The organism is Aquirufa sp. ROCK-SH2, assembly GCF_054558315.1.
On the sequence record NZ_JBPXKB010000001.1, the window covers coordinates 173,015 to 230,685 of the forward strand.

The following is a 57,671-nucleotide window of genomic DNA, read 5'->3' on the forward strand; positions in this document are numbered from 1 at the left end:
TCTTGATCGAAGCAAGGGTAGGTTGGTTGTAGCGGTGAATTTGCCATTTTTTTGTTTTATACTTTCTTATTTTCTTATGAAATTTTTTATTGATACTGCAAATTTAGATCAAATCAAAGAAGCTCAAGATCTTGGTGTTTTAGATGGTGTGACAACAAATCCTTCCTTAATGGCCAAAGAGGGTATTAGTGGAAAAGACAATGTATTACGTCATTACAAAGCTATTTGTGATATAGTAGAAGGAGATGTTTCGGCTGAAGTAATTGCTACAGATTACGAAGGTATGATTAGAGAAGGAGAGGAGTTAGCAGAATTAGATGAAAAAATCGTAGTGAAAATACCCATGATCAAAGATGGGATTAAGGCTTTAAAATATTTTTCAGATAGAGGAATTAAGACAAATTGTACATTAGTATTTTCTGCTGGCCAAGCTTTATTGGCTGCAAAAGCAGGAGCCACTTATGTTTCACCATTTGTTGGTCGTTTAGACGATATTTCATTTGATGGAATTGAGTTGATTGAACAAATTCGTTTGATTTACGATAATTATAATTTCGAAACTCAAATTTTAGCAGCTTCAGTTAGACATTCAATGCATATCATTAAATGTGCAGAAGCTGGTTCTGATGTGATGACTGGACCATTGTCTGCTATTTTAGCTTTGTTGAAACATCCATTAACAGATTCAGGATTAGCAACTTTTTTAGCTGATCACGCGAAAGCAAATTCAGGGAAATAATTTTTAGATTAAATGGCAAATTCCATCTTATCCTACGAAAATGTAACAATTTTGCAAGAAGGTGTTCCTACTTTGCAGAATATTAGTGTTCAAGTAAATGAAGGTGATTTTTTTTATTTAATTGGAAAAACAGGTAGTGGGAAAAGTACATTTTTCCGTTCTATTTTTGCTGAAATTCCTATCTATTTAGGTGTAGCCACTGTGGCAGGTTATTCTTTAAATAATCTCAAAAAGAGTGATATCCCATTTTTACGTAGAAAGTTAGGTTTCGTTTTTCAAGATTTTCAATTGTTGACGGATCGAAATGTGGCCAAAAACTTATCATTTGTTTTAGAGGCGACAGGTCATAGCAACAAAGATGAAATTCGATTTAGAATAGAACAAGTTCTTCAACAGGTTGGAATGTCATCCGCTATTGAAAAAAGAGTACACCGTTTATCTGGAGGTGAACAACAACGTATTTGTATTGCTAGGGCAATTTTGAATAATCCTATACTATTGCTTGCAGATGAACCTACCGGTCATTTAGATCCGCAAGTGTCTTTGGAAGTAATGCAATTGTTTCAACAATTGAATCAGCAAGGCATGACTATTTTAATGGCTAGTCATGATTATAATTCCATGAAACAAATTCCTGCTCGTTTTCTGAATTGTGAAAATGGGAATATTGTTGAGGTCGCTGGGTTGTAATTTTTAGTTATTAGGTGTTAGTTATTAGTTATTAGTTATTAGTTATTAAAATTCTTTTACCTCTTACCTCTTACCTATTACCTATTACCTCTTACCTCTTACCTCTTACCTATTACCTATATTACCTCTTCCTCAATCATTTCCCTGTCAAATAGACAATTGGAATAATGCATTCCTCCAAAGAAATACCGCCGTGTTGAAAGGTGTTTCTGTAATGACTCACATAGTGATTATAATTATTCGGATATGCAAACAAATAATCCTCTTTTGTGAATACATAACTTGTAGAAACGTTGTTTTTTGGCAAGAAAATTAATTCCGGCTTTCTGCAAACCATCATTTTATTCTCATTTTCCCAATTCAAATTTTTGCCTTGTTTGTATCGCAAATTGGTATTCGTGTTTCTATCACCAATGATTTTGATTGGGTTTTGCACTCGAATCATTCCATGGTCAGTTGTGATAATTACACGTCCTTTTTTGTCAGAAATCTTTTTTAGTAAATCAAATAAAGGTGAATGTTGGAACCAACTTGCTGTTAAACTCCTGTACGCTGACTCATCTGGTGCTAATTCCTTGATCATAGCCATGTCAGTACGTGCATGAGAAAGCATATCTACAAAATTGTAGACTACCACATTCAGCTGATTGGTTAATAATTTGTTGAAATTATCTACCAAGGTTTTACCTTGATGCTGATGAACAATTTTATGATAAGAAGCCTTTGCATTGATTTTTAGTCGCTTCAATTGTTCATTTAAGAAAAATTCTTCGTTTTGATTGAATCCCTCTTCGTCATCTGATTCACCCGTATCATTGATCCACTTATCTGGGTATTTCTTTTGTATTTCAGAAGGCATAATTCCGGCAAATATGGAATTACGCGCATAGGCGGTCGTTGTGGGTAAAATAGAATAATATGTTTTTTCTTCCTCCAATTGAAAATAATCTTGAATGATATGTTCCAAGGTTTTCCATTGGTCGTATCTAAGATTGTCAATCAATATAAAGAATAGGGGGCTTTTGTCATTGATTTTAGGAAATACATGTTTCCTCATCATTAAATGCGACAAAACAGGTGTTTCTTCATTGGGCTTTTGCAACCAATTTTCATAGTTTTTTTCAATAAACTTGCCAAAATGTACATTGGCCTCTGATTTTTGACTGCTCAAAACTTCGGCCATGGATTTATTTTCAGTTTTATCTATTTCCAATTCCCAATACAATAGTTTCTTATAAATCTCTGCCCATTCTTCTGCATTTAATTTATCTTGATATTGTAATGAAAGTTGACGGAATTCTTGTTGATAACTGATATTGGTTTTTTCTTCTTCCAAACGTTTTTTGTCAAAAATACGCTTGACTGAAAGTAATAATTGATTGGGGTTGAGGGGTTTAATTAAATAATCTGCTATTTTGGAGCCTATGGCATCTTCCATTAATTCTTCCTCCTCCGATTTGGTAATCATAATAACAGGCAAATTAGGTCTAATTTGTTTGATGGAAACTAAGACCTCTAAACCAGTCATTCCTGGCATATTTTCATCCAAAAACAATAAATCAAATTTTTGATTTTCTACTTTTTCTAAAGCATCAGCACCTGAATTGACAGTAGTCACCTGATATCCTTTACCCTCTAAAAATAATATATAAGGCTTAAGTAAATCAATCTCATCATCAGCCCACAAAATAGAATAGTTCATTTCAATAATTTTATCTCAAAACCCAATTAAATTCAATTTATTGCCTTCTCTAAAAATTAATTTTTGTTAAAACCACTAAATTGATATTCCCTCCTCAAAAATAGCTATTTTTGCACTCGAAATCATTATTCTTTCCATGTCAAATTCTGAACCAGTTCAATTTTCTGTCTCGGCCAAAGAAAACTTACTTAACATGTATGAAAAAGGTTCTTTTCCCGAGCCTTTTTTACGCATAGGGATGAAAGGTGGCGCTTGTGGAGGTTCGTATATTTTAGGGTTTGATCAAGCCACAGAGTTTGATGAAAAATATGAGATTGAAGGAATACCGGTTATCATTGATCGTCGTCAATTATTATTCGTCTTAGGTACTGAAATTGATTTTGAGACCCGAGCCAATGGCTTTTATTTACACAAACCTGCACAGATATGAAATTTGCTGCCATCGATATTGGATCCAATGCTGCTAGACTTCAAATCTCTAGTGTCTTAGAGAATGATGGAATAATTAGTTTTAAACGAATTGAATATGTTCGTTTTGCTTTAAGATTAGGTCATGATGTATTTAGTTCAGGGGTAATTTCACCAGAATCGGAAGTTCGTATTTTTAAATTGATGCATGCCTATCAATTATTGATGGATTTACATGAGGTAAAAGATTATGCGATTTGTGCCACTTCCGCCATGCGAGAAGCGGCTAATTCGTCGGATATAGTGACCAGAATTCATAAAATTTTGGACATGAAAATCCAAATTATTGAAGGTAATCGAGAAGCAGAGTTAATCAATGATGTTGTTGTTCAATCCTTGCACCCCAAGAAAAATTACCTGCATATTGATGTTGGTGGCGGTTCAACTGAACTTAATATTTATCATAATAGAGAAAAGTTAGCTTCGAAATCATTTAAAATTGGTTCAGTCCGATTATTAGAAGGAAAAGAGAAGATGGGTGATTGGGAGAAAATGAATAATTGGATTTCCCATCAAAAATTATTGATTGATGGTCCAATTACTGCTGTTGGTACAGGAGGTAATATCAATAAGTTATATAATATCTCAGATCAAGTTTCTGAAAATAAAGTAATGTCTGTCGAAGAACTCCAAAAAGTCTCAGATTATGTTGCATCGTTCAGTTATGAGGAAAGAGTGCATAAGTTACGTCTGAATACAGATAGAGCTGATGTGATTGTCCCAGCAGCTTCTATTTATCTCGCTGCTATGCAGGCTGCAGAGTGTCAAGAAATCTTTGTGCCCGACTTGGGTTTAAAAGATGGTATGATTCAGATGTTGTATGATCGGTATAGTAAGAAGAGGAATGTGGCCCCGCCGGGAATCGAACCCGGATCTAACGTTTAGGAAACGTCTATTCTATCCGTTGAACTACAGCGCCAATTTTAAAATTTTACAAAAATTCAAAAATTAACGCTGAATTGCAAGGTGAATGTCAGGATTAGATTAAATAATGGAATTATGACATTTTTCCTATCGCGCAACTTACATAAGATTTGGCTTGTTTGAAGAGATCATTTTTGCCTTTTTCTGGGTATCCCATTGAAGATAGTTTTTTTATGATTGCTTCCTTCGAAAAATTGTCTCCTTCTATTAATATTGATTCTTCTTCAATATTTACTTTTGCCAATTGGACTCCTTCGATTTTAAGTAATTCAGATTGAATACTTTTCACACATCCACCACATTTAATGTTTTCGACTAAAATTGATAAATTTTCCATGATTGATGATTTTATTTTAAGTAAATGTAGTTTACCAAAACAATATAAAACGTGATAAAAATCACTTTTATGTCATTTTATTTACAAAATTCGAAAATTGTTGTTTTGAAGATTTAATACTATTTTTGTTAATCTTATACTTTTCTATCTATCATTTATTACCACTGAGTCATGAATATATTCGACCGCTTGGCTTCCGGAACCTATGGAATTAAAGGCCTAATTTCTAGTTTTATTCTTACACTTACGGAATTGATGTATAAGAATTCTTACAAGAAGGGTGATATTATTTTAAAGGAAGGAGAAATTTGTGATAAGATTTATTACATCGAAAGCGGCCTGATGCGTTTTTATACAGTGAAAGACGGAAAAGAAATTTCAACATGGTTTTCATCAGAAGGCGATTTTATCACTTCTGCCAATAGTTTTCATTTTGAAATTCCTTGCCATGAAAACATTCAAGTTTTGGAAAATAGTATTATTTATTCTATTGATAAAAGTGTATATTTTCAAATGATTAAGATGCATAATAATTTTGCTTTGTTCAGTACCAATGAATTGTATTTTAATTTGGTTGAATGTCAAAATCAATGCCTACTTTTAAGAACTCTAAAAGCGGAAGACAGATATAAGTTTTTTATTTCTAAGTATCCAGATATGAAAAACCGAATTAGTCAAAAATATTTATCGACTTTTTTAGGGATAGATAATTCTTACCTTTCCAAAATCATACATAAAGAAGAGATTTCTTAATTTTTTTCTTTTTTTGAAAAAAAATAAATTGTATTATTTTGATATTGTATTCTTTGATGTATTTGTGAATGCTTGCAATTTTGCAAGTTTAAATTTTTTGCTTCCTGCAAAATATATTGCCAAATTGTCTCATCAAAGGCAATTGGTAGATTTGTTTCGATTTTTATTTTGATGATTTGTGAAATCACTACTTTAGCGCAATTTTAGTATATATTGAATATTTGTGTCGTTTTATCTTTTTTCTATAATTCATTTTTTCAAGTTAGAAGAATTCTAAAAATGCCGTTTGGGGGAATTAGTAATAATTGATTTTATGCTATAAATTTGACAAAAATCAATTACCTAACTATCATATTATATGAAACTAACCGAACGATTGAAATCAGGAAAGTATGGGATCAATGGATTTGGAACGGCGTTTGTTGCAGCTACTGCCTCTTTGTTTTTGACTCAAAAATTAAAAAAAGGAGAATTCCTTTTAAAAGAAGGTGAAATAGGTAATAGAGTTTATTATATAGAAAAAGGATTGATTAGATTGTTTACCTCTCATAAAAATAAGGAAATCTCAACTTGGTTTGCGAAGGAAGGGGATTTTATCTTTAATCCTAAAAGTTTTCATTACGAAGTTCCCTCTCATGAAAGTTTTCAGGCTTTGGAAGATTGTATCGTATATTCATTACCTAAAAGTCTGTGGTTTCAAGTGTCAACAATTGAATCCATTTATGCTGCTTATGCCCTTAATGAATTGATACAAAACCTTTGTGAAATTCAAAATCACTGTACTATATTAAGGAATCTTTCTGCAGATGAAAGATATGAATTTCTATTAACACATTATCCTTCGCTAAAAGGAAGAATTAGTCAGAAATATTTAGCTTCTTTTTTGGGGATAGATATTACCTATCTCTCTAAAATTATCAAAAAATATGAAAAGGATTCTGAATAATTAAATGTGAATTTATCTCAAAGGGATGTATATTTATAAATTATTACAACGATAAATTATACATTCCAATGATTCCTGTAAAAGCCTTTGGCGCAATTAATCCCAATTCAGAAATAGCTCCTTTAGATGTTCAACGTCGTGATGTGGGTCCACATGATGTATTGATTGATATTTTATATTGTGGAGTTTGTCACTCAGATATTCACATGGCAAGAAGCGAGTGGGGGCCTTCCATTTATCCCATTGTACCAGGACATGAAATTGTCGGAAAAGTAATTCAAATTGGATCGCATGTTACGAAATTTAAAGAAGGAGATATTGCGGGTGTCGGTGTGTTTGTAGATTCTTGTCGAACTTGTCCATCTTGCCGAAATGGTATGGAACAATATTGTGATGAGGAGATGACAGGTACTTATAATGGCTTTTACCGTGATGGCGTTACCCCAACTTATGGGGGTTATTCTGACAAATTTGTCATAGATGAAAAATACACCTTACACATTCCTTTTGAAAAAGATTTAGAAAAAGTAGCTCCTTTGTTGTGTGCTGGAATTACAACTTACTCGCCTTTGCGGTATGCAGGAGTAGGACCTGGTCATAAAATTGCTGTTTTAGGTCTTGGAGGTTTGGGTCACATGGCCGTTAAACTTGCTGCTGCTATGGGTGCAGAGGTTACAATGTTAAGTACTTCTCCATCGAAAGAAGCAGATGCTAAAAAATTAGGTGCTCATCATTTCGTTTTATCGACAGATAAAGAGGCTATCAAAGGTTTAGAAAATCATTTTGATTTTATTTTAAATACCGTGGCTGCCAAACATGATATGAATAAATTCTTAGGTTTGTTGAAGGTAGAAGGTAAAATGTTATTGGTAGGCATCCCTCCGGAAGATAATACTTTTGGTGCTGCAACTTTAATTTCAAAAAGACGAAGTATTGTTGGGTCAATGATTGGTGGAATCGCTGAAACGCAGGAAATGTTGAACTATTGTGCTGAAAAAGGCATCACATCAGATGTGGAAGTTATTCCAATGAAAGATATTAACAAGGCATTTGAACGTGTTATCAAATCTGATGTGAAATATCGATTTGTTATAGATATGAAGACAATTTAGCTTTTTTTGTTCAAATTCTAGATTAAATAAAAGCAGTATGAGGCTTACAATTTTGCTATTTTCTATGGTATTCTTTTTTTCTTGTAAGGAAAAGATAGAAACCATTCATCCTGAATATCATTCCATAACGGAATCTATATATGCGACTGGCTTGATTAAAAGTAAAAATCAATACCAAGTTTTTTCTTCTGTCAATGGAATTGTTGAAAAAGTATTTGTTGCTGAAGGAGATCGCGTAAAAGTGGGTGATCCATTGTTTTTGATTTCAAATAAAACGCAGGAATTACAAAAGGAAAATGCTCAATTAGCAGCAAATTATGCCAATATTTCAAATAATGTAGGGAAAATAAACGAAGCCAAAGAATTTCTTGAATTGGCTAAAAACAAATTAAAAACGGATTCCAATTTGTATCTACGCCAAAGAAACCTTTGGAAAGAAAATATAGGAACGAAAGTTGAATTAGAGCAAAAGGAACTCCTTTATTTGAATTCAAAAACGGCTTATTTTTCTGCAAAAGAGAGGCTTTCTGAATTAAAAAGAACCTTGGATTTTAATTCAAAACAATCCCAAAAAAATCTATCCATCAATAGTAAAATTTCAGAAGATTTTATAATAAGAAGTAAGATCAATGGAATAGTATTCAATCTGCAAAAATCTGTTGGTGAAATAATTACCACTCAATTCCCCATTGCAACTATTGGTAATTCTGAAAAATATTTCATGGAAATGCAAGTAGATGAAAATGATATTTTTAAAATTCACACAGGATTAAAGGTCTTTGTTACTTTTGATAGTTATAAAAATCAAGTATTTGAGGCATCTGTTAGTAAGATTTATCCTTATATGAATGAAAAGTCTAAATCATTTTTAATTGAGGCGGAATTTACTAAATCGCCTCCAAACTTATTTCCTAATTTAACTTTTGAAGCCAATATTGTCATCAATGAGAAGTCAAAAGCCTTATTGATTCCTAGGACATATCTGGTGGATGATTCCTTTGTGATCAAAGCAAATGATGAAAAAATCAAAGTGAAAACAGGTTTAAATGATTTTCAAATGGTAGAGATCCTTAGTGGTTTAAGTGCCAATGATGAAATAAAAAAACCGGTAAAATGAAAGTAAAGCTACTTTTTGAAATAGCAATAGCTCTTTTATTGGCTCGTTGGAGGCAAACTTTAGTGGCTGCTATCGGCGTAACTTTCAGCATCGCAATGTTTGTGACATTATTAAGTTTTATGACTGGCTTAAACGATATGTTGGATGGATTAATTATCAATCGAACCCCGCATATACGTCTGTACAAAGAAATCAAACCTTCTTCCATTCAAGCCATTGATTTAACGAAAGATCATTCGACAAAATACAATTTTGTTTCTTCTGTTAAACCCAAAAATGAACGAATAGAAATTTATAATAGTGGAGCCATTATTCAAAATCTAAAAAAAGATCCTCGGGTATTTGGAGTGGCACCCAAAGTTACCGCTCAAGTCTTTTATAATATTGGTGCCCTACAGTTTGGAGGTATCATTAATGGGATAGATCCAGTGGAGGAAAATAAGTTGTTTCTATTTGATACTTACGTTTCAGAAGGACAATATTTAGATTTAAAAAATGTACCTAATAGCATCATTTTAGGAAAAGGTGCAGCCGAGAAAATGTTGGCTAAATTGGGAGATGTGATACAAATTACCACTGGCAAAGGAGAAACCATCTCTTTAAAAGTAGTGGGATATTTTCAATCTGGCCTTCAGGATATTGATAATGTGCAGAGTTATGCTTCGATTAAAACTACACAAAAAATTTTAGGACAAAGCAATAATTACATAACAGACATTCAAGTTAAATTGAATGATATTTCGAAAGCACCTTTGATCGCTAAAGAGTATGAGCGATTATATGAAACGCAAGCGATTGATATCCAAAAAGCCAATTCTCAATTTGAAACGGGAACTTCCGTTCGAACCTTAATTTCTTATGCGGTAGGCATTACATTACTGATTGTAGCTGGATTTGGTATATACAACATCTTGAATATGATGATTTATGAAAAAATGGATTCTATCGCAATTATGAAAGCAACTGGATTTTCAGGAAAAGATGTTCAGTTGATTTTTATCAGTATTGCATTAAGTATTGGTGTATTTGGTGGATTATTAGGGCTCGCGTTTGGTTTTGGATTGACTTCCATCATAGATCAAATTCCATTTAATACGGATGCCTTACCCACGATCAAAACATACCCTATTAATTATAATAGCCAGTTTTATTTCATTGGAATTTCATTTTCCATTATCACAACCTATTTTGCGGGATATTTTCCTTCAAAAAAAGCTAGTAACATTGACCCTGTAATTATCATTAGAGGTAAATAATTTCAATATGAATAATAAGGTTTTAGAAACTAAACACATTAATAAATATTTCCACGATCCTGTATCTGTGCAAGTATTGAATGATGTTAATTTTAGTCTAAATCATGGAGAATTTGTTTCTATCATTGGAAAATCTGGATGTGGGAAATCAACCTTATTGTATATTCTTTCTACCATGGATACGGACTATGAAGGGGAATTGTATATTCATAATTCATTAATGACCAATAAAAGTCAAGATGAATTGGCCAAGGTTCGAAATGAGCAGATTGGGTTTGTTTTTCAATTTCATTATTTATTAAATGAGTTTTCAGTACTTAAAAATGTTATGTTACCTGGTTTAAAACTTGGGAAATTTTCCAATGAAGAAATTGAAAGCAGAGCATTTGAAAAACTTAAAATTTTAGGAATTGAAAAGGAGGCTTTGAAAAAACCGAATCAATTATCGGGTGGGCAAAAACAACGTGTGGCCATTGCAAGGGCATTAATTAATGATCCATTAATCATCATGGGTGATGAACCCACGGGGAATTTGGACAAAAAAAATACGGATATCGTCTATCATATTTTCAATGATTTGGCAAATGAATTTAATCAAACACTGTTAATTGTGACCCATGACAATGAATTTGCTGCTAAAACGCATCGGATTATTGAAATGGAGGATGGTAAAATCATCCGATGATTTTTTTAATAGATGATTAATTAACCTAATGATTGAAATAACTGATTATCAAATTTTTAATTCTACCGAAGAGATTCCTATCGAATGGGATCGTTTTTCAATATCTAATATTTTATTAACAATTCCTTATCTGAAATTTTTGGAAAAGGCCTCTCCAATCAATTTTACGAATTATTTTATCGGTTTATATGCTCAAAAAGAATTAGTTGGAGTCTTAATAGTTCAAAAAGTTGATTTGCAAAAAGTGGAACATTTTGGTCAGCGGGATCATTTTTTGAAAAAGCTTTTACGTAATTTTTTATTCAAAAACTTTTCAGGTCAATTACTTATAGTTGGGAACAATTTAATCTCTGGAACTGAATCTTTTAACGTTCATCCGAATGTAGATCCTAAATCGATTGGAGCAACCCTTGAGCGCATTATTGAATTGCATTTTAAAAGAAATGTTCATTTAACGATTTTAAAAGATGTTGCAAATTTTTTTTCGATATTTCCTGAATTAACCACTTCACCATCTTATTTTCATTTTACAGCACAGCCATGCATGGTTTTTACGATACCTGCTCATTGGAATTCCATGGAGCATTATATTCGTGAATTATCAAAGAAATATAGAGATCAATTCAAACGATGTAGAAGAAAAGGAGAGGGGCTCATTAAAAAAGTATTTTCTGTCGATGAGATACAATTTTATGAAAATGAGATGTATGAATTGTATTTGCATGTGGCTAATCATGCACCATTTAATACCTTCTTTTTGCCTAAAAACCATTTTGTTGAATTGAAAAAACAATTGAAAGAGAATTTTCGTGTTTGTGGTTATTATTTGGAAGGTAAATTAGTTGGATTTAATTCTATTATAATCAACAATCATTCTTTAGAAACTTATTTTCTTGGCTATGAAGAGAAAGTACAAAGAGATCAAATGTTGTACTTAAACATGTTGTATGATATGTTAGAATTTGGCATAAATGATCATTTTCAATCCATTAATTTTGGGCGAACGGCGATGGAAATAAAAAGTTCAATTGGCGCTGAAGCGATTTGCTTAGATAGTTTTATGCAGCATACGAATCCTTTGATAAACAAATATTTAGCTTCCATTTATCAACTACTTGAGCCGAAAGTTGAATGGAAAGCTAGGCATCCATTTAAAGTTCCTAAGGTTCTTTAGTTTTTTAAATTTTTACTTGTTTGAATTTCCCAGATTCATTTTTCCAATAAATAATTTTTCCTTTATTTCCGTTTAATATTCCAAATAATCCATCACCTACAATATCAAGATCTCCATCCAAATCAAAATCAAATAATCTTATCCATTTGATCCATGCGCCATTTCCTGCTTCATCTGTTATATCAAAGTAGTTTTTTGTATTTTCAGTGAATTCATTTCCTTTGTTAATAAATAATCGAAGACCATAACCATTGTAATTGGTATTGCTCATTGTTAATACATCGGTTTTGCCGTCCAAATCAAAATCCAAGAATAGCATGTCCATGATTTCCAAATTTGTATCTATTGGAAAATTAATTGCTTTTGATCGATCGAAAATTCCATTTTCATTCAATATAACTCTGAGTGTTTTTGAAGAGCCAAGAAATAAATCTAAAAACCCATCTTTATTAATGTCATAAAGTTCTACTGTATAGTAATTATCATTGTTACTGAAATTTTTAAAAATTGAATTGCTTAGTTCAAATTTTCGATTCCCTTTATTGATATAGCAAGTTGGGTGTACGGGAATTATCGCACTTCCACCTGAATAAGCTACAATATCTATCAAACCGTCGTTATTTATATCGCCCGTCGCTCCACCATGAAAATATCCGATATCTTTATTTAGATATTGATATTTCAGCTCTCTTGGATAAAATATACCCAGTGAATCTCCAGGAAAAGGCATTCCATCATAACCTGATGAAAATAACATGATATCCGATTTTTTGTCATTATCCATGTCTGAAATCACACATTTCCGAACCTGAGTTAATCCCTTTTGTAAATTATAAGTTAAAAGGTTCGTCGTATATTCAGAAAATAAATGTAAACCGGTTGCATTTGTTGGCCATGGATTTTTCCAGTAATAGGCCCAAAGGTCTTTTTTCCCATCTCCAGTGAAATCTGCGTATAAATAAGTACCTAAATCATTCCAATAGTAATTTTTTGATGGACTAAATGTGTTGGTGGTTCCTGTATTATAAGGTTCATAGAGCCCAGTAGAATTTAATTCAAACCCCCAATATTTACTTGCAAATACATCAAACAATTCTGTCATTTCTACAGTAGTTGTGTACCAAGAAGTTGTTTTGTTGATTGCTGATACAGAATCCAAAGTTTTTTTTGAGTAGACAATTGGCTTATTTGTACTTGGAGTAACTGTTGTTGAACTTGCTGGTGTGATATTTTCTGTTTTTGAACAAGCAGATAAAATAAGAATTATAATAAAATAGGTGATAAATTTATACATGGGCTATTGGGGAGGCTTTTCTTGGATTAGCTATACGAAATTAATAAACATCTCTCTTAAAATTTAATAATTGCATGACATGTTTTAAAATCAGAATTTTTATCTTTCCATAAATAATCTATTTATGAAAAAAATTCTGAATCTAGTTGCCCTCTCGTTATTTAGTTTTACCTCCTTCAGTCAGCAAATTTTAGAAGTTCCTGGTTTACAGGAGTATGCCAAAATTGATACATCCAACTATTCTGTTTTACCGAGTGGTCGATATGTTAAACCAGCTGGAAAAACTTTGCGAATTAATTCCGATGCATTTGGTTTAGCGATTAGTCCCAATGGAAAATGGGCGGTAAGTTTACATAACGCAGCTTTTACCCGGATTGATTTAACCAGTCAAGTTGCTAAACGTTTTCCTGCCTTTGGTACTCCTGATAAATTGTCTCCTTACGGAAAAAGCACTTTCATTGGTGTCGTATTTTCTGCTGATAGTAAAAAAATCTATTTGAGTGGTGGCGATTTTGGCACTGTTTTGGAAGTTGATGTGGAAGATGGAAAAGTTTTGAGAACCATGTCTATCAATGGAAAAATTGGTAAAAAAAATTGGGAAGAAAGTTTTACAACCGACTTAGTCCTATTAGAAGAAAAAAATCAGTTGCTTGTATTGGATCAAGCCAATTATCGTTTGGTTCGTTTGGATTTGCTTTCAGGCAAGGTAATTTCAAATACTCCTACTGGTCGCATTCCGTTTGGTATAAGTTTAAGTCCGGATCATAAATATGCATTTGTTGCTAATGTTGGAATGTATGCCTATCCAGTTGTGGAAGGAACGACTGAGAAAAATATTGAATCGCAACATATTCCATACCATCCTTATGGAAATGATACGAAAGAGTCAAGAGAAGGGACAGAAATAGAAGGAAAGAAGATTCCGGGTCTTGGTGATCCCCGTTCAGATGAAGCAATGAGTGTTTTTCAAATAGATTTATCGACGAATAAAATTGTAAAAAAATATAAACCTGGTTTTCAAATAGGAGAGATGGTAGAAGAGATGGAAGTGGTAGGGGGATCGAGTCCCAATTCCATTGCTGTTAGTTCCCAATATATTTTTGTGAGTAATGCGACAAACGATAATATCACTGTAATCGATTATAAAACGCGAAAAATCAAAACGCATATTCCTATTCAATTTTCTAAATTATTGGATAAAAGACGCGGATATTTGCCGTTTGGATTGACTTTGAGTAAAGATGAAAAAACCTTGTTTGTTACCTTGCTGGGATTTAATGCAGTAGCCATTATTGATGTGGAGTCTCAAAAATCCAAAGGATTTATTCCAACTGGCTGGGGTCCAACTCGTGTTAAATTATCAGCCGATGAAAAAATGATATACATTACTTCTTGCCGTGGTTTTGGGGCTGGTCCAAATGGTGGAAAAGGATATCAAGCGCCAGCTCAAGGAACGTATATTGGCGATGTACAATTAGGTACTTTTCAAATGGTACAACAACCTAATTCTACTCAATTGGCAGAGTTGACGCAACAAGTTCAAAATAATACTTTTATCCAAAAATCTATTCAGGATCGCGGAAATAAGGTGTTTTCTTTGAAATCAAATTCTGATTCACCAATTAAACACATTGTATATATCACCAAAGAAAACCGTACTTATGATGAGGTTTTTGGACAATTCAAGGGCGCAGTAGGAGATTCAACCATTGCTAAATTTGGTTTAAATCGTACCGTCATTGATAAGAATGTTGTTTTCAAAAATGCGGATATTTCACCTAATCACCATCGAATTGCTTCTCAGTTTGCCATGAGCGATAATTTTTATTGTGATAGCGATGCTTCAATTCACGGTCACCACTGGATGATGGGGGTGATTCCAAACGAATGGGTAGAAGCTAATTCAAGTGTCTCAAAAAGCTCCAAAGCGCTCTCGCCTGCTCCTGGCAGAAGGATGCCTAAGACAACAGGAAGCATGGATCCGGAGGATTATGCGGAGGTTGGTGGACTTTGGGAAGCTTTAGAACGCAAAAATGTTTCGTTTTATAATTTTGGAGAAGCCAATGAAACAGGACATGTTCGGGAAGATTGGTTTGATACATTGACGGGCGCTGGCCACATTGTAATGGTTCCCATGCAAAAGGCTTTGTACAAAAATACAAGTCATAATTATGCAGGTTTTAATATGAGTATTCCAGATCAATTTAGGGTAGAGCAATTTACGGAAGAATTCACCAAAAAATGGTTGAACGGTTCTGGTAAACTACCTTCATTAATCACCATTCAATTACCAAATGATCATGGGGCTGATGTAGATTCAGTAGCGGGTTTCCCTTACCGACCTTCTTATATGGAAGATAATGATTTGGCATTAGGAAGAATGTTGGAGTTTTTATCTCATACGCCCTATTGGAAAAATATGTTAGTGATTGTGACAGAGGATGATCCACAAGGAGGAATTGATCACATAGATGCGCATAGAAGTATTTTAATGATGGCTGGACCTTATGTTAAAAAGAATTATGTATCAAAACGCCATGCAAATTTCGGTTCTATCTTGCGCGTAATTTATACTTTATTGGATATTCCTGCGGTTAATCATTATGATCAAACGGCTTCTATTTTGGATGATTTTTTTACGGAACAACCCGATTTTAAACCGTATGAATTTGTTTTTCCAGACAAGCGAATTTTCGATGCAGATAAAACAATGATCAAATACAATCGTAAAATTGATTGGAGAAAAATCAAAAAAACGATTGAAATGGACGATGTGAATGATCAAAGAAAAAATCATTAATCACCATTGGTAGGTAAATTGGACGAATAAACTTCTACCCATACCGTCAATGCCTGATCCATGCATTCTGTAAGGAATGTTAGCCAAATTAACTCCCTGCAAACTTACCAAGGTATGGGAGCTAATTTGGTATTTAAACTGTGAATTAATGATTCCCCAGCCGGCAGTACCATTCGGATTCATTCGATTGTCAGATTTGTCTCCAGCACTTAATCGGTCTTGTCTATCAGCGAAAATCCAATTAATTCCAATGCCCCATTTCGAATGTTGATAATCAATTTGAACATTTCCATGGAATGGAGGAATTCGACGCATAGGTTCGTTTTGACTTACATTTTGCCCGAAAGTATAAGATATTTGACTTTTAATAATTAGTTGCGGATTGAGTGTAAATCCTTGATTAATTTCAAATCCATACAAATAGGCTTGATCGATGTTTTCCTTTTTATAAACTACATAAGATTGAATGGTTTCACTTGTTTTTACTCGATTGATGATATTTTCTAATTGAGTATGGAAAAATACCCATTCGCTACTCAATGAACCAATTTTTGACCGTAATCCGAATGTTTTGTTAAATGAATATTCAGGTTTTAGTTGAAATGCAGGTAATTCATATCTAAAGTCAACAATACCTAAACTACCTAAATCATCCATATTGGGAGCTCTAAATCCCGTTGAATAATTGAAAAATAATGTAGCATTTTTGTTGAACGTATATGAAGTCCCTAAATCATATACAAACGCTCCCATGGATATAGTTGATTTACCAACAGTTGTATCTGGAATAACGGCAATTGATTGTTGAAATCGTAGTCCAGTATGAAATTCCCAAGGCTTTGCATACCATTCATGTAAGCTAAAAGCAGATAAACTAGTAAAGTTGGAATCGTCTGGATATAATCCTCTCAAATTCGTTGTTTTATTAACGTTTAGATCCTTTCTATTGCTATAAATCAAATCGTTGTAAACTTCTATGCCACTAATGGATGAATGCGCTTGAAATAAATTACTTTTTATTTGAGAGGTAAATCCCAAGGTTTGTATCTGATCACTTTCCAAACGAGTAGTAGAACTGGCATTCTTTTGCAATTTTCTATCTTCATTATTTTTCTGATAGGAAGCTAATATTTCAATGGACTTGAAAATAGGCTGATTGAAATCTTTTTTTAGCTTCAAATAGGCCCTCTGATAATTTTGCAAGCTCATTTCATTGATTGCATAATTTTCGAGTTGAATTTTATGAAAAACAGGTACATTTTTTTGTTGATTCTGTTGTAATAAGGTTTCAAATTCCCAATTTGTTGGTAATTTCATTCGAATCTTAGCCATAATATTGGATTCATCAAATCCAGTTGGACTTTGAAGTCCACCATTTCCTCCTTTATTAATGTCGCCAAAGCTTTTATAACCTAAAGAAAAAATGGCTGATAATTGAGAGGATTGATAGGAAAATCGATTCAAAAAACTTTTTTCCATGCCTTGGCTAGCCCATCTTGTCGAGTGAGTACCACTCCATACTTTTTCCTCGCTGAATTCGGGTTGTATGGTAAATAAATGAATTGCACCCGATAAGGCATCTGATCCATATTGAACAGAGCCCGTTCCTCTCAATACCTCAATATTTTCAAGATTAAATGGGTCAATGGTATTCAAATATTGATTGGGACCATACCTAAAAGTAGAATTATTAAATCGAATTCCGTCTAAAATTAATAAGGTTTGGTTTCCTGTTAATCCCCTTACAAAGGCAGATCCTCCACCTTGATTGGTTCTTTGCATGAATATTCCAGGAATATTCGAAATGGATTCGGGCGTATTCAATGAATTTTGTTGAATTCGTTGCTTGGAGATTGCAATTGGAATAGTATTTGAAATACTTGCTTGTCGTGTTGCACTGACAACCACATTATTTAAAGTATCCGAATGCATGAACAACATTCGGATACTTAAAAGGCTAAGAATCGTTAAACTCATTATTAATCTTTGTCTTCTACTTCTGAGGCATTAAAAATAGCTGCTCTTCTTGGAGCTGGCATGATTGAATTTTCTCCTTTAACAGCTTTCCAAACAACCTCGCTTAATTCTAAATCAGGAACTGAATCTTCTTTCTTGAAATTGAATTTCGCACTTTTTATGCTGCTAGGCGTTTCTTTTACCGTCACTTCGAATAAGTTGGTACGGGGTAATTCATGTTGAAAAGGCGATGTATTAGCCTCTTTTGAAAAACTTTTGAACATAGGAGTAGCCGCCGCATCATATTGACTCATTGGAGGCAAACCTAGTATCAATTCCATGGTTCTTAACATAGAAGAAGTAGAATAGGGTGTGTGATCTACAAAGCCTCGTTTAACGAAACCTCCTGCTAAATATGCTGTTGTTCTATGTGCATCTACGTGATCGGGTCCATTTTGAGCATCGTCCTCTACAATAAATATGGCTGTCTCTTTCCAAATGGGTGATTTTGATAAATAATCTACGAATAAACCTACTGCATAATCATTGTCTGCCACGTAAGCATAAGGTGTTTTTTTGCCTAATTTTTGACCTTCTGTGTGGTCATTGGGAAAACGAATCGAATTGAATTGAGGAACTTTGTTTTGACTTAGTAAAATTTCAAAATCTTTTCTCCACTGATGAAAACGAGTAGTGTCCATCACATCTTGGTTGAAAGATTCAAAGTTGGGACAAAAATGATCTGCAATGGAAGGGATATTTGGTTTGAAATCATCTGCGAATTCTCCATAGGTACGATAAGAAACACCTGCTCTTTTGCAATAATCCCAAATAAAGCCATCTTTTGGATTGGCAATTAAGCGATTGCCTTCTCCGTCATAATGACCACCACGTCCACCATAAGAAGTTGGCCATGTTTTTTCTAAATAGTCAGTTGCATGGGCTGAAGTTGACCAATTGTGTCCATCAGAACTCACTTCTCCATCTACATAAAAATTGTCTAATAACACAAAGTCTTTGACTAGTTTATGTTGATTCGGCGTATATTTTTCACCAAAAAGTAGGAGAGTCGTATCTCCATTTCCGCCTTTCACATCCGATAATACTTGGTCATAGGTTCTATTTTCTTTTAAGATATAAAACACATATTTGATGGGTGATTTTTCTCCGACTTTGCGTGGAATTGGATTACCTTCTTCCCCTTTTACATTGGATTCAATTTCTTTATTATAAGGAGTATTTTGATAAACTGCCTCAGAAAGGATGGGTAGTTCTTTGGAATTAGGTTCATTGAAAATGGATAAAGTCCCTTTCATTAAACCTCCAATATATCCTGTTCTAACTTTTTTATTGTTATCTGATTTTTGATAAGTAACCGTTTGTTTTTTGTTGATTGGATTAGGTCCATCTGGATTCGCAAAAGATGAAAATCCTTTCCCGTTAGCTACATATAATTTTTTGTTGATGACCTTGATAGAAGTAGGATACCAACCCACTGGTATAAAGCCAAGAGATCTAGAAGATCCTGGTTTTTCTACTTCAAAAACTGCTAAACAATTATTATCCGCATTGGCTACATAGAGCTTTTCCTCGTCTGCAGATAAAGCAAGTCCATTGGTCGAGCTACCTGCTAAAGAATTAGGAAATAAAGCTGCATTTAATACTTCAATCTCTTTTCCTGTGGCTGTATTTATCACAGAAACGGAATTGTCGTTGGCATTAGCTACGTATAAAATTTTACCATTTTTGGTTAAAATCATTTCGTTTGGATGGTCGCCTACAGAAATTGGATTTTTAAATGTACTATTTGATACATCAAAAGGTAAAACTTGTCTTGCTCCCCAAACGGAAATATAAAGGATATCTTTGTTTTTATTCAAAAGACAAGTAAATCCTTCCGCTGGTAATTTATGTGTTGATTGGATGGATTTGCTTTTTACATCGATGATGTAAAGAGTGTTGTTATCTTTTGTCACTACATAGAGGATTCCTTTTGCATCATCGTATTCTATACCTGCTGGAGAAATTTCTATTTTTTTTTCAGTGGTTAATGGAATTTTATCAGTTTCTATCAATTTTTCATTTTCAATTTTGAAAACAATTATTTGATTGTCATTTCCTCCTGAAACAAAAACGGTTTGATTGTCAGCCGCAACTTTTAATCCATACCAAGATTTTTCTAATTCTTTGCTATCAAGTACCTTTTGGTTTTTAACGTCTATCAATTGTAAACTTTGAACGCTTTGCCCATTATTGGTAGCCAATAAATATTTTTGATTGGGGCTAGTAACGATGTTTAAGGGTAAATCTCCCAAGGGTAATGATGTACCATGTGGTGAAAGTTTCCAGCCATTTGGGAGTGTAACTCTACTTTTTGCAATTTGATCAACTAAATTTTGTTGCGCAAAAAGCATTCTTGAAGATAAAGTAATAAAAAGGGAAATCCCTAAGAGTAATCTGTTTTTCATTTTTAAAAGATTTTGAACACAAATTAAAACCTTTTAAATGAATTTTATATGATGTAATGATTAAATCTGCTTATTCAGGTACAACTCCATCGCTATGTCCCATTAAATGATTGTCATTCATCCAGTTAGGGAAAATTTGATAATGTTTTTCTTTGATCAACTTCATGATGATTTCTCTTAATTCAGACAAATTGCTTTTTTGTTCTGCTGAAATGAATACTGTTTGAGGTTGATTGCTTTGCCAATGGGTATTTTTTAAAAATTCAGTGACACGCTCCATTTTGCTTTTTTGAACTTCTCCATCCTCATTGACAAAACTACCTTCAAAAAAGACATCTTCTACCTTATATAAATCGATTTTATTGAAAACTAAAATGGTCGGCTTATCACCAATGCCCATTTCATTTAAAATTCCTTGAACTACCTCGATTTGCTCTTCAAAATTTGGATGAGAGATATCTACTACGTGTAATAAAATATCCGCTTCTCTAACCTCATCTAACGTTGATTTAAAAGATTCAATTAATAGGGTAGGGAGTTTACGAATAAACCCTACGGTATCTGTTAATAAAAATGGAATTCCTTCCCAAGAAATTTTTCTAACGGTTGAATCGACCGTGGCGAAGAGTTTATTTTCTGCAAAAACATCTGATTTAGATAATTTTTGCATCAAAGTTGATTTCCCCACATTGGTATAGCCTACCAATGAAACACGCACCAAACGATCTCTGTTTTTTCTTTGTGTAAAAGATTGGCGATCAATGGCTTCTAGTTTTTCTTTCAATAACGAAATTCGATCATTGGCAATACGGCGGTCGGTTTCTAATTCTTTTTCACCAGGTCCACGCATACCCACACCACCTCGTTGTTTGGAAAGGTGAGACCACATACGGGTTAATCGAGGTAACATGTATTGATACTGAGCCAATTCAACTTGAGTTCTCGCTTGTACGGTTTGAGCTCTTTGAGCAAAGATGTTAAGAATCAAAAGGCTTCTGTCAAGAACTTTCATTTCCTTTCCACACAATTGAATAGAATATTCAATGTTTCGAACTTGCGATGGACTTAAATCGTCGTCAAAGATGATCATATCCACATCTTTTTCAATCACATAACTGATGATTTCCTCAAGTTTACCTTTTCCAACGTAAGTTCTATTATCGGGTTTTGCCAAGTTTTGGGTAAAACTTTTTAGCGTAACAACGCCTGAAGTAGAAGCCAAGAATGCTAATTCAGCTAAATACTCTTTCGTTTTTTCAGCGTCTTGCTTTTGGGTGCTTACCGCAACCAAAACAGCGGTTTCTTTTTCTTCGTCAGTACTATACACGTTTTTTTTCGTTTTAATGATAGCTAAAAAAAGCCTTCCTGAATAGAAAGGCTTTTTTATAGAAAAGAGTTCAATGTTTTATAAACTCTGTATTAATTTTTCATTTAAAGCTACATAATCATCATTTTTGCCAGCTTTAGCTAGTTCAATGGATTTTAATGCTGTCGCTTTTGCTCCTACTTTGTCGCCTAATTTTGCTTGAATTTTCGCTTTCAAGTGAAATTGCCAATAGGCAGAAGGATTTGCTTCATTTGCTTTGTTTACCCATTCTAAAGCTTTGTCTAAATGAATACCCTTTTCGAAGTAAAAACTAGCTGCTTCAAAATAGGGTTTTGAATCTTGAGACATAACTTTAGCAATGTTGGCTAAAATCTTTGAATCAATCTCTGTTTGAACGGGAATTGATACTTGTGTTTTTTCCCAAGCAAGTTGAATATCCAATTTATTCGAAGATATATTCGCTAATTGAATGGTAAAACTCTCTACCGATTGTGAAATCGAAGTACTTGGAACAGTGACATTAAGTACATTTTCTTCTGGATGATAGTTGAAAACACCGTCCGTACCTTTGTTGAAAATGATTTCCCACGAAGATTGACCTGGAATTGTCATTAATTGGTAGGTACCAGCTTTTAAATCTTTTCCTGCAATTTTAACATCTTCTCCAAAAGTGATTTTAGTTGCACCGTTTGCACCTGTTCTCCATAATTTGCCAAAAGGAACAATATCTCCAAATATTTTACGACCTTTAATTGCAGGTCGGGAATATGTCACTTCAATAGATGAAAGTGAAAAATCTTGTTTAAGAGTTTGACTTGGACTTGGAGCAGGTGTTTTGATTCCTTGCGCGTAGTTGGTAAAACCAAATCCCAATAATGCAATTACTAGTAATGCCTTTTTCATTTGTATTAGTTGGATAATGCCTCAGCTCCACCCACAATCTCCAAAATTTCTTTGGTAATTGCAGCTTGACGAGAACGGTTGTATTCTAATTTCAACGCTTTGATTAATTCTCCTGCATTTTCAGTCGCTTTTTCCATCGCAGTCATACGAGCACCATGTTCAGAAGCATTTGATTCTAACAAAGCTCTGAAGATCGAAAGTTTAATCGACTTGGGAATTAATTCATTGATTACCTCTTCTTCGTTCGGTTCAAAAATATAATCTACAGAAGAAGCAACTACTTTTTTATCATCCTGTTTTTCAACCAAAGGTAATAATTGCTCATTACGGATAATTTGAGTCGCTACGTTTTTGAATTCATTGAAAATAACCTCAACCACATCAAATTCTTTTTTAGCGAAAGCTTCTAAAACTTCCTCTCCAATTGCTTTAACGTTGGTAAAGTTTAATTTGGAATAAATTTCTGTATGAGTTGTATTCAACTTGTAGCCTCTTCTAGACATATATTCTGCACCTTTTTTGCCCAATGTTAAAATTTCAACTTGGCCATTTTGGTTTAATTCTGAATATTTCTCTTGAATGACTTGGATAGCAGCTTTACCTACATTGGTATTAAAAGCACCACACAAACCACGGTCTGAGGTAACTAAAATGATTAGAACTCTTTTTATTTCTCGAACTTCTGAAAAAGGATTTTCATTGGTTGATTCAGTTCTTGCTGAAACGGTAGCAATCATTTCAGCTAATTTCTTAGCGTAAGGGCGCATTTGAACAATGGCATCTGTCGCTCTTCTCAACTTCGCCGCCGAAACCATTTTCATGGCTTTGGTGATTTGTTGTGTCGAATTAACTGAAACGATTCTATTTCTTACTTCTTTTAAGGAAGCCATACTATTAAATTTTAAACTTCGTATTTATCCGAAACTTCTTTTCCTACTCTTTTCAATGTTGCTGTCAATGTATCATCAAATTTACCTTTTGCTAATGCAGCAAGGGTATCTTTTTCAGTTGCTTTTAATACATTGATGAAATCTTGTTCAAATTCGCGTACCTTGTTTACTGGGATTTTATCCAATGAACCTGTTGTAGCTAAATAAATCATAGCAACTTGATCTTCCACTCTTTGAGGAGCAAATTGAGGTTGCTTCAACATTTCTAAGTTACGACGACCACGCTCAATTGTTAATTTAGTAGACGCATCTAAATCTGAACCAAATTTCGCGAAAGCTTCTAACTCACGGAATTGTGCTTGATCCAGTTTTAAAGTACCTGCTACTTTTTTCATTGATTTAATTTGAGCATTACCTCCAACACGTGATACCGAAATACCTACGTTAATTGCTGGACGAATACCTGCATTAAACAAGTTGGTTTCTAAGAAAATTTGACCGTCAGTAATTGAAATTACGTTGGTTGGGATATAAGCCGAAACGTCACCTGCTTGAGTTTCAATGATTGGCAAAGCAGTTAAACTACCACCACCTTTTACGATTCCTTTGATAGAATCAGGTAAATCATTCATTGAACGAGCAATTTCGTCTGAGCTATTGATTTTAGCTGCACGCTCTAATAAACGAGAGTGTAGGTAAAATACGTCTCCTGGATATGCTTCACGTCCTGGTGGGCGACGAAGTAATAATGAAACTTCACGGTATGCTACCGCTTGTTTTGATAAGTCATCATAAACTACCAAGGCTGCACGACCTGTATCACGGAAAAATTCTCCAATGGCAGCTCCTGTAAATGGTGCGTAAAATTGCATTGGGGCAGGATCTCCAGCAGAAGCTGAAACAATCACTGTGTAATCCATGGCTCCTGCTTTACGTAAAGTTTGTTCAATTTGCTTCACAGTAGAAGCTTTTTGACCAATCGCCACATAAATACAGAAAACTGGCTCACCTTTTTCGTAGAATTCTTTTTGATTGATAATGGTATCAATACAAACGGCTGTTTTACCTGTTTGACGGTCACCAATTACCAACTCACGTTGACCACGACCTACTGGAATCATTGCGTCAATCGCTTTGATACCTGATTGCATAGGCTCTGTAACGGGTTCACGGAAGATTACACCTGGAGCTTTACGCTCTAAAGGCATTTCATATAAATCGCCTGTAATTGGGCCATTTCCATCAATAGGTTCTCCTAAGGTGTTAACAACACGGCCTAAGATACCGTCACCTACTTTGATAGATGCAATTAGATTGGTTCTTTTAACCGTATCTCCCTCTTTTACAAGGGTGGATTCTCCTAAAAGTACAGCTCCTACATTATCCTCTTCCAAGTTCAATGCAAGTGCTTTTAAACCGTTTTCGAAAACGATAAGCTCTCCTGCTTGTACATTGGAAAGGCCGTAAATACGAGCCACACCATCACCCACTTGGAGTACGGTGCCAATTTCTTCTAATTCTGCTTGGGTTTTAGCCTGTGATAGTTGTTCCCTAAGGATGGCCGATACTTCGTCTGGTCTTACTGATGCCATATAAAAATGGTGTTTACTGAAGTTTATTAAATACTTTTTAATTATAAAATTTCGGGTGCAAAATTAGTCATGAAATTTGATTATTCCCATAACTTTTGCAAAAAATGAGAGTATTTGTGATACTTTTTTTAGAATGAGTCTTTTTGAACAAAATTTTATCAGGTTAAATAGCGTTAAAATCAATTTAAAACCCATTTTTTCTGTAACTTCGAAACTTTGTTTTTAAAATATAATAATTCCAACTAATTGTTAAACGTTAATCATCATGAAAATTAAATTTATTTCGATTTTATTATTAATTACTGTTATTACTAGCAATGCATTAACCGCTCAAAATAAAACAACTGCAAAACCGAAAACGAAGCCTAAGCTTGCTTTAAGTCTAACTAAGGTTCCAGTGAGTGGATTTTCCAATGTATTGGACTCTGTTAGTTATGCAGTAGGAGTTTTAGTAGCTCAGAATTTTAAATCACAAGGGGTAACTTTAGATCCTAAATTGGTTGAAAGAGGTTTCGCCACTATTTTTTCAGGTGCAAATTCTATTTTACCAGAGCAAGCTTGCCAAAGTGTAGTTAATTCTTATATGATGAAATTGCAAGAGCAAAAGTCTGCTGAAAGTGCTAAACAATTCTTGCCGAACAAGTTGGAGGGTGAAAAATTCTTGACAGAAAATAAGAAAAAAGAAGGTATTGTAACGCTTCCTAGTGGATTGCAATATCAAATCATCAAAGCGGGAGATGGTCCAAAGCCAACCGCAAATGATAAAGTAAAAACACATTATCACGGAACTTTGATTGATGGTACAGTGTTTGACTCATCTGTAGACAGAGGAGAACCTATTACTTTTCCAGTTACAGGTGTTATCCCAGGATGGGTAGAAGCATTGCAATTAATGCCAGTAGGTTCAAAGTGGAAATTATATGTTCCTCAAAATTTAGCTTATGGTGCAAGACCAGCAGGCGACAAAATTAAACCGTATTCAACTCTAGTTTTTGATGTTGAATTGATTTCTATTGAAAAGTAATATTTTTAAAAAGGCTGTATGAAAAAGATCCTTCCTATTTTAATTCCTCTATCCTTGGTGGTTGTGCTGTTTTTGCACGGAAAAAATCCAGTGGATTTTAATTCTAATAACCTTACAAGTTATCAGGAGGGTGATTTACAACCTACAGCTACGCAAAAAAAAGTGGAGCGCCTCGTTTATGGTATTTTAAGTAATTACCATTACCGTAAAATTCCAGTCAACGATTCTTTATCTTCCAAAATTTATGATGCCTATTTAAAGGAGTTAGATCCAAATAAAGTTTATTTTTTAGCTTCAGACATCAAAGAATTAGAAGATTATCGCTACACCATCGATGAGCAATTGAATTTAGGCGATTTAACTTCCGCCTTCAAAATCTATAATTTATACCAAGTTAGAATGAAGGAAAGATTTGCATTTATCAACCAAGTCTTGACTCAAACCCAAGATTTTAATTTAGATGAAAGCTATTCTCCAAATCGAGATAAAGCAACTTGGGCTAATTCAAAAGAGGAATTGAACGATTATTGGAGAAAAGATATTAAGCGTCAATTGTTGGATTGGAAAATTGGTGGCAAAGCTGATACTACAGCTATTGGAGAGCTGAAAGAACGCTACAAGAGAAGCGAAAAATATATTGCCAAAACGAAATCGGAAGACGTTTTTCAGATTTTCATGAATGCTTATACTGAAAGCATTGATCCACATACTTCCTATATGATTCCTAAAGTTTCTCAGGAATTCAATAAAGATATGGCCCAAAGTTTTGAAGGTATTGGAGCAACACTTCGTTTGGAAGGTGATTATGTAACCATTCAAGATCTGGTTCCAGGTGGCCCTGCTTTTAGAAGTAAGCAAATCAATCCCAAAGATCGAATTGTTGGAGTTGCCCAAGGAGATGAAGGCAGTTTTGTAGATGTGATAGGTTGGTTTACTGATGATGCAGTTAAATTAATTAGAGGTCCGAAAGGTACAGTTGTTCGCTTGAAATTATTGCCTGCTTCAGGTGTAACGGGTTCTCCAACTTCTGAAGTCCGCTTGGTTCGTGAAAAGATCAAGATGGAGGAGCAAACAGCTAAAAAAGAAACCTTGCTACTTAATAGAGATGGAAAACCTTATAAATTAGGTTTGATTACCGTTCCTATGTTTTACCGCGATTTCGAAGGTGCAAGAAAAAGAGAGCAAGATTTTAAATCGACTTCTGCCGATGTTAAAAAGTTTATTAACGAATTTAAGCAAGAAGGAATCGATGGTTTAGTAATTGATTTGAGAAACAATGGAGGAGGGTCTTTGATTGAAGCTGTTGATTTAACGGGTTTATTCATAACTCAAGGGCCTGTCGTTCAAAGGAAACAATCCGATGGAAGAATCTCTCAAGAGGTTGATCGTAACCCTGAAATCTCCTACAATGGTCCTTTGGCAGTACTTATCAATCGTTTTTCTGCCTCAGCCAGCGAAATTTTTGCTGCTGCCATTCAAGATTATAAAAGAGGAATAATTATTGGAGAACAATCTTATGGTAAAGGAACCGTGCAATCGGTTGTTGATTTATCCAATTATTTGAATGATGAAAAGGATGAAGTGGGTCAATTGAAAATTACCTTGGAAAAGTTCTATCGTATCAATGGAAGTTCGACGCAGCATAAAGGAGTGAGTCCAGATTTTGCCTTGCCTTCTGCTTTTTCTGCGGAGGAATTTGGAGAAAGTTCTCAGCCAAGTGCATTGCCTTGGGACATGATTCCAACGACGAATTATCAAATTACACAAAGTGTAACAAATGATTTATTAGCTAAGCTACAAACAGCATTCCAAAATCGCTTAAAAACGAATCCTGAATTGTTGAAATTGAAGGAGGATTTTAATCGTTGGAAAAAATTAAAAGAACAAAATTCTATTTCTTTGCAATTAGACAAAAGAAAAAAGGAATTAGATGAACAAAAGAAAAAACCTGATGAATCTTTGGCTGTCATGGATGCATTGGCCATCGATTCTGGAGAAGCTAAAGTTGATAAAAAGGACGATAAAAAAGAGGATAAGACCAAAGATAAGCACGCAAAAGACGCTTATTTGAAGGAAGCAGAAAGAATCATGATTGATTTTATCGCAGGACCAAAGAAAGAGCTTAAGGTAGTTAATAAATAATCATGGCTGATTTAGCGCGTATTTTAAGAGAATCACTGCCACTTGTCCGTGAAACAGGTCAATGGATTCAATCTGTTATTACTAAGATAGAATTAAATGATATTATTTATAAAGGTAAAAATGATTTAGTTTCCTATGTAGATCGAGAGGCGGAAGCTAGATTGAAAGCAGGTTTAAGTGAAATTTTTCCTGAAGCTGATTTTATTGCTGAGGAAACAGCAAGCAATTACGATGAAGTAGGAGAGGGTTATTACTGGGTAATCGATCCTTTGGATGGAACCACAAATTTTCTCCATCAATTGCCCATTTATGCGGTTTCTGTGGGTTTGATTTTCAATAAACAACCTATTTTAGGATTGATTTACGAACCTAATCGGGATGAAATGTTTTCTGCTGCGCTGGGTCAAGGAGCTTATTTAAATGGTGAATCAATTCATGTTTCAATGCAAGAAGATTTATCTAAAAGTTTATTAGCTACTGGTTTTCCATATTATGATTTTTCTTATCAAGATCGTTACATTGATTTATTAAAGAAATTAATGCGTAAAAGTCACGGTTTACGAAGAATGGGAGCAGCAGCCATCGACTTAGCTTATACTGCCTGTGGACGGTTTGAAGGTTTTTTTGAAGCCAATTTAAAACCTTGGGATGTGGCTGCTGGTAAAATTTTGATCGAAGAGGCTGGTGGAGTCGTTTCTAATTTTTCCGGAGGCGAGGATGTGATTTTTAAAGGAGAAATTATTGGTGCTGGTCCAATTTTTCCCGAATTTGTGGAAGTTTTTAAAGAAGAATGGTTTAAATAATAAAGTCAATGGATATGGAATTTGTAATGATTTTATTGATTTTTTTGGCTGCCCTTTTCTACTTAGGGCGTATCGTTTACCTACAATTTTGGGGTAAAAATTCTTCTGGATGCAGCAAAGGCTGTGGTTCTTGCCAATCAATTTCTAGCGATTTTGATCAAAAAGATTTAATGTAAAATGGCTGGAACAGAATCATCGAGTGGGAAAATAGTTGATTTTAAAATCGTAAAACGGATTTATAGCTTTATAATTCCATATCGCTTCCAATTTTGGGGCTTGGTGTTTCTGATTTTATGTATGGCGGGAGTTTCTCCTGTGATTCCTTTAATGATTCGTTATACCTTAGATCATTATGTGTCTGTTCAAACATTTCAATCTTTGATTCAAATGTTTATATGGATGTTATTCGTATTGGCCTTACAAACACTCCTTCAATTCTCAACAAGTTATATTGCTGGTCATCTTGGCCAAACGGTCATACGCGATATACGTGTTCAATTGTATGAAAAAATCATTAAACTAAAATTGTCTTTTTTTGATGCAACACCCATAGGACGACTTGTTACCCGTACAGTTTCTGATGTGGAGACCCTGAATGATGTTTTTTCGGAAGGACTTGCATCTATTGCAGGCGATTTATTGCAACTGTTTTTAATTGTGGCTGTTATGTTTTATGCCGATTGGCGTTTGTCATTAATCATTTTGGCTACAGTTCCATTTATGTTGTTTTCTACCTATGTGTTCAAAGAAACCATCAAGAAATCATTCAATGAGGTACGATTAGCTGTGGCAAATTTGAATTCATTTGTACAAGAGCATATCTCGGGTATGACCATCGTTCAGATGTTTCATGCGGAAAAAAGGGAATTAGAAAAATTCAAAAAGATCAATCAAGATCATCGAGATGCTAACATAAAAAGTATTTGGGCCTATTCCGTTTATTTTCCAGTGGCGGACGTTATTGGTGCAATAGGAACAGGTTTTGTTGTTTGGACAGCTTCCACCTTTATTTTAAAAGAGCAACAAAGCATTGGTACATTAACCGCATTTTTAATGTTTATCAATTTGTTTTTTAGACCCATTCGAATGTTGGCAGATCGATTTAATACTTTACAAATGGGTATTGTGTCTTCTGAACGTATTTTTGCTTTGTTAGATTCCAAAGAATATATTCAAAATAATGGGAATGTTTTGAGTACAAAAATCCATGGAGATATTGAATTTAAGGAAGTTTCTTTTGCTTACAATGAGCCAGAATGGGTGGTCAAAAATGTTAGTTTTTCTGTTAAATCAGGGAAAACATTAGCTATTGTTGGAGCTACGGGTGCAGGTAAATCGTCTATTATTGGTCTTTTAAGTAGAATGTATGATTGTCAAAGTGGTGCGATCTACATTGATGGACTTAATCTTGTCGATTATGAAATCGAAAGTTTAAGAGAAAATATCGCTGTCGTTTTACAAGATGTTTTTCTATTTAGCTCAAGCATTGCCTACAATATACATTTGGGCGATAAAAGCATTACGCAAGAAAAAATTGAAGCAGCAGCAAAAGCTGTTGGAATACATGATTTTATTAGTTCTTTACCTGGCGGATACGATTATCAAGTGATGGAAAGAGGGGCCACTTTAAGTGTTGGTCAAAGACAATTGATTTCGTTTGTGCGCGCATTAGTGAGAGATCCCAAAATAATTATTTTGGATGAGGCAACTTCTTCCATTGATTCAGAATCAGAAATATTGATTCAAAATGCCATTGCGACATTGATGAAAGGAAGAACGGCCGTGGTTATTGCACATCGATTATCGACCATTCGAAATGCAAATCAAATTTTAGTTATGGACAAAGGGGAAATAAAAGAAAGAGGAAATCATGAAGAATTATTAGCAAATGATGGACTTTATGCCCAGCTCTATCATTTACAATTTAGTAAAGCGTGATAAATTTCTTTTAGCCCGAAAATTATGATTATCTTTGCAAGCTTATGATGATTAAAAAATATATTTTTATTGGTTTTGTAGTATTACTTGGACTTAGTTCTTGTGGTAAATTTGAGAAGTTTCGCAAGAGCGCTAGCTTACCAACCAAATACAAAGCAGCTTTAGATTACTATAAAAAAAAGGAATTTGATAAGGCTGGAATTTTGTTAGATGAGATTTTACCTCTAATGAAAGGGGATTCTACACAAGAGTTAGCCACCTATTATCAAGCCTATTGCGATTTTAATCTAGGGAATTATTCTTTAGCAAATAGTCATTTCAAAAAGTTTTCTGAAGTATTTTCTAGAAGTGAATACGCAGAGGAAGCTATTTATATGGCAGCATATTCTTTGTACAAAGAATCGCCGAATTACAATTTGGATCAAACTGGAACCTTGACTGCAATTAATGAAACGCAGAGTTATTTGAATAATTATCCAGATACAAAATTCAAAGAAGAATGTAATCGGATTATTAAAGAATTACGTAAAAAACTAGAAAGAAAAGCATACGAAAAGGCGAAACTATATTACAAAACTTCTCCTTTTAATATCATGAATTTAAGGTCATCTGTGATTGAAATTACGAATTTTCAAAAAGAATATCCAGATTCAGATTACAATGAAGAAATGGCTTATTTTAAAGTCATTGCCCAATATGAATTGGCAAAAAGTACTATCGAGTCGAAACAAAAAGAAAGATTTTCGGATGCTTCTAAATTTTATTTAGAGTTATTAGACAAATATCCAAAGAGTTCATATTTGAAATTGACGGAAGATTTGTACACACAAAGTTTAAAGGAAGTGGAACGAATTTCGAAGCTGGAAGCCGAATATAAAGAAGCTTTAGAGAAAGAGAAATCGAATACTTCCAAAGTTGCGACTAGTCCGCAATAGTTATTACAAAAAAAATACCTTATTTTTGCAATCTTAAATTTAATAGAGATGTCTAAGAACCAAACGAATCCATCTATCATTACTCGTGATGTAGATAAAATAGCTGAAAAAACAGGTAATGTTTATGAATCAATTTCAATCATTTCACAAAGAGCTCGTCAGATTTCGAGTAAAATGAAAGAAGAATTGTCAAATAAATTATCTGAATTTGCTTCTTCTGTGGATAACTTAGAAGAAATTTTTGAAAACCGTGAGCAAATTGAGATTTCTAAATATTATGAGCGTTTACCAAAGCCAAGTTCATTAGCAATTGATGAATTTACAGCTGATAAAGTAGATTTTAGAGTTCGTGAAGAGGGATCTGAATCGAAATAATTAATCATAAAATTTTCAAACCGATGTTTTTGTTTCTAAGCTATTTCGCTTAAATTCAATGACATCGGTTTTTTTATGGCATATATTGAAATGTTTAGGTGCTATTTTCGTTTAAATTAATTGTTACAAAACTATTTATGATTAGCTCTTTCAAAGTTTTTTTCTCCTTTCTGATTGTTTCTGTTTTATCTGCCTTTTCTTTAATTGGGCAAGAAATTCAGTCAACAGTGACTATTAGTACAGAACAATTACAATTAGATCAGCAAAGAGGTAGTTCTCAAATTTATTCGGAATTACAACGTGTAATGCAAGAGTTTATCAATGGACGTCGATGGTCCACTGATAATTTTAGTCAAGAGGAAAAAATAAAACTCAATATTAATTTATTATTGACGAAAGCTTCTTCGCAAGGAGAATTTGAAGCAAATGCGAGAATCCAAGTTCTTAGGCCTGTTTATGGAACTTCCTATGAAACGGTCATTTTAAATATGATTGATAAAAGTTTTAATTTTAAATACCAGCTCGGTACTCCGATTACCTACAACGACAATAGCTTTAATGATAATTTGAGTTCAATGATGGCCTATTATGCCAATTTGGCTTTGGCGATGCACTATGATTCCTTTGGTAAAATGGGTGGCGATTTTTTCGTTCAAAAGTTATATAATTTAACAAACATCGCCCAAAATGCAGGTTCTGGCTGGGGCACTTTGAGTGACATACGTAGTCGTGTAGCTATTGCTGAAAATTTGTTGAGTCAACAATTGTTGGCTTATCGAGAAGTAAACTATACCTATCATCGAATATTGTTAGATACTTTTGCTGAAACACCAGATAAGACAAGAGAAGGAATGATTGAATTATTATCTCAAATTCGACAAATTAATCAAGTTAGACCTGGTGCAGCCACCATTCGTTTGTTTTTTGATGCAAAAGGCGATGAAATTTTTTCCATCATGGATGAAGCTACCACCACCGAACGACAAGCTGCTTTTGCTTATTTAAGTCTTTTGGATCCTACCAGAACGGAGAATTATAGAAAGTTGATTAGGTAATTGAAAAGAGAAAAGAGAAAAGAGAAAAGAGAAGATCTCTTACCTCTTACCTCTTACCTCTTACCTCTTACCTCTTACCTCTTACCTCTTACCTCTTACCTCTTACCTCTTACCTCATACATCAACACTTACATAACAAACCCCCTCTGTTTTTTCTGTTACTTTAAATCGATTATCGATTCGATGCCCAATGATCCAGGCAATGGACCCTTGGCTGATTAATACCATTGTTTGTTTTTTGATGTTAAGTGGTACTTTTTTATCTGTTAAGAAATCACTCACTAATTTTTTTTGATTCATACCCAAAGGACAAAACCAATCGCCTTCTTGTACTTTTCTTATTTCTAAAGGGAATTCTATTTTTTCTGCATCTAAACAAGCAATTTTGGCAGAGTTAGGTGCGGTGAAATTTTCGTCTTTTTCTTCGAATTCAATAGTCAATTTTTGATTTCCCATTAGAACAAATTCATCGTCTTCTTGAATAATAATGGGTCTAAATTCTGAATGGTCTTTTCTACTTATGACCCATTTTTGACGATCAATATTCAGGATATGACTTGGAGATTCAAATAATTTGCCAATTCTCTCTTCTCTTTTGTTTTGAATAATTTGATCTATTTGTTCAAATCCAAAATTCAATTTCGTTAAAAATCTTTGATAGAGAATTTTCGATTTTTTTTCATTCAATTTATTCTCTAAGGAAACATGTAAATTGCCCAATTCATCCGTTTTTACCTCCTCTTTTTCCCATCCTTCCATTTCTTCAGACAACCAGTCTTCAATGTCTTTGATTTTTGCACTTGTTTCCGATAATGTTTGCTCAAATTGTGGATTTAATTCTAAAAATTTGGGGATAATTTCATGTCGAATGAAATTTCTTTGGTATTTAGTAGAAGCATTGCTGGAATCTTCCCGCCAAGCTAATTTGTGCTGAACAACAAAATCAAAGATTGCTTCTTGATTTGCGAAAGCCATTGGACGAATGATATTACCATTTTTAAATGGAATGCCGTGGAAACCAGCCAAGCCCGTTCCTCGTGTTAAATTGATTAAAATCGTTTCTGCGCTATCCATTTGATGATGAGCTGTAGCAATATAATCATAAGATTCTCTCACTCGAATTTCTTCAAACCAATCGTATCTTAGAATGCGAGCAGCCATTTGAATAGATAGCTTTTCCTTTTCAGCATATTGATTTGTATCAAAAACGATACTATGGTAGGGTACTTTGAGTGTTTTTGCCCATTTTTTTACAAATACCTCGTCTGCCAAAGATTCCGCGCCACGTAGTCCAAAATTGACATGCGCAATTCCAAAATTGAATTTGGCTAAATGAAACAGTTTTGATAATATGATGGAATCGATGCCTCCACTAACTGCAAGCAATATTTTTTGATCTTCTGAGAATAAATTTTCTTTTCGAATGAAGTTAATGAAGTCTTCCAGCATAAAATTGGTAAATTGCGTATTCAAATTATTTGCGAAATTAATCAATCGCTTTTAGGAATGCGTCAAAAGGTAATTATTTTACAAATTCTCTTCTTGTTTATTTCTTTTATTGGGCTATCTCAAAACCAAGTACGAATCATTAATTCGGATAGTTTGAACGGAACGCCCAATATGAAAAACCTGGTAGGGCATGTCCTTTTGCAACAAGGTACTACCACATTAAGTTGTACCAAAGCCGTTGTGAATGAATTGACCAACAACGTGGAAGCTTATGGTAAGGTAAGAATTGTTCAAGCTGATACGGTTGTTATCACGGGTGATTCTGCTACATATAATGGAGATATGCGCCAGGCTTTTGTAGCTGGACACGTTAAATTAGATGACCATACGATCATCTTAAATACCAATAAATTAGATTATGATTTAAATTCGAAAACGGCTGTTTATAATACGGGTGCAAAAATTATTGACAAAAAATCTACTTTGACAAGTAAAGAAGGTGTTTATAATACGGTAACCAAGAATTTTTTGTTTAAGAAAAATGTGCGAGTAGTAGATAAAGAAGGAGGGGGTCTAAAGGCTGATTCTTTGAGGTACAATACTTATAGTAAAGAGGCCTATTTCATTTGTCCCACGGAAATCATCAATAAAAAGGATACAGTTTATACTTCAGCGGGTTTTTATAACACACAATCCAAGGTGTCTAATTTTACGGGTCGTTCTACTGCCAAAACAGATGAATATATACTTTCAGCTGACACACTTTTTTTCGACAGTCCCACGCAAATTGGTGTTGCAAAAGGCCGCGTGGAGTTTTTGAGTCAAAAAGACAAAGTGATTTTGACCGGGGATCACGGTCGATATGCTGGTAAAACAGGTATTACTCGTGTATTTGGGCATGCACTGATGAAAAATAAAATGGAGAAGGATACTTTGTATCTAACGGCGGATACATTGGTTTCGATAAATTCTAAAAAAGATTCGATTCGAAAACTGTATGCCTATAAAAATGTTCAAATTTATAAATCAGATCTATCTGGGAAATGCGATTCTTTGGGGTATGATGTGAAAGATTCTGTGATTCATTTTTATCAAAAACCCATTATTTGGACCAATGATTCCCAGTCCCAAGCGGATTCTATTTCTTTGTTTTTAGTCAATCAAAAATTGAGAGAAATGGACTTGAGAGGGCATTCTTTTGTCATTTCAAAAGATTCACTAGAGCAGTTTAATCAAATTAAAGGGCGTAAAATTTGGGTAATATTTCAAGATGATTCAAAGCTTAAACGGGTAAATGTAGAAGGCAATGGTGAAAGTATCTATTTTGTGGTAGATGATAAAAAAGTAACAACAGGTTTAAATCGAGTAGAATGTAGTCGAATGAATATGTTTTTCGCAGAAAATCAGGTCAAGAAAATTGTATTCATCACCAAACCAGAAGCTAAATTTGCACCACCCAATGAATGGAATGAAGAACTACAAGTGTTGGACGGTTTCAATTGGCGTATTCGGGAAAAAATCAATTTATCCATGATTCTTGATAAAGTAAAATTGGAGCTGATAAAACCCTCATTAGAAACTAAAAAAGAATCTAAAAAAGAATCTAAAAATACTCAGAAGGATAATCCAAAAGTTAAAAAACCTTAAAAAGTCACCTTTTGTCACTACAATTAGCCCTTTTGACTAATTATCATTTTTTTGAACAATAAAGCGTCGTAAATTCGTTGCATCTCTTTTGATATGAAACGAATTTTATTCTCATTACTTTTTGTTGGCATTTTGGGAATCCTATTTTTAGGAGTTAATTCCCTATTTGCTCAAAATGAAATGAATAAATCTCGCTTGAATTTAAAAAGAAATCAATCCGCCTATATTCCAAAATTACCTATTCTATTAGCCAAGCGTAGTTTCAAGGTGAAAACAACCTTGGAAACGAATTTGGATATTAAATCAAATAACTACATTAGTCAATTTCTTCAATCCAATTATGCCAATAATTCAGCGAATAAATCTGAGAATTTGGCGGATAAAAAAACACTTGAACTTGCGGAAAATGAAAATTATTTGTTCGTAAGTGATAAAATCATTGTCAGTAATTTGTATCCGAATCCTTCTAGCGATTATGTGGATGTTGATTATCAAATTTTAGGATCCATTACTGAAGCTAAAATCTCATTTTACAATATTTTAGGTCAGGAAGTGAAAGATTTGGTTTTGGAAAAAGATCAAAAAAATCTTCGTCTAAATTTGAAAGATCTTAACAATGGAATGTATATATATCAATTAATTGTAGATGGTCGATCTTTAGTTAGTAAGAAATTAATTTTACGCAAAGGATAAAAAAAAGGTGTACTCAACCGAGCACACCTTTTCAATCAAGCATTATTTTATTAAAAATTACTAACTGTTCTTTTAATGAAAGCAGTTAAATCTGCTCCTGTAAGTAAATTTTGAGATAAAAGAGCTAAATCGGCTAACTGCTTTACCAAGTCTTTTTTCTCTTCCTCAGAAGGCAATTCCACTAATTTGCTAATCACTGGATGATTGGCATTGACGGTAACTTGGTAGGTTGTTGGCATTGCTCCAAACATACCCATTCCTCCACCACCGGTTTTAGACATATCACTCATTCTACGCATAAATTCATTTTGGGTAACAAGTACGGGTAATTCATCTGGCGACATCGCTTCCACACTCACTACTTTTTGTTTATCATTCAATGTTTGCTCAAAAATCTGCTTAACGGACTCTTTTTGCTCATCTGTTAAAATAGCTTCTAATTGAATTCCAGAATCGATTAATTTGTCAATAGCATCAGCATCTACACGTTTCCATTGCGTTTTTTCAATTTTAGATTCCATGGTATTGATGAAATGACTATCAATCATTGAATCCAATTTTAATACAGAATACCCTTTCGTTTTGGCGGATTGAATAAAGGAATCTTGTAATTTTTGGTCGCTCGTATATAAATAAACTTTATTGCCGTCTTTGTCTGTTTGGGCAGCTTGAACAGCCTCATCGTATTCATTGAAAGTGAAATATTTACCTTCAGTATCTTCTAATAAGCAAAAGTCTTTCGCTTTCTCAAAGAATTTTTCATCAGAAATCATTCCATATTTCACGAACATTCCGATGTTTTCGAATTTTTCTTCAAATGCTGTCCTATCAGCCTTAAACAACTCTTGTAATTTATCTGCAACTTTTTTGGTAATGTAAGAGTTGATTTTCTTAACATTTGAATCTGCTTGTAAAAAGCTTCGAGAAACATTTAATGGAATATCTGGTGAATCAATCACACCATGTAATAACATTAAAAATTCAGGAACAATATCCTTGACCTCGTCTGTAATAAAGACTTGTCTACTGTACAATTGAATTTTTTCTCTTTGGAATTGAAGTTCATTTTTAACTTTAGGGAAATATAGGATACCCGTTAGATTAAATGGATAATCTACATTTAAATGAATCCAAAAGAGTGGTTTTTCTTGAAAAGGATATAATTCATCATAAAATTTCAAATAATCTTCATCTGTTAATTCAGAAGGGGATTTTGTCCAAATAGGATTCGGATTATTGATGATTTTATCTTGAAATTCTATTTCAATCGGTAAGAATTTACCATATTTTTCCAGAATCGATTTCAATCTAAATTCTTCTAAAAACTCTTCTGAGTCCTCTGCAATGTGAAGAATGATGTCAGTACCTCTATCTTTCTTTTTAGCTGAACTAATGGAGTATTCTGTGGATCCATCGCAAACCCATCTTGCTGCTTCTGATTTATCTTGATATGATTTTGAAATAATTTCTACTTCTTTGGCAACCATGAAAGCAGAATAGAAGCCTAAACCAAAATGACCAATAATACCTTTGTCGTCACCTTTGTCTTTGTATTTTTCTACAAATTCAGTGGCTCCTGAAAAGGCAATTTGATTAATGTATTTTTTAATTTCTTCGGCCGTCATACCGATACCATTATCCGAAATAGTAATGGTTTTTGCTTCTTTGTCGAAACTTACTTTTACTTTTAATTCACCTAATTCGCCATTGTATTCACCGATGGAGCCAAGGCGTTTGATTTTTTGTGTTGCATCTACTGCGTTTGAAACTAACTCACGAAGGAAAATCTCGTGGTCCGAGTAGAGAAATTTCTTGATAATTGGAAAAATATTCTCTGTGTGAATGGAGATGTTACCTGTTTCTTTCATGTTTTTAAAAATTAAGCTTGTTTTAAAAATTGTTTATCAAAAACAAATCCATTTTTTTTATCTGTGTCATATTGTCAGTGTATGTATACCCATATTATTTATCAATTGGTAAATCCTACATTCTTAATTCTACATTCCTCATACGTCATACATCATTCGTCATATTTCATAATTTAATTGTTAATTTCGAATCCTCGTTGTTAATAAATTTTCAAATGAAAAAAATACTTTTAATCGCTATTGTTTTTTTATTTGCTTTAAATGCAAACGCGCAGCAAGAATCCATCCGGATGGTATATCCATTTATGCCCTTGGCAATTAATCCAGCAGAAGCTGGTTCCAAAGGAGTTGCATCCATGACAGGTATTTATCGTAAAAAGCCACTTTTTCAAAATGCCGGTTTAGTAAGTTCATCACAACAATATTTTAGTTTTGATATGCCCATAAAGAATGAGTCGATGGGAATTGGTTTTTTAGCATTTAATACAGATCGATCTTTTGGAACTACTTCAGGTGGAATTTCATCTAATTTGGGAATCGTGGGAATAGTTTCGAAAGTAGTTGATTTGGGTAGAGGTAAACATTTGCGATTGGGTGGAAATCTAGCTGTCAATCAGTTTCCCATTCGAGCTGGGACGGGAAGTTCAATTATGGGAACAAGCTGGGGGATAGGTGGTGCCTTTGATTCAGAAAATTTTTCAATAGGTGTCAGTATGCCTACTATGAATTTGAGTGATTTGGGCTGGAAAACCAGTGCACCTATTTATGGTAAAATACAATACCTACATACTTTGGCAGATTATAACTTATTGAAGTTAGGCTCCGTGGTTCGTTATACCAATGGTATAATCGAATCAGAAATAAAGACAGATTTTTATGCAGTTTTTTGGTTTCAGGAGAAGATTGGAGCTGGATTGTGGTACCAAAATACAGGATCCGAGTTTGGGGGAGATGCTTTGTTAGGAAGTGTGGAGGTTCCACTTGGACATTTCAGAGTGGGCTATTCCTATGACTTTTTGGGAAAAAATGTTAACACAACACTTAGTGGTGCTGGCACTTCCAGTACTGCGATTGGTTCAGATTTAAGTTCAGGATTTCATCAATTATTTTTGAGGTATGAAATTGATTTGGGAAATGGCAAAATCAGGGAATTTAGACCTTGAGTATAATTGATGTTTGTTTGACTTTAACAAGATAAAATTTGACTATTATAAGTTTTTTAGACTAGTTTTTAAAATTGAATTATTTCATTTAAAATTTGTTCTCTTTTTTGTAAAAAAGCCTTCAATTTATTGAAATTAATAAATTTTCATTTCGTAAATTGCGAGGATTTTTTTACACGAGATTGTTACTCTTAACCAATTCGTTAACGTTTGAAACTTTTTCTGATTTTAATCAGAATTTTAAATTATGGATTCATTTTCCTTTATAGCTAACGCAGACACGCAGGTCATCGCTGACCTATACGAGGCTTATCAACAAGACCCCAATTCCGTAGATTCTACTTGGAAAGACTTTTTTAAAGGATTCGATTTTGCCCAAACATGGCAAGGCGATTCAAAGGGAGGTCAAACTGGAACTTCTGTTGATGCGAGTCATATACAAAAAGAAATGTCAGTAATCAGTTTGATTAAGGCATTTCGTTCAAGAGGGCATTTGTTGTCTAAGACAAATCCCGTTCGTCATAGAAAAGATCGTAGACCCCGTTTAGATTACACTGATTATTCTTTGGTGGAATCTGATTTGGATACGATTTTTCAAGCGGGTAGTTTTTTGGGAATAGGTCCTTCTTCTTTACGTAAAATCATTGCTTCATTGCATACGATTTATGCAGGAACGATAGGCTTTGAATATTCTTATATCCGTGAAGTCGATGTCAAAGAATGGTTGAGAAATAAAATCGAAAAAGAAGCTTTAGCTTTTAATCCAAGTGTTGACAAAAAGAAGAGAATTCTACAAAAGTTGAATGAAGCTGTTGTTTTTGAAAACTTTTTGGGAACAAAATACTTAGGTCAAAAACGTTTCGGACTTGAAGGAGGAGAAAGCACGATAGCAGGTTTAGATGCAATAATCAATACTGCCGCTGATGCAGGTGTAAAAGAAGCAATGATTGGAATGGCACATAGAGGTCGTTTGAATGTGCTTGCCAACATTATGCATAAATCTTATGAATCTATTTTCGATGGATTTGAAGGAAATGTTCCTGATCAAATTCATGGCGATGGCGACGTAAAATATCATTTAGGTTATTCAAGTAAGCATATATCGCCACAAGGAAATGAAATTTCATTGAAATTGGCACCTAATCCTTCTCACTTAGAAGCCGTTAATCCATTGGTAGAAGGATTTTGTCGAGCAAGTGCAGATGCGCATTATGATGGGGATTATTCCAAAGTTTTGCCCATTTTAATTCATGGTGATGCAGCGGTTGCTGGACAAGGAATCGTCTATGAGGTAACTCAAATGGCGAAATTAAAAGGATATAAAACTGGAGGTACAATTCACTTTGTTATTAACAACCAAGTTGGATTTACCACCGACTTCGAAGATGCTCGTTCTGCGATTTATTGTACAGATGTTGCAAAAATCATCGATGCACCGGTATTCCACGTGAATGGGGATGATCCAGAAGCGGTTGTTTTTGTGTCAAGAATTGCGGCGGAATTCAGACAAGAATTTAATAGAGATGTATTTGTTGATATGGTTTGTTATCGTCGAAATGGGCATAATGAATCAGATGAGCCTCGTTTTACACAGCCTACTTTGTATGCGAACATCACAAATCATCCAAATCCAAGAGAAATTTATACTCAAAAATTAATTGCTCGTGGAGATATTGATGCAAAAATTGCTGAGCAAATGGATTCTGAATTTAAATCAGAATTACAAGCTCGTTTGGATCAAGTAAAACAAAAAGTTCGCCCACCGTATATTCCTTTGAAATTAGATAATGCATGGTCTGAATTAAGATATGCTGAATCAAAAGATTTTGAAAAATCACCTGAAACAGGAATAAGTAAAGAATTAATTGATAAGGTTGCTAAAGCGATGACCACTTTACCAAAAGATTTCGCTGCTTTGAAGCAAATCGAAAAAGTAATTGCTGATCGTAAAGTTTTCTTTGAAAAAGGGCAATTGAATTGGGCTACTGCTGAGTTATTGGCTTATGGTTCACTTTTAGCTGAAGGAAAGATGGTCCGTTTGTCGGGTCAAGATGTACAGAGAGGTACGTTTTCTCACCGTCATGCTGTGCTTCATGATGCCAATACAAATAACAACTACAATTCTTTGGATCATATTCAAGATGGTCAAGAGAAATTACATATCTACAATTCACTATTGTCTGAGTATGGTGTTTTAGGCTTTGAATTTGGTTATGCCTTGGCTAATCCAAATGCTTTGGTGATTTGGGAGGCTCAATTTGGAGATTTTGCCAACGGTGCACAAACCATGATCGATCAATTCATTAGTTCTCATGAATCGAAATGGGGTACCCAAAACGGCTTAGTCATGTTATTGCCTCACGGTTATGAGGGCCAAGGACCTGAGCATTCGAATGCTCGTCCAGAGCGTTTTTTACAATTGGCTTCTGAAGAAAATATGATTGTTGCCAATTTGACAACTCCTGCGAATATTTTCCACGCATTGCGTAGACAATTAGCTTGGCAGTTCCGTAAGCCTTTGGTAGTAATGTCACCAAAATCAATTTTCCGTCATCCAAAAGTAATGTCTCCTTTAGCTGATTTCACAAAAGGAAGTTTCCAAGAAGTGATTGGAGATAATTTTGCGGATAAAACTAAAGTTAAAAAAGTATTACTTTGCAGCGGAAAAGTGTATTTCGATTTATTAGAGCGTCAGGAAAAAGATGCGAGAAAAGATGTTGCTATTGTTCGAATTGAGCAATTACATCCGCTACCTACTTTACAGATTGAAAAAGAATTGGCAAAATACAAAAATGCAGACGTCTATTTTGTTCAAGAAGAGCCAGAAAACATGGGATATTGGTCGTACATTATCCGTGAATTTGGCTGGGCTCGTTTCAAAGGATTAATCGCTCGTAAAAAGAGTGCTTCTCCTGCTACGGGATTCTTGAAGGTACATGGAGTAGAACAAGCTGCATTGATAAATAAAGCATTTGAATAATTAAACTAACGAAAGCCTCATTAAAATGGCCATAGAAATGAAAGTGCCCGCTGTGGGCGAATCGATCACAGAAGTAACTGTCGCAACTTGGAATAAAAAAGAAGGCGACTTAGTCAAATTAGACGAAGTTCTTTGTGAACTTGAGTCGGACAAAGCTACGTTCGAACTTCCTGCGGAAGCAGAAGGAATTTTACACATTGTTGCAAAAGAAGGTGATGTTTTGCCTATTGGTGCTACAATTTGTACAATCGAGGTAGTCAGTGCTGAAAAATCAGCGCCAGCTGCTCCAGTAGCTGCGGCACCAGTTGTAGAAGCAAAAGTTGAATCTGCTGCGCCTTCAGCTCCAGTGAGTCAAGCTACTCAAGTAATCGAAGTAAAAGTTCCACCTGTTGGAGAATCCATTACAGAGGTAACTGTTTCTGTTTGGAATAAAAAAACAGGAGATTCGGTGAATCTTGACGAAGTTCTTTGTGAATTAGAATCAGACAAAGCAACTTTCGAATTGCCAGCTGAATCGGCAGGCGTTTTGGAAATAATAGCTCAATCTGGAGAAGTTGTGCCAATTGGAGGTATTTTAGCTAAAATTACTGTTGGTGGCGCTGTATCATCAGCTGTTTCAGCCCCAGCAGCAGCACCTTCTGCCAATGTACAATCTGCAGATGCAAATTCATCTGTTAGTAGTTACGCAGCTGGTCATCCATCTCCTGCTGCAGCTAAGATTTTAGATGAAAAAGGTGTGGCAGCTTCATCTGTTACAGGTACAGGAGTGGGGGGTAGAATTACCAAAGAAGATGCCATTCAAGCTAATGTATCTAAACCTGCACCAGCTGCGAGTTCGGCACCAAGTGTTTCAAACGCTGTAGCTGCTTCTTCAAGTGCTGATTCAAGAGGTACTCGTCGTGAAAAAATGAGTTCTCTTCGTAAAACTGTTGCTAGACGTTTAGTTGCGGTGAAAAATGAAACAGCCATGTTGACTACCTTCAATGAAGTTGACATGAAACCTGTTATGGACATCAGAGCTAAATACAAAGATAAATTCAAAGAAAAGCATGGCGTTGGATTAGGATTTATGTCCTTCTTTACCAAAGCTGTTTGTGTTGCATTAAAAGAATTCCCATCTGTTAATGCTAAAATTGACGGAGAGGAAATAGTTTATAACGATTTCTGCGATATTTCGATTGCAGTTTCAGCTCCCAAAGGTTTAGTTGTTCCTGTGATTCGTAATGCTGAAAATTTGAGTTTAGCAGGCATTGAATCAGAAGTGGTTCGTTTGGCTGTAAAAGCTAGAGAAAATAAATTGACTTTGGAAGAAATGACTGGAGGAACATTCACTATTACCAATGGTGGAGTATTTGGGTCGATGTTATCTACTCCAATCATCAACGCTCCACAAGTAGCGATTTTAGGTATGCACAATATTGTTGAGCGTGCCGTGGTTGTAGATGGGCAAGTAGTGGTTCGTCCAATTATGTATTTAGCGTTATCTTATGATCATAGAATCATCGATGGTCGTGAGTCGGTAAGCTTCTTAGTTCGTGTGAAGCAATTATTGGAAGATCCAGCACGTTTATTATTAGATATTTAATTTTGAATAGGCTCCTGGTGGGCCTATTCCTTTTTTATTAGCCTTATGCAAGAATTTGACGTAGTAGTAATTGGTTCAGGACCTGGCGGATATGTTTCTGCCATCAGAGCCGCTCAATTGGGATTAAAAACAGCCATAGTTGAAAAATATGCTGTCATGGGTGGAACCTGTTTAAATGTGGGTTGTATTCCTTCAAAAGCATTATTGGATTCTTCAGAGCATTATTATAATGCAATACATAGTTTTGAGGAGCATGGTATTGTCATCTCAAAACCAAAAGTTGATTTGGCAAAAATGATTGCCAGAAAAACAGGTGTGGTTGAAAAAATGAATGGTGGAATTTCATTTTTGATGAAAAAAAATAAAATTACAACCTTTCATGGTTTAGGTTCTTTTGATGGTCCTAAATCTGTTAAGATAACCAAGGAAGACGGTTCGTCAGAAGTTATTTCTGCCAAAAATATCATCATTGCTACAGGTTCTAAACCAACTATTTTACCATTTATTCCTGTAGATAAAAAACGTGTAATTACTTCTACGGAAGCATTGAAATTGACTGAAATTCCTAAACATTTAATTGTGATAGGAGCAGGTGTGATTGGCGCTGAATTAGGTTCTGTCTATGCTCGTTTAGGCTCAAAAGTATCTTTTGTTGAATTTGCAGAAGGAATGATTCCTACCATGGATAAAACGATGGGAAAGGAATTGCAAAAATCTATCGGCAAATTAGGCGCTGATTTTTATTTTTCTCACCAAGTTACTGGAGTTGACAATAAAGGCAAGGAAGTAGTTGTTAAAGCTAAAAATTCAAAAGGTGAGGAGGTTGAAATAAAAGGAGATTATTGCCTTGTTTGTATCGGAAGAAGACCTTATACGGATGGATTGAATTTAGCTGCAGCAGGTTTAAGTGCAGATGAAAGAGGTAGAATTGCAATTGATGAGCATACCTTACAAACTTCGGTTCCTGGAATCTATGCCATTGGTGATGTAGTTAGAGGTGCTATGTTAGCTCATAAAGCAGAAGAGGAAGGCGTTTTTGTCGCGGAAGTTATCGCAGGTCAAAAACCCCATATCAACTATAATTTAATTCCTGGTGTAGTTTATACTTGGCCAGAAGTAGCATCTGTTGGTAAGACAGAACAAGAATTAAAAACAGCAGGTGTTGCTTATAAAGAGGGTTCATTTCCTTTCAAAGCATTAGGTAGAGCGGTTGCTTCAATGGATGTGGATGGATTGGTAAAAGTTCTTGCTGATGCACAAACAGATGAGATTTTGGGTGTTCATATCATTGGTGCTCGTGCTGCGGATATGATTGCTGAGGCAGTTGTTGCTATGGAATTCCGTGCAAGTGCAGAAGATGTGGCAAGAATGTCACATGCACACCCAACTTACACAGAAGCAATGAAAGAGGCTTGTTTAGCAGCTACAAGCAAGAGAGCTTTGCATTCGTAATAAATTTGATTGATTTCAGAAGGTGTAAAACGCAAGTTTTGCACCTTTTTTTTTGCCCAAAAATTTTAAAATCAGTTAACTTATAATTGTTGAATTTTATCAGTTTATTGTCAAATTAATATCTCTGCATTCCATATTTTTGAGCATTCTATTTACCTAACCTTTTTAAACTCATGGAAAAATATGTAATGCAATTGATTGATGATATGCAGGTGTCAGAAAGATCAAGAGAAGATTATAATGCGTCTGGATTTGTTCAAGTTGATTCTGAAAAAAGCTTTGAGGATCATTTGATGGAAATTGAAAAGTATTTTCAGAATGAGAATTTGAAATCAATTTCTGAAATAATTGGATTGGAATTGATACAATTTCCACCTTCTGATCGATTGGAAATTTATCAAATGAAAGAAATTAATAAAAGCCTAACTAGATTATTGAGTACTTGGTGCATTGAAGTAGATATGCCAAAGGTATTACCTGCTAATAAAAAATATGCCTTATTACTTTCTGTTTTTAACAAAAGAGTTCCCGTATTAAATAGTGGTACTGTTCATATTGAGCTTTGTGATTATAATGTGAAATCTTGCCCATTTGGGGAACAATTTTGTAATTGTAAAGATTGGGAACAAGCATAAAAAAAGACCTCCCTTATTTTGGGAGGTCTTTTTAATTAGTTGAAACAAGAGATTATTTTTTAGGTTCTCCTCCAACAGCACCTGTTTCAGATGGTTTGTCTTTGGCTTTTTCTGCCATTTTTTTAGCAGCACCCGCATAATCACCAGCTTTGATAAACGACATTTTAGTTAAGTCAATCGTCTTTCTTGAAGCTTGTAAAATTTGGTCTATCGTTAAACTACTTACTTTCTTTTCTAAATCTTCAGCCCATTTCAACGATCTGCCTAAATAAAGATTTGAATTCAATGTATTGCTCAAAGAATTATCTTGAGAACGAGTAACTTGTTTGGCTTGGATCCAAGATTTTTTCGCTTCATCGATTTCTTTCTGAGTAAAGCCTTCTTTAAGTACTTTTTCAATTTCTTCTTTAAAGGCTGCTTCTAACTTTGTAATGTTCTCAGGAGCATAAATGGCATAAGCAACAAATGCACCATTATTGTCTAAGGGACTAGCTGCAAATTGAGAACCTACACCATAAGATAATCCCTCTTTTTGGCGGATTCTATTCATTAATCTAGAACTTAATCCACTTCCTCCCCCTAACATATAATTAGCCAATTCCATCGCAGCAAAATCTGGATCAGAATCTGACATTTTTATGGGTTGATATACTAAGAAGAATGCATTAGCTTTATCAGGTGTTTCAATTGATTTTACCACTGCTTTAACCTCTTTGAAAACATCTGGAACCCTTGTAAACGGTTTAGGTGATTTCCATGATCCAAATTCTGTTTTGATCAATTCTTTAACAGCAGTTTCATCAAAATCGCCAACAACAGAGAAAGTTGCATTAGATGCACCGTAAAAATTCTTGTAAAAATTGATCGACTCTTCCAATTTAGCAGCAGTATAGTTCGCTGTTGTTTCTTCCATACTTGGTTGGTATCTAACATCATTTTTTGGATAATGTCCTGTACGCAACTGATTTAAGACATCGCTTGCTTTTGCAGATGGTTCACTTTTTTGTGACTCGATGGACGTTAAATTTTCTTGTTTTAACTTTTCAAATTCATCAGCTGGGAAAATAGGTTGCTTTAGTGCCTCTGCTACTAATTTTAAAGCTGGAATTAAATTATCCTTGGTAGTTTCAATAGAAACATTCGCTTGTGTAGGACCTCCTGAAATACTAACTCTCGCTTTAATTTTATCTAATTCATCTTGGAATTGTTGACGAGTATGAAGTTTAGTTCCTTTTGTCAACATATCCGCTGCTAAATCTGCAGCAGTAGAAGTTCCTAACAAGGATTTTTCATCACCGAAACGAAGCGTCATTTTTGCAAAAACAGAATTTCCCCTTGTTTTTTTCGCTAATAAGGCCAATTTTACACCACCAATAACATCTGTTTTAGTTCTGGCATCTATATTACTTGGAGATGGATCAAAAGCCTCACCCTCAGCAACTGCTGCTTTTCCTTTAAAATCTTTTAAGATCTCATCCACTTCTTTTGCTTCTGGAATTTCAGCTCTATCAGGTTTTTCAGTTGGATAGAATACACCCGAAGTTCTGTTGGCCGATTTAAAGTATTTTTCAGCTACTCGTTGAATATCAGCTGGAGTAATTTTTTCCATCATATTTCTTGTATGGAACAATAATCTCCAATCACCTTGGGCAATATATTCCGATAATCCTACACCTACTCTTTGAGCATTATTTAATAATAATTCAACATTTTTGATGTTTTTTGCCTTGATTCTATCTACCTCTTCTTGTGTAGGTGGAGTTTTAGCAAATTTTTCAATTGTTTCAATCATGATGTTTTTTACGGAATCCACAGATTTACCTTTTAAAACCTCCGCTCCAAAATAGCTGATTCCCGGTTCCTTTAATTGGAAGGAAAATCCAAATTGAGAGGAAGCTTTTTTCGTGTCTATCAACGCTTTGTACAATCTTCCAGACGGTGCATCGGTTAACAAATCTGCCATTACATCACAAGCGATGTAGTCTGGGTGTAATCCTGAAGGAATATGATAAGCCATTCCAACTACTTGCACATCGCCAACACGGCGCAAAACAACTTCTCTTTCTCCATCTTGAGTTGGTTCAGCTGTAAATGTTTTGGTTAAAACACGTTCTGGTCGTGGGATGATGCCAAATTTTTCATTGATTAATTTTAATGTTTTAATCGGATCAAATTTTCCTGCTACTAACAAAACAGCATTATCTGGTTGATAGTATTTTTTATAATAGGCTTGTAAATTTTCGATTGGAACTTTTTCAATATCTGATCTAGCACCAATAGTGGAATTACCATAGTTATGCCATAAAAAGGCTGTAGAAACAATTCTTTCCATCAAAACACTACCTGGATCATTTTCTCCTGATTCAAATTCGTTTCTAACCACAGTCATTTCTGTTTCTAATTCACTTTTGGCAATTCTAGAATTAATCATTCTATCTGCCTCCATGTCCAACGCCCAGTCTAAATTTTCATCTGTAGCAGCAAAAGTCTCAAAATAATTCGTTCTGTCTAACCAAGTCGTGCCATTGAATTGAGCTCCATGATCTGAAATCTCTTTGGCAACTTCTTTGTGTTTCTCTTTGGTTCCTTTAAAAACCATGTGCTCTAATAGATGCGACATTCCCGTTTCACCATAGCCTTCATGTCTTGAACCGACCAAATAAGTGATGTTTACAGTAATGGTCTGCTTAGAAGGGTCTGGAAAAAGTAAAACTTTTAATCCGTTGGCTAATTTGTATTCCGTGATTCCTTCAGCAGAAGTGATTTTTTCAGGAATAGAAAGGCTTGGTTTTGAATTAGTGGTGGCGACTACTTTTTGTTGCGCCTTCAAATTCGAAATTCCGATACTAATCAGAAATAACGATAAAATGATTTTCTTCATAAATGGAGATAGATTTGTTGTTAATTAGATAATTTGAGATTTTTTAGCTTGATATTTTAGTAGATTTTTATGAGAGGTTAGGATATTATTTGAAAGGTTGAAAATTACTTTTTGTATTGCTGAATTAATTTGAAAATTGCTTTCTGTGTTTCAATATTTGGGAAATATTCAAATATAATTTCATGCTTTTCATAGTCAAGTAACAAACCAGACTCCAAAAAATGAAAAGCTTCTTTGAATTGCCCTGCTTTTATTAAATAAATAGCCGAGCGATAGTAAAATTCAGCCTCTTCGGGTAATTCGTCGATGGCAGAAAGCATGATGTCCGCAGATTTTTCAAAATCGTTTAAATCATAATGCAATTGAGCCCATTTAATCCATGTTAGTGCAAAAAAAGAATCCAAGTCGATCGACTTTTGATACGCTTCATCAGCGGATATGGTATTTCCTAAATAACCTTCTATATCGCCTAATCCTGTCCAATATAAAGGATTTAGTGCATTTAACTTTAAAGCTTTTTTGATGAAATGCAAGGCTTCGAACCAATTGTTTAATTCCGTCAAACAAAATGCAATTCCATAAAATCCTTCATCCCAAAGAGGATCTATCTTCACAGATTCTTTATAGTAGCCTAATGCTTCTTTTAATTTTTTTTGACGCTCTAAACTCAATGCCAAGCTACAATACAATTCTGGATTTGGGTCGTCGTATTTTAAACATTCCCGAAATGCCTCTTCTGCACTAACATATTCTTTAGTATTCAAGTATGTATTGCCCAAATTATACAAGGAAGATGCAAAGCTGGGTTCAATCGCCAATGAATATTGATAGGCATCTATTGCCTTTTCGTAGAGTTTTAATTTGGAATAGGCAATGCCTAAATTATACCAAGCTGTATAAGAAAATGGATCTTTATCAATGAATGATTGATAATAGGGGATACTCTCTTCTATTTTTCCTACCTCATCCAATGCATTCGCTAGTTCTATGAGTGCATTTTCATTTTCATAATTGATTTCCAAGGCTTTTTTGAACATATCAATGGCCTCACGCGGTTTAGACCAAGCTAAATAAGCGAGACCTAATCGGAAATAAACCTCATCTTTTTCATCTGTTTGGTCAATACATGAAAGTAATAATTGTATTGCTGGTTCAAATTCATTGATTTGAGTCAATAAAGCTCCTTTAACCAATAATAACTCAATATTTGACGGAAATAATAAAATGCTATTTTCAATTAATTCAATCCCTTCTTCGGGTTTTTGAAGTTCTCCCAAAATTTGAGATTTTAAAATAATTAACTCTAGGGTATAAGGAAAATGATTTAAACCTAGGTCGCAGGCTTTTAAAGCTTGATCGAAATTAGCCAAATTGAAATAGTGATCCGCAATTTTTTCCAACGTCTCAATGTCAAAGAAAGAATCTTCTTCTTGATTGATCATTTTTTCAAAACGCAATAAAGTGGACGAAATGTCTTCTCTATCTTCGTTGTATTCTGGATCAAGCATAAAAAATAGTTTGATGTTGTTTGATGAACATATCCTCTAATTTAGAGAATTTAATTTAAGACTTAAACCATATTTTGGTTTAATTTTGTTCAAATTTTACAAAAGCATGTCCAAGTTTTCAGCAGTTATTGATTTAGGTACCAATACTTTCCAATTATTAATCGGATTTTTTGATGAAAAAGGCTTGGTAATCGTTGAAAATGTGCAAAAACCGGTTCAATTGGGAAAGGGAGCAATGAAAGATCAGATTATCCAAAAAGATGCCTTGGAAAGAGCTCGAATGGTACTTCATGAATTTAATCAAATCATTCATCCATATTCAGTCTCAGAAGTGAATGCCATTGGCACAAGTATTATCCGTCAGGCTTCTAATGCGCATGAATTGGTTGATATGATTCAAACTGAATTTGATTTTAAAGTAAGTGTCATTTCAGGAGAAAAAGAAGCTAGCTATATTTTTGAAGGAATTGTTCATTCTTTACCAAATGATTGGGATAAAAAGAGTCTAGCGATGGACATTGGGGGAGGGAGTGTTGAATTTATTTTATTTGAAGACAGAAAAGTTTATTGGAAACATAGTTTTGAGTTGGGCGGATTGAAATTACAGTCGCTTTTTCATCGAGATTCGGAATTTGATATAAGTATAAAAGATGACCTACAAAATTATGTTAGGAATGCTTTAAACCCTCTTTTTGAAATAGCTAACAAAATGAAACCACAAGCTTTAATTGGCGCTGCGGGAGCATTTGAAACAATTTGGGATTTAGAGAAAGCCTCGAAAGGTATGATAGAATCTAAAATATTGCCATTCCAATCTTTAGATGTTGAAATATTTTATCAAAACCTACGTTTCATAGAGGAGTCTTCCTATTTGGAAAGAAAAAAAATGGCCGGAATGAAACAATTTAGAGCGAGCATCTTTCCGTATGCCAATACATTGATTGATATAGTTTTGAAAGAGCTCCAAATGAAAGAATTATATTTATCTAATTATAGTTTAAAAGAAGGCTTTTTGTGTTCAGCAATTTTATCCAGCATAGATTCATAGAAATTGTGAAAAAAAAATCGTAAACTTGTAAATCATTCTAAAAATTAATTAATTTTTCAAATAGTCAATAATTTATGGCATTTTCGCTAGCTTCAATATTACTTCAAGCAGGCACTCAAGCCCTTGATTCAACTGCCGCAGTAGCAGATTCAGTTATCAATTCAGAACCAGTTCAACAAGTCGCTAAAGTGGCAGAAGACTTTTCTGTTTTAGACCTTTTAGGAAAAGGTGGATATGTCATGTATCCGATCGGTCTCCTATTTGCAGGGGCTGTATTTTTGTTCATAGAACGCTATTTGTACATTCGTAAAACAGCCAAATTGGATGAGAACTTTTTGCATACCATCAACGATATGTTGGTAAGCGGAAATGTTCAAAGTGCCATTACTTACTGTAAAACCTCACCATATCCAATTGCTAAATTGTTGGAAAAAGGCTTGTCTCGCCTAGGATCGCCAATTCGTGATATTGAAACGGCGATTGAAAACAAAGCGAAAGTGGAGATTTATAACATGGAGAAAAATCTAGGAATATTAAGTGCTATTGCTCGTATTGCACCGATGTTTGGATTCTTGGGTACAGTAACTGGTATGATTCGTACTTTCCATAATATTTCAACATCCAACAAAATCGATATTGCTACTATAGCGGGGGGTATTTATGAGAAAATGGTTACTTCTGCATCTGGTTTAATTGTAGGTATTATTGCTTATGTACTTTATACATTGTTAACAACTATGATTGACAGAACCATCAATAAAATGGAAATTACAGCCATTGACTTTTTAGATATTCTTCACAAGCCTGCCAATAAGGCCTAATTTTTAGATTAATTCGTATGAATTTTAGAAAAAGAAATAGAGAAGCATCTGAAGTTGAAACTGGGGCATTGGCGGATATCTTGTTTTTCCTATTAATGTTCTTTTTAATGATTTCAACTTTAGCCTCTCCTGATGCTATTAAGTTGTTATTGCCAGAAACCAATAAGCCTCAGAGTACTCCAGCGAATGAAGTAATTCGTTTGACAGTAGATGAAAATAAAAATTATTTCATCGATGATCGTCAAATCGATTTTGCAAATTTGGAAGAGGAGTTGACGAAAGATGTACAGGCGAAGAAAGCTGTTACTTTGATCGTAAGAATGGACAGAAATCAAACTGTTCAAGATTTGACAAATGTGTATGATTTAGCTGCAAAATTAAACCTAGCAATGGTTATGGCAGCTGAAAAGAAAAAATAAGTTATGGAAGGCTACTTAATAATAGCCCTTAAATCAATAGCCGTTTACGTATTCATCGTAGCGGCTATTCGTGTTTTTGGGAAAAAAGAATTTGCTCAATTATCGGTTATCGATGTTGTTTTCATCTTATTAATTTCGAATTCTGTTCAAAATGCCATGGTTGGGTCGGACTCTTCTTTGGAAGGTGGTCTGGTAGCAGCTTTTGCTTTATTCGTGATGAATTTTTTGCTGAAAAAGGTTACTCAATATAATTCAACCCTCAAAACTTTTGTGGAAGGGGAGCCAATTCTATTGATTTATGATGGAAAACTGAATGAAGAGGGATTGAAAAAAGCTCAAATTAGTTTAGAGGAATTAGAAGCGGCCATTAGAGAGCATGGCGTGGATAATATAAGTCATGTAAACCTTTCCATTTTGGAAACCGATGGAAATATTTCCGTTTTATCAGATAATTATAAAAAAACCACTCGAAGGAGGCATAAAGGGCACCGTATTATAGGTAAAAATAACGGTTAAGTCGTATCTTTGTGAATTGCTCACCTGTTTGTAAAGGTGGGAATCATTTTCTCTTCTATATTAATGGAAAAAATATTAAAGTTCGGAGGAACGAGCTGCGGAAGTGTTGAAAGCATTCAATCTGTATTAACCATCATTGAATCCAATTGGAATTCTAAAACCAAATTTGCTGTGGTATTTTCCGCGATGAGCGGAGTAACGAATGCTTTGTTAGAAGCAGGAAAATTGGCTTCCACAGGTAAAAAACCCGCTGAAGATCTTATTGCGAATATTGAAAATCGCCATTTTGAGCTAATTAAGCATTTTATTCCTGTTACTGGACAATCTCAGGTTATCGCTTCCATTCGAACACTTGTTAATGAATTAAGAGACGTCCTGAAGGGAATTACTTTGTTGAAAGAAATTTCTCCTAAATCATCTGATTTATTGGTTAGTTTTGGCGAGCGTTTATCTACCTCTTTAATTACAGCAATTTTATCCCAAAAAGGTTTGCCTGTCATCTATGTTGATGCAAGACAAATCATTCAAACCAATGATGCATTCGGGAAATCTGAAGTTAATTTTTCAGTAAGTAATCCATTGATTCAAGATTTTTTTACTAAAAACGAGCATAAAATTGGATTAGTAACTGGTTTCATAGGAGCCAATGCTTCTGGAGAAACGACTACCTTAGGTCGTGGAGGTTCTGATTATACAGCTTCCATTTTAGGAGCAGCATTGTCTGTAAAAGAAATTGAAATCTGGACAGATGTTGATGGTATGATGACTGCCGATCCAAGAAAGGTCTCTAATGCCTTTACCATACCTACAATTAGTTATGCTGAAGCAATGGAATTGACCCATTTTGGAGCAAAAGTAATATACCCTCCATCTTTGCAGCCAGCTTTTGCAAAAAATATACCCATTCGAGTTTTAAATACGTTTAATCCTTCATTTAAAGGGACAATTATTAGTCGAGTGGCTAAAAAAACACCTTATATTATTACTGGAATTTCATCGATAGATCATTTGGCTCTTGTTAATTTACAAGGCTCAGGTATGATTGGAGTGGCGGGTGTTTCTGCCAAATTATTTACCGTTCTTTCTCGAGAAAAAATTTCAGTTATTCTTATTTCTCAGGCTTCTTCTGAACATTCCATTTGTTTTGCTATTGAGCCTCAAATGGCCCAAACCGTAAAGGATTTGTTAGAAAAAGAATTTGCGCAAGAAATTGAAATTGGAGATATTGAAGGGATTGATATACAATCGAATTTATCTGTTATAGCAGTAGTGGGAGAAGGAATGCGCCAACATACTGGTGTAAGTGGAAAGTTGTTTTCTGTGTTAGGTAAAAATGGGATTAACATTGTCGCTACAGCGCAAGGTTCTTCTGAGTTAAATATATCGGTTGTGATTGATCAAAAAGATCTTTCCAAAGCCCTAAATGTCATTCATGAGACATTTTTCTTTTCACAAATAAAAACCATTCATTTGTTTTTAGTTGGAGCAGGTCTCATAGGTAAAACCCTTCTAGAACAATTAAAAGGTCAAGAAAAATATTTAGAAAAATACAAAGGCTTGCGAGTTAAATTAGTTGGAATTGCGAATAGCAAAAAACAATTAATAGATAGCAATGGAATAGATATTTCAACTGCGATTCTTGAATTGAATGAAAAAGGGATTCAGAATAAAATTGAAGATTTTGTCAGCGAAATCAAGAAATTGAATCTTCCAAATTCAGTTTTTGCAGATTGTACAGCTGATAAACATATTTATCAGCATTATTTGGGTTTATTTCAGACCAACGTTTCCGTGGTAACTCCTAATAAAGTAGCTAATTCAGGACCTTATCAATTGTATGCTGAATTACATCAAACGGCTCTTGCTAAAGGAGTGAAGTTTTTGTACGAGACGAATGTAGGAGCAGGTTTGCCGGTCATAAATACATTACAAGGATTAATTGCTTCAGGTGATCGATTTACTAAAATTGAAGGAGTATTATCAGGAACTTTGTCGTTCATATTTAATCAATTTAAGCCAGGGAAATCCTTTGCCGAAGTAGTTAAACAAGCGAAAGAAAAAGGATATACTGAGCCAGATCCAAGAGAAGATTTGAGTGGGATGGATGTTGCAAGGAAAATATTGATTTTGAGTAGAGAAATAGGTTTAAAATTAGAGTTTTCAGATATTACGATTGAAAAAATAATACCACAAAATTGCGAAGAGGCAACATCGGTTGATGCGTTTTTTGATGAATTAGAAAAATCGAATGTATTCTTTGAAAATATGGTTAATGAAGCCTATCAGCAAGGAAAAGTACTTCGTTATATTGCTACTTTAGAAAATCAAAAAATCACCATTGGCTTGCGGGCAATTGATGAAAAACATCCTTTTTATCAAATGGACGGTGCCGATAATGTAATTGCCTTTACAACAAAACGCTATCATGATCGACCTTTGGTGATAAAAGGGCCAGGTGCAGGAGCAGAAGTAACAGCCTCTGGTGTATTTGCCGATATCGTTTCATTGGGTAGTAATTTAGCTTAAATATCATGGAAAAGATTCGTGTTTATGCCCCTGCAACAGTAGCCAATGTGGCATGTGGCTTTGATATTTTTGGTTTTGCAGTTAATCACCCAGGCGATGAAATTGTATTGGAAAAAAGAACAGAACCAGGTATTGTTATCAAAGAAATAACTGGCGATGATGGTCGTTTGCCTTTAGAGGTCTCTAAAAATACAGCAGGAATTGCCATTCAAAAGTTTTTAGAGTTTATCGGAAAGCCTGAGCAAGGCTTTTCAATTTCTTTGCATAAAGATATGCCTTTGGGTTCAGGACTCGGTTCTTCAGCTGCATCTGCTGTAGCAGGTGTTTTTGCTGCAAATGAATTGATGGGAAGACCTTTGACTCAAAGTGAATTATTGCCTTTTGCGATGGAAGGTGAACGTGTAGCATGTGGTTCTGCTCATGCAGATAACGTTGGACCTAGTTTATTGGGAGGATTTGTTATTATTCGTAGCTATCAGCCTTTGGATATTGTTCAAATTAAAACTCCAGATGACCTGTTCGCAAGTATCGTACATCCTCAAATTGAAGTCAATACGAAAGATGCTAGAGGAATTTTAGATAAAGAAATTTCATTGAGTACTACAATTACACAAATGGGTAATGTAGCGGGCTTGGTTGCAGGACTATTATTGCCAGATTATGATTTAATTGGTCGTTCCTTGGTTGATGTGATTATTGAACCTTCGCGTTCCATTCTGATTCCTCAATTTGCTGAAGTAAAAGCAGCTGCTATTGCCGCAGGTGCATTGGGATGTTCAATCTCAGGTTCTGGTCCTTCTCTTTTTGCTTTATCTAAAAGTAAAGCAACTGCCGAGAAAGTCGCTCAAGCTATGGAGAATGAATTTAGTAAAGTGGGAATTGGGTCGGAACAATATGTGTCCAATATTAATCAAAAAGGCCCTGTAATTCTGCCAAATTAGGCTTTTGGGTGCGCTTGAAGATATATTTCCTTCATTTTTTCCATCGAATTGTGAGTATATACTTGCGTTGCAGCCAAGTTCGCATGGCCTAATAATTCTTTGATGGCATTTAAGTCGGCTCCTTGGTTCAACAA

47 protein-coding genes and 1 tRNA gene (1 of these 48 cut by a window edge) are annotated in these 57,671 nt (G+C 34.4%); 33 read left to right on the forward strand and 15 right to left on the reverse strand.

Features of this window, described 5'->3' with window-relative positions; genetic code table 11:
* The first annotated feature begins 76 nt into the window (after positions 1–76).
* Both fsa and V7S79_RS00730 read left to right on the forward strand, forming a co-directional pair.
* Positions 77–739: a fructose-6-phosphate aldolase gene (gene fsa / locus V7S79_RS00725; RefSeq protein ID WP_459488504.1), complete on the forward strand. Its 663-nt coding sequence runs from the start codon at positions 77–79 to the stop codon at positions 737–739.
* 12 nt (positions 740–751) lie between these two features.
* Entirely contained in the window at positions 752–1,429 is a 678-nt protein-coding gene (locus tag V7S79_RS00730; protein ID WP_459488506.1) for a cell division ATP-binding protein FtsE, read from the forward strand.
* 136 nt (positions 1,430–1,565) lie between these two features.
* Here V7S79_RS00730 and porX read toward each other — a convergent pair whose 3' ends face one another.
* The gene (gene porX / locus V7S79_RS00735; RefSeq protein ID WP_459488509.1) at positions 1,566–3,131 is read right to left on the reverse strand and encodes a T9SS response regulator signal transducer PorX; all 1,566 of its coding nucleotides are present in this window, start codon (positions 3,129–3,131) and stop codon (positions 1,566–1,568) included.
* A 136-nt stretch (positions 3,132–3,267) separates the two neighbouring features.
* Between porX and V7S79_RS00740 the strand changes: the two genes are divergently transcribed.
* A complete protein-coding gene (locus tag V7S79_RS00740) occupies positions 3,268–3,561 on the forward strand; it encodes a HesB/IscA family protein (RefSeq protein WP_459488511.1) in 294 nt (97 codons plus the stop codon).
* A complete protein-coding gene (locus V7S79_RS00745; protein WP_459489260.1) occupies positions 3,558–4,484 on the forward strand; it encodes a Ppx/GppA phosphatase family protein in 927 nt (308 codons plus the stop codon). Before V7S79_RS00740 ends, V7S79_RS00745 begins: the two co-directional genes overlap by 4 nt.
* On the opposite strand, the gene V7S79_RS00750 is transcribed toward V7S79_RS00745, so the two are convergent.
* Both V7S79_RS00750 and V7S79_RS00755 read right to left on the reverse strand, forming a co-directional pair.
* A tRNA-Arg gene (locus tag V7S79_RS00750) sits at positions 4,447–4,518 on the reverse strand. The genes V7S79_RS00745 and V7S79_RS00750 overlap by 38 nt on opposite strands.
* A gap of 78 nt (positions 4,519–4,596) precedes the next feature.
* Positions 4,597–4,860, reverse strand: a complete 264-nt coding sequence (locus tag V7S79_RS00755; protein ID WP_459488513.1) for a heavy-metal-associated domain-containing protein — start codon at positions 4,858–4,860, stop codon at positions 4,597–4,599.
* A 171-nt stretch (positions 4,861–5,031) separates the two neighbouring features.
* Here V7S79_RS00755 and V7S79_RS00760 point away from each other — a divergent pair, with 171 nt between their 5' ends.
* From V7S79_RS00760 to V7S79_RS00790, 7 genes are all read left to right on the forward strand, one after another.
* On the forward strand, positions 5,032–5,613 hold the full coding sequence (locus tag V7S79_RS00760) for a Crp/Fnr family transcriptional regulator (RefSeq protein WP_459488515.1): 582 nt from the start codon (positions 5,032–5,034) through the stop codon (positions 5,611–5,613).
* 358 nt (positions 5,614–5,971) lie between these two features.
* Positions 5,972–6,559: a Crp/Fnr family transcriptional regulator gene (locus V7S79_RS00765; protein ID WP_459488516.1), complete on the forward strand. Its 588-nt coding sequence runs from the start codon at positions 5,972–5,974 to the stop codon at positions 6,557–6,559.
* A 68-nt stretch (positions 6,560–6,627) separates the two neighbouring features.
* Positions 6,628–7,671, forward strand: a complete 1,044-nt coding sequence (locus tag V7S79_RS00770) for an NAD(P)-dependent alcohol dehydrogenase (protein WP_459488518.1) — start codon at positions 6,628–6,630, stop codon at positions 7,669–7,671.
* Between the two features lie 37 nt (positions 7,672–7,708).
* Positions 7,709–8,788: an efflux RND transporter periplasmic adaptor subunit gene (locus V7S79_RS00775; protein WP_459488520.1), complete on the forward strand. Its 1,080-nt coding sequence runs from the start codon at positions 7,709–7,711 to the stop codon at positions 8,786–8,788.
* Positions 8,785–10,044, forward strand: a complete 1,260-nt coding sequence (locus V7S79_RS00780) for an ABC transporter permease (protein WP_459488521.1) — start codon at positions 8,785–8,787, stop codon at positions 10,042–10,044. The genes V7S79_RS00775 and V7S79_RS00780 overlap by 4 nt, the downstream gene beginning before the upstream one ends.
* 7 nt (positions 10,045–10,051) lie before the next feature.
* Positions 10,052–10,729 carry an ABC transporter ATP-binding protein gene (locus V7S79_RS00785; protein WP_459488522.1) on the forward strand — a complete coding sequence of 226 codons (678 nt, stop codon included), beginning with the start codon at positions 10,052–10,054 and terminating at the stop codon, positions 10,727–10,729.
* Between the two features lie 28 nt (positions 10,730–10,757).
* The gene (locus V7S79_RS00790) at positions 10,758–11,903 is read left to right on the forward strand and encodes a GNAT family N-acetyltransferase (RefSeq protein WP_459488525.1); all 1,146 of its coding nucleotides are present in this window, start codon (positions 10,758–10,760) and stop codon (positions 11,901–11,903) included.
* 4 nt (positions 11,904–11,907) lie between these two features.
* On the opposite strand, the gene V7S79_RS00795 is transcribed toward V7S79_RS00790, so the two are convergent.
* Positions 11,908–13,197 (reverse strand): FG-GAP repeat domain-containing protein, encoded by a 1,290-nt coding sequence (locus V7S79_RS00795; RefSeq protein WP_459488527.1) that lies wholly within the window; start codon positions 13,195–13,197, stop codon positions 11,908–11,910.
* A gap of 124 nt (positions 13,198–13,321) precedes the next feature.
* Between V7S79_RS00795 and V7S79_RS00800 the strand changes: the two genes are divergently transcribed.
* Entirely contained in the window at positions 13,322–15,997 is a 2,676-nt protein-coding gene (locus V7S79_RS00800) for a phosphoesterase (protein ID WP_459488529.1), read from the forward strand.
* Here V7S79_RS00800 and V7S79_RS00805 read toward each other — a convergent pair whose 3' ends face one another.
* The 6 genes from V7S79_RS00805 to atpA form a co-directional block, all read right to left on the reverse strand.
* A complete protein-coding gene (locus tag V7S79_RS00805) occupies positions 15,998–17,974 on the reverse strand; it encodes a TonB-dependent receptor plug domain-containing protein (protein ID WP_459488530.1) in 1,977 nt (658 codons plus the stop codon).
* 2 nt (positions 17,975–17,976) lie between these two features.
* Positions 17,977–20,421: a bifunctional YncE family protein/alkaline phosphatase family protein gene (locus V7S79_RS00810; RefSeq protein WP_459488532.1), complete on the reverse strand. Its 2,445-nt coding sequence runs from the start codon at positions 20,419–20,421 to the stop codon at positions 17,977–17,979.
* Between the two features lie 70 nt (positions 20,422–20,491).
* Complete coding sequence (gene hflX / locus V7S79_RS00815; protein WP_459488534.1) at positions 20,492–21,748, reverse strand: GTPase HflX; 1,257 nt, start codon at positions 21,746–21,748, stop codon at positions 20,492–20,494.
* A 78-nt stretch (positions 21,749–21,826) separates the two neighbouring features.
* Entirely contained in the window at positions 21,827–22,651 is an 825-nt protein-coding gene (locus tag V7S79_RS00820) for a DUF2911 domain-containing protein (protein ID WP_459488536.1), read from the reverse strand.
* A gap of 5 nt (positions 22,652–22,656) precedes the next feature.
* A complete protein-coding gene (atpG, locus tag V7S79_RS00825; RefSeq protein ID WP_459488538.1) occupies positions 22,657–23,541 on the reverse strand; it encodes an ATP synthase F1 subunit gamma in 885 nt (294 codons plus the stop codon).
* Positions 23,542–23,552: 11 nt separating this feature from the next.
* A complete protein-coding gene (gene atpA, locus V7S79_RS00830) occupies positions 23,553–25,133 on the reverse strand; it encodes a F0F1 ATP synthase subunit alpha (protein WP_459488541.1) in 1,581 nt (526 codons plus the stop codon).
* A gap of 265 nt (positions 25,134–25,398) precedes the next feature.
* On the opposite strand from atpA, the gene V7S79_RS00835 reads away from it, so the two are divergent.
* The 8 genes from V7S79_RS00835 (at position 25,399) to porD (ending at position 33,405) form a co-directional block, all read left to right on the forward strand.
* Positions 25,399–26,157: an FKBP-type peptidyl-prolyl cis-trans isomerase gene (locus V7S79_RS00835; RefSeq protein ID WP_459488544.1), complete on the forward strand. Its 759-nt coding sequence runs from the start codon at positions 25,399–25,401 to the stop codon at positions 26,155–26,157.
* A gap of 18 nt (positions 26,158–26,175) precedes the next feature.
* Positions 26,176–28,299 carry a carboxy terminal-processing peptidase gene (locus tag V7S79_RS00840; RefSeq protein WP_459488546.1) on the forward strand — a complete coding sequence of 708 codons (2,124 nt, stop codon included), beginning with the start codon at positions 26,176–26,178 and terminating at the stop codon, positions 28,297–28,299.
* Positions 28,300–28,301: 2 nt separating this feature from the next.
* Positions 28,302–29,102: an inositol monophosphatase family protein gene (locus V7S79_RS00845; RefSeq protein ID WP_459488548.1), complete on the forward strand. Its 801-nt coding sequence runs from the start codon at positions 28,302–28,304 to the stop codon at positions 29,100–29,102.
* Positions 29,103–29,110: 8 nt separating this feature from the next.
* The gene (locus V7S79_RS00850) at positions 29,111–29,278 is read left to right on the forward strand and encodes a FeoB-associated Cys-rich membrane protein (protein WP_459488550.1); all 168 of its coding nucleotides are present in this window, start codon (positions 29,111–29,113) and stop codon (positions 29,276–29,278) included.
* 1 nt (position 29,279) lies between these two features.
* Complete coding sequence (locus tag V7S79_RS00855) at positions 29,280–31,040, forward strand: ABC transporter ATP-binding protein (protein ID WP_459488551.1); 1,761 nt, start codon at positions 29,280–29,282, stop codon at positions 31,038–31,040.
* A 44-nt stretch (positions 31,041–31,084) separates the two neighbouring features.
* Positions 31,085–31,975, forward strand: coding sequence for an outer membrane protein assembly factor BamD (locus tag V7S79_RS00860; protein WP_459488553.1), 891 nt, complete (start codon positions 31,085–31,087; stop codon positions 31,973–31,975).
* Between the two features lie 48 nt (positions 31,976–32,023).
* The gene (locus tag V7S79_RS00865) at positions 32,024–32,350 is read left to right on the forward strand and encodes a DNA-directed RNA polymerase subunit omega (RefSeq protein WP_459488554.1); all 327 of its coding nucleotides are present in this window, start codon (positions 32,024–32,026) and stop codon (positions 32,348–32,350) included.
* 137 nt (positions 32,351–32,487) lie between these two features.
* Positions 32,488–33,405 (forward strand): type IX secretion system protein PorD, encoded by a 918-nt coding sequence (porD, locus tag V7S79_RS00870; protein WP_459488556.1) that lies wholly within the window; start codon positions 32,488–32,490, stop codon positions 33,403–33,405.
* A 114-nt stretch (positions 33,406–33,519) separates the two neighbouring features.
* Here the strand turns inward: porD and tilS are convergent, their stop codons facing one another.
* Positions 33,520–34,854, reverse strand: coding sequence for a tRNA lysidine(34) synthetase TilS (gene tilS / locus V7S79_RS00875; protein ID WP_459488558.1), 1,335 nt, complete (start codon positions 34,852–34,854; stop codon positions 33,520–33,522).
* Positions 34,855–34,866: 12 nt separating this feature from the next.
* On the opposite strand from tilS, the gene V7S79_RS00880 reads away from it, so the two are divergent.
* Positions 34,867–36,501, forward strand: a complete 1,635-nt coding sequence (locus V7S79_RS00880) for an OstA-like protein (protein WP_459488560.1) — start codon at positions 34,867–34,869, stop codon at positions 36,499–36,501.
* Between the two features lie 93 nt (positions 36,502–36,594).
* Positions 36,595–37,194, forward strand: coding sequence for a T9SS type A sorting domain-containing protein (locus V7S79_RS00885; protein ID WP_459488561.1), 600 nt, complete (start codon positions 36,595–36,597; stop codon positions 37,192–37,194).
* A gap of 50 nt (positions 37,195–37,244) precedes the next feature.
* Here V7S79_RS00885 and htpG read toward each other — a convergent pair whose 3' ends face one another.
* Entirely contained in the window at positions 37,245–39,062 is a 1,818-nt protein-coding gene (gene htpG, locus V7S79_RS00890; protein ID WP_459488563.1) for a molecular chaperone HtpG, read from the reverse strand.
* 215 nt (positions 39,063–39,277) lie between these two features.
* Here htpG and V7S79_RS00895 point away from each other — a divergent pair, with 215 nt between their 5' ends.
* The 5 genes from V7S79_RS00895 (at position 39,278) to V7S79_RS00915 (ending at position 46,877) form a co-directional block, all read left to right on the forward strand.
* The gene (locus V7S79_RS00895) at positions 39,278–40,225 is read left to right on the forward strand and encodes a type IX secretion system membrane protein PorP/SprF (protein ID WP_459488565.1); all 948 of its coding nucleotides are present in this window, start codon (positions 39,278–39,280) and stop codon (positions 40,223–40,225) included.
* 247 nt (positions 40,226–40,472) lie between these two features.
* On the forward strand, positions 40,473–43,205 hold the full coding sequence (locus V7S79_RS00900) for a 2-oxoglutarate dehydrogenase E1 component (RefSeq protein ID WP_459488566.1): 2,733 nt from the start codon (positions 40,473–40,475) through the stop codon (positions 43,203–43,205).
* Positions 43,206–43,230: 25 nt separating this feature from the next.
* Complete coding sequence (gene odhB / locus V7S79_RS00905; protein WP_459488568.1) at positions 43,231–44,790, forward strand: 2-oxoglutarate dehydrogenase complex dihydrolipoyllysine-residue succinyltransferase; 1,560 nt, start codon at positions 43,231–43,233, stop codon at positions 44,788–44,790.
* A gap of 45 nt (positions 44,791–44,835) precedes the next feature.
* Entirely contained in the window at positions 44,836–46,242 is a 1,407-nt protein-coding gene (lpdA, locus tag V7S79_RS00910) for a dihydrolipoyl dehydrogenase (protein WP_459488570.1), read from the forward strand.
* A gap of 173 nt (positions 46,243–46,415) precedes the next feature.
* Positions 46,416–46,877 (forward strand): hypothetical protein, encoded by a 462-nt coding sequence (locus tag V7S79_RS00915; RefSeq protein WP_459488571.1) that lies wholly within the window; start codon positions 46,416–46,418, stop codon positions 46,875–46,877.
* A 52-nt stretch (positions 46,878–46,929) separates the two neighbouring features.
* Here the strand turns inward: V7S79_RS00915 and V7S79_RS00920 are convergent, their stop codons facing one another.
* Together V7S79_RS00920 and V7S79_RS00925 are read right to left on the reverse strand one after the other, a co-directional pair.
* Positions 46,930–49,758 carry a M16 family metallopeptidase gene (locus V7S79_RS00920; protein ID WP_459488573.1) on the reverse strand — a complete coding sequence of 943 codons (2,829 nt, stop codon included), beginning with the start codon at positions 49,756–49,758 and terminating at the stop codon, positions 46,930–46,932.
* 104 nt (positions 49,759–49,862) lie between these two features.
* Positions 49,863–51,266, reverse strand: a complete 1,404-nt coding sequence (locus tag V7S79_RS00925) for a tetratricopeptide repeat protein (RefSeq protein WP_459488574.1) — start codon at positions 51,264–51,266, stop codon at positions 49,863–49,865.
* A 106-nt stretch (positions 51,267–51,372) separates the two neighbouring features.
* Between V7S79_RS00925 and V7S79_RS00930 the strand changes: the two genes are divergently transcribed.
* The 6 genes from V7S79_RS00930 to V7S79_RS00955 all read left to right on the forward strand — a co-directional run bounded on the left by V7S79_RS00930 (position 51,373) and on the right by V7S79_RS00955 (position 57,537).
* Positions 51,373–52,314, forward strand: coding sequence for a Ppx/GppA phosphatase family protein (locus tag V7S79_RS00930; RefSeq protein ID WP_459488575.1), 942 nt, complete (start codon positions 51,373–51,375; stop codon positions 52,312–52,314).
* 74 nt (positions 52,315–52,388) lie between these two features.
* Positions 52,389–53,135 (forward strand): MotA/TolQ/ExbB proton channel family protein, encoded by a 747-nt coding sequence (locus V7S79_RS00935; RefSeq protein ID WP_459488577.1) that lies wholly within the window; start codon positions 52,389–52,391, stop codon positions 53,133–53,135.
* A 17-nt stretch (positions 53,136–53,152) separates the two neighbouring features.
* Positions 53,153–53,554, forward strand: a complete 402-nt coding sequence (locus V7S79_RS00940) for an ExbD/TolR family protein (RefSeq protein WP_459488579.1) — start codon at positions 53,153–53,155, stop codon at positions 53,552–53,554.
* A gap of 3 nt (positions 53,555–53,557) precedes the next feature.
* Positions 53,558–54,070: a DUF421 domain-containing protein gene (locus tag V7S79_RS00945; RefSeq protein WP_459488581.1), complete on the forward strand. Its 513-nt coding sequence runs from the start codon at positions 53,558–53,560 to the stop codon at positions 54,068–54,070.
* A gap of 63 nt (positions 54,071–54,133) precedes the next feature.
* On the forward strand, positions 54,134–56,596 hold the full coding sequence (gene thrA, locus V7S79_RS00950; RefSeq protein ID WP_459488582.1) for a bifunctional aspartate kinase/homoserine dehydrogenase I: 2,463 nt from the start codon (positions 54,134–54,136) through the stop codon (positions 56,594–56,596).
* 5 nt (positions 56,597–56,601) lie between these two features.
* Complete coding sequence (locus V7S79_RS00955) at positions 56,602–57,537, forward strand: homoserine kinase (RefSeq protein ID WP_459488584.1); 936 nt, start codon at positions 56,602–56,604, stop codon at positions 57,535–57,537.
* Here V7S79_RS00955 and V7S79_RS00960 read toward each other — a convergent pair.
* Positions 57,534–57,671, reverse strand: the 3' end of a protein-coding gene (locus V7S79_RS00960; protein WP_459488586.1) for a tyrosine-type recombinase/integrase. 738 nt of this gene lie beyond the right edge of the window; 138 of the gene's 876 nt are visible here — the last part of the coding sequence; its start codon lies off the right edge, out of view; it ends in the stop codon at positions 57,534–57,536. The two genes, V7S79_RS00955 and V7S79_RS00960, sit on opposite strands and share 4 nt — an antisense overlap.

What these genes read in the sequence shown, in the direction of transcription:
- fsa (WP_459488504.1), top strand. Translation starts at nt 77, where the DNA reads ATGAAATTTTTTATTGATACTGCAAATTTAGATCAAATCAAAGAAGCT.
- V7S79_RS00730 (WP_459488506.1), top strand. Translation starts at nt 752, where the DNA reads ATGGCAAATTCCATCTTATCCTACGAAAATGTAACAATTTTGCAAGAA.
- porX (WP_459488509.1), bottom strand. Translation starts at nt 3,131, where the DNA reads ATGAACTATTCTATTTTGTGGGCTGATGATGAGATTGATTTACTTAAG.
- V7S79_RS00740 (WP_459488511.1), top strand. Translation starts at nt 3,268, where the DNA reads ATGTCAAATTCTGAACCAGTTCAATTTTCTGTCTCGGCCAAAGAAAAC.
- V7S79_RS00745 (WP_459489260.1), top strand. Translation starts at nt 3,558, where the DNA reads ATGAAATTTGCTGCCATCGATATTGGATCCAATGCTGCTAGACTTCAA.
- V7S79_RS00755 (WP_459488513.1), bottom strand. Translation starts at nt 4,860, where the DNA reads ATGGAAAATTTATCAATTTTAGTCGAAAACATTAAATGTGGTGGATGT.
- V7S79_RS00760 (WP_459488515.1), top strand. Translation starts at nt 5,032, where the DNA reads ATGAATATATTCGACCGCTTGGCTTCCGGAACCTATGGAATTAAAGGC.
- V7S79_RS00765 (WP_459488516.1), top strand. Translation starts at nt 5,972, where the DNA reads ATGAAACTAACCGAACGATTGAAATCAGGAAAGTATGGGATCAATGGA.
- V7S79_RS00770 (WP_459488518.1), top strand. Translation starts at nt 6,628, where the DNA reads ATGATTCCTGTAAAAGCCTTTGGCGCAATTAATCCCAATTCAGAAATA.
- V7S79_RS00775 (WP_459488520.1), top strand. Translation starts at nt 7,709, where the DNA reads ATGAGGCTTACAATTTTGCTATTTTCTATGGTATTCTTTTTTTCTTGT.
- V7S79_RS00780 (WP_459488521.1), top strand. Translation starts at nt 8,785, where the DNA reads ATGAAAGTAAAGCTACTTTTTGAAATAGCAATAGCTCTTTTATTGGCT.
- V7S79_RS00785 (WP_459488522.1), top strand. Translation starts at nt 10,052, where the DNA reads ATGAATAATAAGGTTTTAGAAACTAAACACATTAATAAATATTTCCAC.
- V7S79_RS00790 (WP_459488525.1), top strand. Translation starts at nt 10,758, where the DNA reads ATGATTGAAATAACTGATTATCAAATTTTTAATTCTACCGAAGAGATT.
- V7S79_RS00795 (WP_459488527.1), bottom strand. Translation starts at nt 13,197, where the DNA reads ATGTATAAATTTATCACCTATTTTATTATAATTCTTATTTTATCTGCT.
- V7S79_RS00800 (WP_459488529.1), top strand. Translation starts at nt 13,322, where the DNA reads ATGAAAAAAATTCTGAATCTAGTTGCCCTCTCGTTATTTAGTTTTACC.
- V7S79_RS00805 (WP_459488530.1), bottom strand. Translation starts at nt 17,974, where the DNA reads ATGAGTTTAACGATTCTTAGCCTTTTAAGTATCCGAATGTTGTTCATG.
- V7S79_RS00810 (WP_459488532.1), bottom strand. Translation starts at nt 20,421, where the DNA reads ATGAAAAACAGATTACTCTTAGGGATTTCCCTTTTTATTACTTTATCT.
- V7S79_RS00820 (WP_459488536.1), bottom strand. Translation starts at nt 22,651, where the DNA reads ATGAAAAAGGCATTACTAGTAATTGCATTATTGGGATTTGGTTTTACC.
- atpG (WP_459488538.1), bottom strand. Translation starts at nt 23,541, where the DNA reads ATGGCTTCCTTAAAAGAAGTAAGAAATAGAATCGTTTCAGTTAATTCG.
- atpA (WP_459488541.1), bottom strand. Translation starts at nt 25,133, where the DNA reads ATGGCATCAGTAAGACCAGACGAAGTATCGGCCATCCTTAGGGAACAA.
- V7S79_RS00835 (WP_459488544.1), top strand. Translation starts at nt 25,399, where the DNA reads ATGAAAATTAAATTTATTTCGATTTTATTATTAATTACTGTTATTACT.
- V7S79_RS00840 (WP_459488546.1), top strand. Translation starts at nt 26,176, where the DNA reads ATGAAAAAGATCCTTCCTATTTTAATTCCTCTATCCTTGGTGGTTGTG.
- V7S79_RS00845 (WP_459488548.1), top strand. Translation starts at nt 28,302, where the DNA reads ATGGCTGATTTAGCGCGTATTTTAAGAGAATCACTGCCACTTGTCCGT.
- V7S79_RS00850 (WP_459488550.1), top strand. Translation starts at nt 29,111, where the DNA reads ATGGATATGGAATTTGTAATGATTTTATTGATTTTTTTGGCTGCCCTT.
- V7S79_RS00855 (WP_459488551.1), top strand. Translation starts at nt 29,280, where the DNA reads ATGGCTGGAACAGAATCATCGAGTGGGAAAATAGTTGATTTTAAAATC.
- V7S79_RS00860 (WP_459488553.1), top strand. Translation starts at nt 31,085, where the DNA reads ATGATGATTAAAAAATATATTTTTATTGGTTTTGTAGTATTACTTGGA.
- V7S79_RS00865 (WP_459488554.1), top strand. Translation starts at nt 32,024, where the DNA reads ATGTCTAAGAACCAAACGAATCCATCTATCATTACTCGTGATGTAGAT.
- porD (WP_459488556.1), top strand. Translation starts at nt 32,488, where the DNA reads ATGATTAGCTCTTTCAAAGTTTTTTTCTCCTTTCTGATTGTTTCTGTT.
- tilS (WP_459488558.1), bottom strand. Translation starts at nt 34,854, where the DNA reads ATGCTGGAAGACTTCATTAACTTCATTCGAAAAGAAAATTTATTCTCA.
- V7S79_RS00885 (WP_459488561.1), top strand. Translation starts at nt 36,595, where the DNA reads ATGAAACGAATTTTATTCTCATTACTTTTTGTTGGCATTTTGGGAATC.
- htpG (WP_459488563.1), bottom strand. Translation starts at nt 39,062, where the DNA reads ATGAAAGAAACAGGTAACATCTCCATTCACACAGAGAATATTTTTCCA.
- V7S79_RS00895 (WP_459488565.1), top strand. Translation starts at nt 39,278, where the DNA reads ATGAAAAAAATACTTTTAATCGCTATTGTTTTTTTATTTGCTTTAAAT.
- V7S79_RS00900 (WP_459488566.1), top strand. Translation starts at nt 40,473, where the DNA reads ATGGATTCATTTTCCTTTATAGCTAACGCAGACACGCAGGTCATCGCT.
- odhB (WP_459488568.1), top strand. Translation starts at nt 43,231, where the DNA reads ATGGCCATAGAAATGAAAGTGCCCGCTGTGGGCGAATCGATCACAGAA.
- lpdA (WP_459488570.1), top strand. Translation starts at nt 44,836, where the DNA reads ATGCAAGAATTTGACGTAGTAGTAATTGGTTCAGGACCTGGCGGATAT.
- V7S79_RS00915 (WP_459488571.1), top strand. Translation starts at nt 46,416, where the DNA reads ATGGAAAAATATGTAATGCAATTGATTGATGATATGCAGGTGTCAGAA.
- V7S79_RS00920 (WP_459488573.1), bottom strand. Translation starts at nt 49,758, where the DNA reads ATGAAGAAAATCATTTTATCGTTATTTCTGATTAGTATCGGAATTTCG.
- V7S79_RS00925 (WP_459488574.1), bottom strand. Translation starts at nt 51,266, where the DNA reads ATGCTTGATCCAGAATACAACGAAGATAGAGAAGACATTTCGTCCACT.
- V7S79_RS00930 (WP_459488575.1), top strand. Translation starts at nt 51,373, where the DNA reads ATGTCCAAGTTTTCAGCAGTTATTGATTTAGGTACCAATACTTTCCAA.
- V7S79_RS00935 (WP_459488577.1), top strand. Translation starts at nt 52,389, where the DNA reads ATGGCATTTTCGCTAGCTTCAATATTACTTCAAGCAGGCACTCAAGCC.
- V7S79_RS00940 (WP_459488579.1), top strand. Translation starts at nt 53,153, where the DNA reads ATGAATTTTAGAAAAAGAAATAGAGAAGCATCTGAAGTTGAAACTGGG.
- V7S79_RS00945 (WP_459488581.1), top strand. Translation starts at nt 53,558, where the DNA reads ATGGAAGGCTACTTAATAATAGCCCTTAAATCAATAGCCGTTTACGTA.
- thrA (WP_459488582.1), top strand. Translation starts at nt 54,134, where the DNA reads ATGGAAAAAATATTAAAGTTCGGAGGAACGAGCTGCGGAAGTGTTGAA.
- V7S79_RS00955 (WP_459488584.1), top strand. Translation starts at nt 56,602, where the DNA reads ATGGAAAAGATTCGTGTTTATGCCCCTGCAACAGTAGCCAATGTGGCA.